This window comes from Candidatus Desulfovibrio trichonymphae, assembly GCF_002355955.1.
Lineage (GTDB): Bacteria > Desulfobacterota > Desulfovibrionia > Desulfovibrionales > Desulfovibrionaceae > Desulfovibrio > Desulfovibrio trichonymphae.
In genome coordinates this window covers 1,345,753-1,402,050 of the sequence record NZ_AP017368.1, presented here as the reverse complement: position 1 = coordinate 1,402,050, position 56,298 = coordinate 1,345,753, and the positions used below count along the sequence as shown (strand labels likewise).

The window sequence follows — 56,298 nt, the reverse complement described above, 5'->3', positions numbered from 1 at the left end:
TGAGGCCGCCATGTGGGCACACACGACAGACGAGCCGGGCGCTCCCCTTTCTCCGCCGCTGACGGCAAAGCGCTTTCCCGCTCTCACCCGGGAAGTGCATCTTTTGCAACAACGCATTGAACGGCTTGATCGCCAAAGCCGCAACGTTGTGAACAACATGGCGAATGATGGAGAACAACAGAAATGACGACCATTATGGCTGTTGTCATTGTACTCAGCGGTCTGATCTTTTTTCACGAACTCGGACACTTTGCCGTGGCCCGCTGTTTCGGGATGGGGGTATCTGTCTTTTCTTTGGGCTTTGGCCCCAAACTCTTTAAATACAAGCCCGGCAAAACAGAATATGCCCTTTCGCTGATGCCGCTTGGCGGGTATGTGGCTCTGGTTGGCGCAAGTAATGAAGAAGACATTCCCGAAGGCTTCTGCCGGAAAGAAAGCTTCTCCCTGCGTCCCGCTTGGCAGCGCCTGCTCGTGGTGGCCGCCGGGCCTGTCGCCAACCTGCTGTTGGCTTGGCTGCTCTGCTGGACGCTGGCCTTTGTTTGGGGGGAGTCTGTCCTGCTGCCGGAAATCGGCGCGGTGGGTGAACAAAGCCCCGCAGCGGCCGCCGGGCTGAAGGCGGGAGACCGCATTCTCAGCATTGACGGCGTTTCTGTACAAAGCTGGCAGGAAATGTCCGACGCCATTGCCCTCAGTGAGGGAAGAACACTGCGTTTTGAAACGGCGCGGCCCACGTCTTCTGTTGCGGAGTCCGACAGCGGACAAAGCATGCGGGAAGCCTTCACGAGATTGACATTTGACGTGACGCCGGTCAAGTCTGTGCGCAAAAGCATTTTCGGCGAGGATGAAACAACTTGGCTTGTCGGCGTGCGCGCAGCGGGCACGATGGTCACCCGTCCCCTGAGTCTGCTGGCCGCCGCGCCAGCCAGCGCGGCCCAAGCTTGGCAGATGATTTCTCTGACCGGACAAAGTTTCGTCAAACTGGCGCAACGGGTTGTGCCCCTTGATCAGGTGGGCGGCCCCATCATGATTATACAGCTCGTGAGCGAACAGATGCATCAGGGTCTTGCCGGCCTGCTCGCGCTGACAGCGCTTATCAGCGTCAACTTGGGCGTATTGAATCTTTTGCCCATCCCTGTGCTGGACGGCGGACAGATAGTCTTCTTTCTCTGGGAATTCCTGTTTCGCCGGCCGGTGAACGGGAAAGTGCAAACCTACGCCATGCGGGCGGGAATTGCCCTGCTGGTTTGTCTTATGCTGCTTGCCACTTTGAATGATGTCTGGCGCCTGCTTAAAAATGTGGGATAGAAATAGGCATGTGCAAGCTTTCCACCGGCCTTGAACTTGTGCTGAACGCATCCGAGAATCTTTTGCAGATTGTCGTCACCGACAATGAGACGCTGCTCTGCTTCCAAGAGTGGAACACGCCGCAAAAGGCCACAGAAATTCTGGCACCCGCGCTGCAGGAGATTTGCGCCGCGCTACGTATGCGTCTACGAGATTTTCGACGCATCGCCTGCGTGCGCGGCCCCGGTTCTTTTACCGGCATACGCCTTGTTCTTACCACCGCAGCGGCGTTGCGCCGCGCAAGCCGCGCCCGACTGGCCGGGCTGGACTACATGCAGGCGCTTGCCACAAGTGCGACAATCGGCCGGCAGCTATTGTACGGCGTTCCTGTCTGTGTTCTCACTCACGCACGGCGCAATCTTGTCCACTTCAGGCCTTTTGTCTCTTTCGGGCCGCAGATCCCGGCCCAGCCGACAGGGCAAACAACGCTCTGCCCGCCGCATGACCTCGTTGCGGAAATCACTGCACATGCCGCCGTGCGACAGGCGTATGTCTGCGGTAGCGGACTTATGCGCAATGCGGCCGTTTTTGAAACATGCGGACTGCCGACCGGTCTGTGCCGCATGCCGGAACTTGTCAGCCCTTCAGTGGACGCTTTGCGCCTGCTCGCCCGGCACGGTGATTATTTCACGAATGATATCGAACCGTTATATATACGCCCCTGCGATGCGCTTGAGAACCTTCCCCTTCTGGCAGAATGCCAAGGCATGGACAGTGCTGTTACCACGACGACATTGAAAACTATGCTCAGACGCCCGCCGCAAAGTGAAATTTAGCGTCAATCTGCGCGATATGCGTTGTGAAACGACCGTAACCTGCAGGTCGGCTTTACAGAAACGGACTGCCGGAGTACAAGTATACGTCCACGCGGCATTAACCGCCGGAACTAACGCCAATGCGCTTTACAAGGATACAAGCATGAACGCCTATTCCGTTTTGTGCGACACACTGCAAAAAAAACCCTCCCGCTGGCTTGTGACCGGCGCTGCAGGTTTTATCGGCTCCAACCTGCTGGAACATTTATTGCGGCTGAGGCAAACTGTGACAGGGATCGACAATTTCCTTACAGGATATCAAAAAAATCTCGACATGGTACGCGATCTTGTCGGCCCGGACGCCTGGGGGCGTTTCACTTTTATTGAAGGCGACATACGGGATATGGACACCTGCCACGCGGTCTGCGCGAACGTCGACCATGTGCTGCACGAGGCGGCCCTCGGTTCCGTGCCGCGTTCCATTGACGACCCCATCCTCTCCAACAGCTGCAATATCACCGGTTTTATAAACATGCTTGTTGCCGCGCGCGACGCACGCGTCAAGAGCTTTGTCTACGCGGCTTCCTCATCCACTTACGGCGATTCGCCGGAACTGCCCAAGATGGAAGACGTTATCGGCCGTCCGCTCTCTCCCTACGCTGTCACAAAGTATGTGGACGAGCTCTATGCGGACGTCTTTGCCCGCTGCTACGGCTTTGCCGGAACGGGTTTACGTTATTTCAACGTCTTCGGGCAACGGCAGGATTCCTACAGCACATATGCGGCCGTGATTCCGCAATGGTTCGCAAGCCTTCTCAAACAGGAACCCGTCTATGTGAACGGCGACGGGGAAACCAGCCGCGATTTCTGCTATATAGGTAACGTGGTGCAGGCCAATCTGCTGGCGAGCTTTGCCGGAGAAGAAAACCGCAATAAAATATATAATGTGGCCTTTGGACAGCGCACTACGCTTAACGAGCTTTTTGACCTGATACGGGAAGAAGTGGCCTGCCATCTGCCCGAGGCCGGCACCGCCGTTGCCGAGTACCGTGATTTTCGGGCAGGCGACGTGCGGCATTCCCTTGCAGATATAAGCCGCGCCAAAATCTTGCTCGGCTATGAACCGCGCTATGATGTCCGTGAAGGGCTACGGCTGGCCGGAGACTGGTATGTGGCAAATCTGTGACAAGACGCAGCGCCATGACCTTTGAAACAGCCTTGCATGACCCCAAACTCTGCCGCGTTCTGCTCGCGCGCCTGACTCGCGCGCTTGACGGACGCTCCATGCGATTTATGGAAGTATGCGGCACACATACGGTGTCCATTTTTCAAAGCGGCCTGCGTTCTCTGTTGCCCGCATCCATCACCCATCTTTCCGGGCCGGGATGTCCTGTCTGTGTCACACATGACGTGGATGTGGCGGCATTTTTGGAATTGGCCGGCCGGGAAAAGATTGTTTTTGCCACATTCGGGGATTTGCTGCGTGTGCCCGGCCCCGGCGGCCAAACCCTCAAGCACGCCAAAGCCGCCGGCGCGCACGTAGAAATTGTCTATTCCCCCTTGGAAGTCCTGACTCTCGCCGTCAGTAATCCTGACAATGTGATTGTCTTTCCCGGCATAGGCTTTGAAACGACCGCGCCGGCCGTGGCGGCCACACTGCTGACCGCCCGTCAAAAAAAGATCAAAAATTTTTGCGTGTTTTCGCTGCACAAGCTGGTGCCACCAGCGCTACGCACCCTGCTGGACGAAGAGGGCGACAATGCCGCCAACATAGAAGCCTTCCTCCTGCCTGGGCACGTTTCCACCATTCTGGGCATTGCGCCGTATGCTTTTCTGGCGGACAAACACCGCATTCCCGGCGTGGTGGGCGGTTTTGAACCGGCGGACATCCTGCTGGCCCTTTGCCGCATGGCCGAACAATTGCGGGACAATGCCCCTGCTGTTGTCAACGCCTACCCCCGCGCAGTGAACGACGCTGGCAACCCGAAAGCGCGCGCGCTGATGGAAGAAGTTTTTATTACTACAGACGCCCTGTGGCGCGGCATAGGCCGTATTGAGCAAAGCGGCCTTGCCGTGCGGCCTGACTATGCTGATATGGACGCAGCCGTGCGTCTTGGCGTCCGCCTTGTGGAAACGCCTCAGCAACAGCCCGGCTGCTGTTGCGGCGATGTGCTCAAAGGCCGTATTATACCGACCACATGCCCGCTGTTCGGCGAAAAATGCACCCCGGCCGTGCCTGTAGGGCCCTGCATGGTTTCCACTGAAGGCAGTTGTGCAGCCTATTACAAGTATTTGGAGCACTGATGGACACCTGCCTTCTGCTCGACGCCGGCAGCGGTGGTCTTGCTTCCCAACGTCTGACAGCCCAATGTTTTTTGCGGCATTTCGCCAATCCCCTGCTGGCGCGACTTGACGACGCGGCATTGCTGCGCGACGTGCATGCCCCGATCGCCGTGAGCACAGATTCCTACACAGTAACACCCCTGCTTTTCCCCGGCGGCAGCATAGGCACACTTGCCGTGCACGGCACGGTCAACGACGTTTCCATGCTCGGCGCGCGGCCGCAATACATAAGCTGCGGCTTTATTCTGGAAGAAGGCCTGTCGCTTGAACTGCTTGAGAGCCTCGTTCAGGACATGGCCGGTGCGGCAAAAGAAGCGGGCGTTCTGATTGTGACCGGCGACACCAAGGTGGTGCCGCGAGGGGCATGTGACAAAATGTTTATCAATACCACAGGCATAGGTTCAATTTTTGCCGACCCGACGCCATCCGGCCACAACGCCAGAGTCGGCGACGCAGTGCTTGTCAGCGGAGCTCTGGGCGATCATGGTTTGACAATTATGGGCAGCCGTGAACATCTTTCCTTTTTATCGGATGTCACTTCCGACTCGGCGCCGTTAAACCATATGATCGCTGAGGTCATCAATGCCGCCGGGCCGGTGCACGTTCTGCGCGACCCGACGCGGGGCGGACTTGCCGCCACGCTTAATGAAATATCGGAACAGTCCGGAGTGTCAATGCTGCTTGAGGAAGAGGCCATTCCAGTGCACGAGTCCGTCAAAAGCGGCTGTTCTTTTCTTGGACTTGATCCCCTGTATCTTGCCAATGAAGGCAAGTGTATCTGTATTCTGCCGGAAAATCGCGCCGAAGACGCGTTGGCGGCCATGCGCGCCTCTCCTTATGGAGTGGAAGCCGCGCGCATCGGCACTGTGGTCGGCGACAAGGCCTGTCGCGTGACGCTGCAAACGCGCATCGGCGGCAGACGTATTCTCTCCATGCCTGAGGGCGTGCCGTTGCCCAGAATCTGTTAATTCTGTTTTTTGAGGTATCCCATGTGTCTAGCCATTCCCGTACAGGTTGTGGAATTTCTGGAAGAGGGAATGGTCCGCGTGCGTGTTGGCGAAAGCCAGACATTCCTGACGGCATCCACCATGCTTTTGCCAGTGCCGTCCAAAATCGGCGATTTTCTCATTGTTCATGCCGGATTTGCGTTGCATGTCCTGACCGAGGAAGAAGCGATGAGCAGTCTTTCCGCTCTGCGCGAGATCGCTGACGCGTTGAATGCCAAAGGAACGCTTGACGCCTGACCGTGTTCCGCCTGCAAGCGTGAGCCGTCATATCGCAAAAGATAGTTGGTTCTCATAAAATATGATTGACTACACCGCTACCCTGAACGAAGCACAGTATGAAGCCGTCACCAGCGGCGACGGCCCTGTGCTTGTGGTGGCCGGCGCGGGCAGCGGGAAGACACGCACCATCATCTATCGTCTGGCCTGGCTTGTGGAGCACGGCACGCCGCCCGAGTCCATTCTGTTGTTGACCTTCACGCGCAAGGCCGCTCATGAGATGCTTCACAGAGCGGGATTGTTGCTTGGCGCGGGTCTGTCCAGAACGCAAGGAGGCACTTTTCACGCGTTCGCGTACGGAGCGTTGCGCGCTAACCATCCGCTCTGGCTGAATGGCCGCCCCTTCACTCTCATGGACGCGTCAGATATTACCGACGCGATACGACACTGCAAAGAGGCACTCAAGCTGGGACGTGGGGATCGTTCCTTCCCGAAAACACAAACCATAGCTGGCTTTTTCAGCAAGGCCCGCAACAAAGAATTGCCGCTTGCGGATGTGCTTGAGAGGGAGGCTTTTCATCTGCTGCCGCACTCTGAAGCCCTGGTGTCGCTCGAAGTCGCCTATACGGCATGGCGTCGTGAAAAGGGCCTGTTCGATTATGATGATCTGCTGTTCGAGTTGGAGGGGCTGCTGGCTGACGAGACGGCCGCGCGAATCTTGCGTCGGCGTTTTACCCATATTCTGGTGGACGAATACCAGGATACCAACAGAGTGCAGGCCCGCATCACGCGTCTTCTGGCCGGTGTCAGGGCTGCAGGGGAAGTAGGGGCTGATCCGTGCAATGTGATGGCCGTGGGCGACGAGGCCCAGTCCATCTATGCTTTTCGTGGCGCAGATGTACGGAATATACTTGATTTTCAAAAAATATTTCCTGGAACGCGCGTTATTCGCCTTGAAGAAAACTATCGTTCCACAAAGCCGGTGCTGGAGGTGGCTAACAGTTTGCTGGCGAACGCGGCGGAGTCTTTCCACAAGACGCTCTTTACCCGTACGGAAGGCGGCGACCCTGTGCGTCTTGTCATGCCTTTGAGCGACATGAGTGAAGCCACTCTGGTGGTTCGCCGCATACGTGAATTGCTTGACATATATCTGCCGCATGAAATTGCCGTGCTGTTCCGTGCGGGCTTTCATTCCTACCATCTGGAAATGGCCCTGCAACAGGCAGGGATAGCCTTTCGCAAATACGGAGGCCTGCGTTACACTGAGGCCGCTCATGTCAAAGACATTGTCGCTTACGCGCGTCTTGTACTCAACCTGCTGGACATGCCGGCCTTCGCGCGTGTGGCGGCTTTGCACAGCGGCATCGGACCAAAGACGGTGCAGAAAGTTTATGCCGCATTGTCACTCTGCGACCCGGCGATCACGTCCAAAGCTCTAGCCCGTTATCCCGGTTTGCAGGAGGATATTGGTTTTGTAGACAAACTGCGCGCTCTGCAACAAAAGCCGGAGGACATTTTCAGCGCCGTATTGGAGCACTATTTTCCCAAGCTGGAATTCCTCTACCCTGATGACTGGCCGCGCCGCAGGCAAGGTCTAGAAGAAATTATCCAGATGGCCGCAGGCTATGCGGAGCTGGATATCTTCGTAGCCGACCTCGCGCTGGAATCGCCCGAAGCGGATGGAAGCGACAACGAAAATCGCATTACCCTGTCTACCGTACATTCGGCCAAGGGGCTGGAATGGAACGCCGTACTGATCATTGATCTTGTTGAAGACCGATTTCCCTCACGGCACGCTCTGGCAAGACCGGATGATTTTGAGGAAGAACGCCGGCTTATGTATGTTGCCTGTACCCGTGCCCGCAAAAATCTTGACTTGTACGCCCCCGCCTCCATTTACAGCCGGGCCACACGCGGCAACCTGTACGTGAGTCAAAGCCCTTTTGTTCGCGAACTACCCTTGGGCCTTGCAGAGGAATGGGTGGAGAGTCTGGGCGGCACGCTGACGCGACGTAAAATTTCACATCCGGCCCGTTCTCCTCATCCCTCTTGCGATTCCCTGCGGAACACGGAAGGAGAACCAGCGCGATCGCCGGCATGCGGTGCTTGCCGTCACCGTATTTTCGGCAGGGGAAAAATAGTGAAACATCTGCCGCCGGACAAAGTGCAGGTCAATTTCCCCGGTTTCGGTCTGAAGATTATTCTGGCGGAATATTTACTGATGGAAGACTGACATGCCTCCGCCTTGTTCTGAAGACGTCGTCCTCTCCTGCCTTGCGCAGCATTTTCCGCTCGCTCATGCTTCTCTGCTGTTGGGCCGCGGCGACGACGCTGCGCTGCTCAAAGCCGGACGACCGCTGTGCGTGAGCAGCGACCTTTTTTTGGAAGACGTTCATTTTCGCCGTTCTTATTTTACCCCTGAAGAAGCAGGCCACAAAGCCCTGGCCGTCAATATAAGCGACATGGCGGCCTGCGGCGCCCAGCCGTTCGCTTTCACCCTATGTCTTGGTCTGCCGCCACAGACAGACATGGTCTGGCTCGACGCTTTTTACAGCAGTATGGCCGAGCTGGCGGATAAACACGGCATAGCCCTTGCGGGTGGGGATATTGCAGCCTGCGAACGCGTACACATTGCCATAACCATCTGGGGCGGAATCTCGCCAAGCGGCGTTTTTTTAGGCCGCAGTGGCTCTGTGCCCGGGGATTGTCTTTTTGTTATAGGGACGCTGGGGCTCGCGCGCGTTGGCTTGCGCATGCTGGAAGCTCACGGCCGTAGCGCGCTGCGCGACTGGCCTTGCGCCTGTGCGGCTCATTTGCGCCCCACGCCGCAGATAGACGCGGGCGTCATGCTCGCGCGCGCGGGGGCCAACGCCCGTCCGCCGGCGCTTATGGACATTTCTGACGGCATTGCCCGCGATCTGCGCCGTCTGCTGCACGCAGACGGCGCACAATACAGTCAGACCGCGCCGCAGGGGCCGGGTGCGGTTATTCGTCTGCCGGAGCGTCTTTTACACTCGGAAGTCCGGCGCTGTGCGGAAGATAACAAACAAGACCCTGTACGCGAAGCGCTGATCGGCGGGGAGGACTATGCCCTGCTCGGCTCCTGCGCGCCGGACATGCTTGCAGCATTAAAAACGGCAGTTCCCGGCTTCACGCATATAGGAGAGGTCACGGCGGAGCCCGGCATTCTCTGCAACGACGAGCCGCTGGAGGACCTTCACGGTTTTGATCACTTTGATTTTTGAAGGCAAGGGGATTGTAGTCGTCTTGCCCATGGTCGTCCCCGGCTTTGAGCAGCTAACATACAAACCCCCCATCAGGTTTTCAAAGGATTAGTCTAGGGGCTCTTTCTCACTTTGTCCACCTGATGGGGGCGATTGTACGAGGGCTTTTATTGCCACATTTTTCGGGCCTGCCGGGGCCTAGGCTAGTACATGCCGTCCATGCCACCCATGCCGCCGGGCATGGACGGAGCAGCATCTTTCTTTGGTTCCGGCTTTTCAGCCACGGCGCATTCCGTCGTCAGGAGCAGGGAGGCTACTGAAGCGGCGTTCTGCAGGGCAGTACGCGTGACCTTTTTGGGGTCAATGACACCGGCCTTGATGAGGTCTTCATACTCGCCGGAAGCGGCATTAAAACCGAAGCCGCCCTTGCCCTGGCGCACTTTTTCCACCACAATAGAGCCTTCAAATCCGGCGTTGTGGGCAATCTGGCGCAACGGCTCCTCAATGGCGCGGCGAATGATGTTCACGCCAGCCATTTCGTCGTCGTCGGCAGGCTTAATATCGTTCAACACCCTGGCAACGCGGATAAACGCCGTGCCGCCGCCGGGCACAATGCCTTCTTCAACAGCGGCACGGGTAGCGTTCAGTGCGTCTTCCACGCGATCTTTCTTTTCTTTCATTTCCACTTCAGTGGCGGCGCCCACATGCACTACCGCCACGCCGCCCACGAGTTTGGCCAAACGTTCCTGTAATTTCTCGCGGTCATAGTCGGATGTGCTTTCTTCAATCTGCGAGCGAATCTGCTTCACACGAGCCTTGATGTCCTCGCTCTTGCCCGCGCCATCCACAATGGTGGTGTTTTCCTTGTCAATCACGATGCGCTTCGCTGTGCCGAGGTCGCTCAGGGCCAGGTTTTCAAGCTTGGAGCCTGTGTCGTCAGACGCCACTTGTCCGCCGGTCAGTGTGGCGATATCCTGCAGCATGGCCTTGCGGCGGTCGCCGAAGCCGGGGGCCTTCACAGCCACAACCTGCAGCGCTCCGCGCAGTTTGTTGACCACCAAGGTGGCCAGCGCTTCGCCTTCCACATCTTCGGCAATGATCATCAGCGGACGGCTGACTTTGGCCACCTGTTCAAGTACAGGCAACATGTCCTTCATGCTGGAAACTTTCTTCTCGGTACAGAGAATGTAGGGATTGTCCAGCTCACAGATCATTTTTTCCGCATTGGTGACAAAATAGGGCGAGAGATAGCCGCGGTCAAAACGCATGCCTTCCACCACATCCATGGTGGTTTCAAGGCCTTTGGCTTCCTCAACGGTGATCACGCCCTCCTTGCCCACTTTATCCATGGCTTCGGCAATGATGTTGCCGATGGCGGCGTCTGTGTTGGCGGAAATGGTGCCGATCTGGGCAATTTCTTTCTGGTCGCGGGTGGGCTTGGACAGATTGGCGAGTTCCTTGATCAGCTCACCCACAGCCTTGTCAATGCCGCGCTTGATGGACATGGGGTTGCGCCCGGCCGCCACCAGCTTGGTACCTTCGTGGTAAATTGTCTGGGCAAGTATGGTGGCGGTAGTGGTGCCGTCGCCAGCGGCGTCGGAGGTTTTGGAAGCCACTTCCTTGACCAACTGCGCGCCCATGTTTTCAAATTTGTCGTCCAACTCAATCTCTTTAGCCACAGTCACGCCGTCCTTGGTGATGATCGGCGAGCCGAAAGATTTTTCAAGCACGACATTTCGTCCCTTGGGGCCAAGCGTCACCTTTACGGCGTTGGAAAGCTTATCCACGCCGCGGGCGAGTTTTTCACGGGCTTTAACATCAAAAAGAATTTCTTTGGCAGACATGTATATATTCCTCCTCAAATAGATAGTTTGGTAAAGCGATGGCTAATCAATAATAGCGAGTATGTCTTCTTCACGCATGACAAGGTGTTCGACGCCGTCCAGCTTGATCTCCGTACCAGCATATTTGTTGAAAAGCACTTCATCGCCCTTTGTCACAGCCATGACGACACGGGAACCACTTTCCGCAACTTTGCCGGGGCCGACAGCCACAACCTGCCCCTTGGAAGGCTTTTCCTTGGCTGTATCGGGAATATACAGTCCACCGGCGGTTTTTTCTTCAGATTCAAGGCGCTTTACAAGCACACGATCGTTGAGTGGTTTCAGCTTCATAATGTCATACCTCCCAAAAAAAATTTTATTGCCCTTGCCGGGACACATGCGGCGCATGAACGCGCCGGAAATCTTGTGCGCAACTGACTGCATCAGCGTGTGTGCCAGCACAGTCTTGCACCGACATAGAGATAAGACAGGTTTTCTCCTTGAAAAGGGGGGAGAAGAAAAATTTTGCAATTTTTTTTCGATACGGCACGGCACCATGAACGAATAGGTCCTTAAAAAAGAAGCAAAGAACATCCACAGGTATCAGGGTAAAATTGTTGTCTTTGAGTACATCTACAGCTTGATCCACCTTGTCGAAACGAAAAATTATGACCGCGCTTCCCCTGTCGCGCTGAATAAAAGCGTACATATACTCCACGTTGATGCCGTGTGTGGAAACAAGCTTGCAGCACATCGTCAAGGCCTTTAGGTCTATCGTCCACCTCCACGGCTACAACGCTCGTTCGTCCAAGAGTAAAACCCTTTCCCTTCAGCACAGTCTGGGCTTTCATGTGATTGCACACAATCATACGCAGAATGCCAAAGTCTGAAGTGTCCGCAAGAGAAAGGGCGCGGATGTTGACGCCGGCCTCAGCCAGCGTATGCGTCACTTCCGCAAGGCGTCCTGTCCGATTTTCAAAAAAACGGATAACTGCTCTGCTTTCATGGCGGATTTTCCCTGATTCATCGTATCACGCAATAGAACAGCATGCCGGTTAGTTTGTTTTTTTGCGCCGCTGCAGTGCGGCGGCGCAAAAAAAAACAGAAATATACAAAACAGCTATACCAGTCCGGAATGGATATGATCCTCATCTCAATCAGGCTTTGCGGCTGTCTTCCTCAGGAGAGGAGGAGGCGTTGCTGTTTTTCGGGGTTATGTCAATTTCATCGGGTTCGGATGAAGCGCGACGAAAATTGCGTATAGCCCGCCCCAGTCCTCCACCTATTTCCGGCAGTTTGTTGGCTCCGAAAAGCAGCAGCACAACCACCAAAATAAGCAACAATTCCTGCATGCCAATGCCGAACATGCGGCAATCCTCCGTTGTAATGTTTGGATCATAATGCCGGTAACTTTAGATTATACGCCGCAAGCAGTGCAAGGTCAACCGTACGTGCACGGATTCATGGCCATGTGGCCACGCGTTTGGAACGTGCGCAGTTAGGTCAACCGTATGTGCGCGGATTCATGGCCCCCATGCGGCAGAGTATCTCATAGGAAATAGTATCCAGCTCATCGGCCATTTCCCGCGCGGTAACGGCTCGTTGCCCATGCGCGACCGGGCCGCCGATCAGCCATGCCTCGTCGCCGCGTCGCGTTTCGGGCAGGCTGGAAACATCAGCCATCAAAAGTCCCATGCAGATACGTCCCACCTGGGGGACGCGGCGGCCGCCGATCAGCACGTCCATTGAATTGGAAAGCCTGCGGTCAAGCCCTGTGGCGTAGCCAGCCGCGATAACGGCTATAGTCATGTCGGCGGGCGTCGTAAAAATGCGTCCGTAAGAAACGCTCTGTCCGGCCTTGACACGCTGCACGCAAAGCACGGGAGCACTCACGCTCATCACCCATTCCAGGCTGGCGCCGCAGTTTTCCAGCGCGGTTCCCGCAAAAGGGTTTCCGCCGTATAGGGCTATGCCCGGACGACTTACCTCGAAACGAGTTTCCGGCAGACCCAGCAGACCCGCCGAGTTTGCCAGAGATCGTTCCATATCCGGAAAAGCCACGCGCAGGCTGTCGCAAACAGCGGTAAAGCGCTCTGTCTGCGCGTGCGTGTACGCAAGATCCAACGGTCTGTCGGCACAGGCGAGATGAGAGAGCACAAGCGCCGGCGCAAGATGCGGCCGGGCGCGCAGAAACTCCAGCACAGCGGGGATGTCTTCCGCTGTAAAACCCAGACGGGCCATGCCGGTTTCACATTTAAGCGCGACGCGCAACGTTTTGTCAGGACGGCAGCAGAAATCCGCTTTTTCCAAGTCTTCCCTGTCGGCGAGCAGGGGCACCAGGCTGTGTGCGGCCGCGCGGTGCCAGTCTTCCGCGTTCACACCGCCCAACAGGGGCACAATCTCCTGCGTAAGACCGGCTTCGCGCAAGGCCGCGCCTTCACTCACTGTGCCGACGGCAAAGCGACGCGCGCCGACGTCGGCCAGAGAGCGCGCCACCGGCAAAAGTCCGTGGCCATAAGCGTCGCTTTTAATAACCGGCATAAGCGCCGCCGACTTGCCAAGACGCGCAAAGTTGCGCTGCAGCGCTGGCAGATCAATATGACACATGGACGGCGTAAATGTGCATTCGCTCATACCTGCCTTCCTGATTCCATTATGTCATGAAAAACGCCCCTTGTCATTCCCCGCCGCGCGCAAGCAAAACTTTACACTTTCCCCGTCTGCCGCTAAGCTGCCCGCCATGACAAGCACGGTTTTCACGCTGCTGCAAACAGACGGCACCGCCCGCGCGGGCCTGCTGCAAACAGCGCACGGCGCAGTGCCGACGCCTGTGTTCATGCCCGTGGGTACTGTGGGTTCGGTCAAGTGCCTCGCCCCGGACGACCTGCATGCCGTCGGCGCGCCGATCATTCTGGGCAACACCTACCATCTGTACCTGCGCCCCGGCGACGCGCTGGTGGCGCGTTGCGGCGGCCTACACAACTTTGCCTCTTGGCCGGGCGCCGCTCTGACAGACAGCGGCGGTTTTCAAATTTTCAGCCTGAGTTCTCTGCGCAAAATACAGGAAGAGGGGGTGGAATTCCGCTCGCACCTCGACGGCTCACGCCATTTCTTTACTCCAGAAAATGTGGTGAACATACAGCGCAACCTCAATGCCGACATCATGATGGTTCTGGACGAATGCCTGTCCTACGGCACGGACTACGCCTGCACAGAAAAATCACTGGCGCTCACCACGCGCTGGGCAAAGCGTGCCCGCGCCGCGTATCCGGCCGGCGCTGCGGGCAATCTTCTGTTCGGCATTGTCCAGGGCGGTTTTTTCAAAGATCTGCGCAGCCGATCGGCGGAAGAAATTTGCACCGTGGACTTTGACGGCTTTGCCGTGGGCGGTCTTTCCGTGGGCGAAAGCAAGGCCGAGATGTACGAGATGCTCTCCCACACGGCGCCCCTGCTGCCGCGAGACAAGCCGCGCTACCTGATGGGCGTGGGCACGCCGCTTGACATTGTGCACGGCATTCACGCGGGCATGGATATGTTCGACTGCGTACTGCCCACGCGCAACGCGCGCAACGGCACGCTCTACACCTCTGTGGGCAAGATCAACATAAAACGGCGGGAATACGCGGAAGACGAAAGCCCGCTGGATCCTGACTGCGGCTGCTACACCTGCCGCACGTTTTCACGCGCCTATCTGCGCCATCTGTTTGCAAGCAGGGAGATGTTGTCCTTCCGGCTCAACTCACTGCACAATCTCACCTATTATCTGCGCCTCACGCGCGAGGCGCGACGGGCCATACTGCAAAACCGCTTCACGGCCATGCTTGCGCGCATGAAAGCGCTCTACCCGGATGAGGCCAGGGCTGGATGCGGCGCATAGGCGACCGGAGCGCCAGCGACCGAGAATCCTCAAAAGCTGCACGCCGCGCGTACGCACCGCATTTCCGCAGGATGAGGACGAATGGACTGCGGCGCGAGCGCTGGTCCAAGGGCACCCGCGTCCGGCAGCGGAACAACAGGTTCAAGTTCGGCAGACGCGGTAGCGTGTTCTTCTTTCTTCTGCCGTTCGCTATCATACCGTAAGTTCCACGCGCAGCACGTCTGACGCGCATGCAGGAACAAATATGCCGGACGTCAGCGCAAGCCACAGCGTGGCGGGCAGCTCGTGCAACAGGCAGGAAAGCACAAGGCCGCGCGTCAGGGTGAAGCGGCTCGTTGTCGCCGCGATGCTCATTTGCCCAACGCTTCCGTCTGCATGCCACTCGGGCGAATTTCAGCTGTTTCAGCACATCGGCCACGTCCACAAAGCGCTGCAGGACGCGCTTCCTTATCCGCTCGCAGCAGGAAAGCCGTACTTTTGTCCAGCCCTTCCAGCTCGCCGCGCACTCCCTCCGGGGCAACGGCCTTGCCCGCGTAGTAGATCACGCCTTTCGCGTCAATTTCTATCACTTCCGTTCCGTTTCAGGCGTCTCCCCGGCGCTTGCCGAAGGCCTGCAGCAGATTCACCGAAATACGTCCCGAGGCGATAAAGCTGGAGGTGTTCAGCAAATTGTCCGCAAGACCAGCATGATGTCAATGAAGGGGATCATGTTCAAGTCTGTCAATGGGTTTTTCTTCCATCACGTCTCTCATTGCAGGGTGAGCACACGCGTGCGGCGCAGCAGATAATTGTACAGCGTCACAACGGAAAATTTTGTTCTCTACTGAAGGAAGGCGATGTTTTTTGCGAAGGTATGAACGGCAAGTTCTTGCGTGCCCCTAAAGCTCTTCCTGCGCAAAGACTTCCGGGACAAAATATCGAACCATATTTCCTCCATGTTGAGCCAACTTGCGCTTGTCGGCGTGTAGTAAAAAATACGTCCGGCTGTTTTCACTCTCCAATATATTGTGGATTTGACACTCTTGCATTCCTCATGCGGAGAGACTATTTTAACCCGCGACAAACACTTGTGAGGAAACATGGACGTACTGGTCAACGGTAAGACAGAATCCCTCCCCCTGTCCGCATGCCTGACGGATATGCTCAGGAAACGCGGCAATGATGTGAAAACCGTTGTGGTAGAGCTCAACGGCCGCATTGTGCCGCATGAAGAGTTTGCGCAAACCTGCATGCAGGCAAATGACACGCTTGAAATTGTACATTTTGTCGGCGGCGGATAGCCATGACTGCTGATATCCCTTTTATACTCGGCGGGATACCCCTGCAAAGCCGCCTCTTTCTCGGCACAGGCAAATTCGGCGCGAACAGCCTTATTCCCGCTGTTGCCGAAGCGAGCGGCGCCGAGGTGGTCACCGTGGCTATGCGCCGTGTTGATAAGAACGGGCAGGGCATCACGGCGCACATTCCTTCGAATATACGCCTTCTGCCAAACACGTCCGGCGCGCGCACCGCTGAAGAAGCCCTGCGTCTGGCGCGCTTGGCGCGCGCAGCCGGCTGCGGCACATGGGTAAAAATTGAAGTCATCTCCGATACGCGTTATTTGCTGCCCGACGGCTACGAAACAGCCAGAGCAGTGGAACTGCTGGTCAAAGAAGGTATTACTGCCCTGCCCTATATCAATCCTGATCTCTATGTAGCGCGCGCCTGTGCTGAAGCGGGGGCGGCGGCGGTCATGCCGCTCGCCGCCCCTATCGGCACGAACCGCGGTCTGCGCACAAAAGAAATGATCGCCATACTCATTGAAGAAATTGATCTGCCTATCGTGGTGGATGCCGGTCTGGGACGCCCTTCACAGGCTTGTGAAGCTATGGAAATGGGCGCCACAGCCTGCCTTGTCAATACAGCCATCGCTTCTGCCGAAGATCCCGTGCGCATGGCCGCAGCTTTCAAGACAGCTGTTAAAGCCGGCCGACAGGCATGGCTCGCCGGGGCAGGCGCGGTCAGAGCGCGGCAAGACGGAGCGGAAGCGTCCTCACCGCTGACAGATTTTCTGCAATAACGCTATACCCGACGGCCTCATTGAGGGCAAAAAGACAGACCTCCAGCACAGCACATACGCCCAAGCAGAGGACAAATCACCTTCGTTCAGGTTGAATGTCGCCGACAGTTCAAAAACTTCTTCCCGCTCTCCACGCTGACAGTGCGTGCGTAGGGGAATCTTGAAGGAATATAGGCTTGCTTGCCGAACAGTGCGTCAAGCAGCTTAAAGAAGGGTGTCCCTGAAGAAACTGCGCAACGCTGCAACACTAGCCACCCGACTGCATTCAGATGACGGCATCGCTTTATCATAGGAAGACGCCAATATATTTAGTTTTTATGTATGTTGCCAACTGATTTCTGCTTCCTATCTCCTCATTTTCGTGTGAGGCCCATGGTCGCTTGGGCGCATTCTGTCGTCGCACGCAATATATTCTAATTGAATAGTCGCTGAAAGTACAACATTAGAAATAGTTGTAGAAATGAACAGCAATTGAAAATGGCAGAGTCAGTATTTTACAGACTCCTAAGCTGACGGAAAATTTTCAACAAAAAACAGATCCGGCATGTCGGGAGCGGCTGGTGCACAATATGACGCAACTCCTCAACTTGACTCAGGGGGCTGGTCTATACATGCCATGTCGTCGCGCGAGGACTGTCTTGACCTGAGCGTATTTCTGACATATGCAATATTTGGCGCAGCAAAGAACACAACCTCATCATAAAAGGATGCCGACGCTATCATGAATTGGGACTGGGACAAATTACAAGAAAAACGGCAGCGACAGCAGCCGGTGGGCAGGCCCCCTCAAAAGCAGCCGGCTGACCGCGACGGCCACGACGACAAAGCAGAACAGGAAGCGCCGCGCGCAAAACACACCTCCTGCGGCAGCAGCGGCCCGGGCGGCAAGCCCTTTGAAAATCTACAGCGCATGCGCGCACCAGGTGGACGCGCCCTGTGGTTCACGATCCCCATTATTGCGCTGCTCTGGCTTTTGTCCGGCATTTATATTGTCAACCCTGATGAACAGGGCGTTGCGTTGCGTTTCGGCCAATACAACAGAACCGTCGGCCCCGGCCCGCATTACGCCTGGCCTGTGCCGTTGGAATCTGTGTACAAGCCGCAGGTAACGCAGGTGCTGCGCAGCGAAGTGGGCTTCCGCTCCGTGGGGCAGACCGCCACCTTCCAGCAGGGGCAGGTGCGCAGCGTGCCTGAAGAAGCCTCCATGCTCACGGGTGATGAGAACATCGTCAACGTACAGTTCAGCGTACAGTACAAAATAAGCGACCCTGTAGCCTACCTTTTTAATGTGAGCGCGCCCACGGCGCTTGTGCGCAACGCTGCGGAAGCAGCCATGCGCGAAGTTATAGGCAACAGCCAGATTGACGCCGCAATCACCGACGGCAAGCTCAAAATACAGAATGAAGCCACGCAGCTTCTGCAAAAAATTCTTGACCGCTACGGCTCAGGCATCCAAGTGCTTGCTGCGCAACTGCAGGACGTACACCCGCCGCAGGAAGTCATTGACGCTTTTAAAGACGTGGCGAGCGCCCGCGAAGACAAAAGCCGCATCATCAACGAGGCTGAAGCCTACCACAACGAACTTTTGCCACAGGCGCGAGGCCAAGCGGCGGCCATGCTCAATCAGGCTGAAGCCTACAGCACAACCCGCATGCAGAACGCCTCAGGCGAGGCGTCGCGCTTTAACGCGCTACGCGTGGAATACGACAAGGCACCAAAAGTGACAAGGCAGCGGCTGTATTATGAAGCCATGGAAGAAATTCTCTCCGGATCGCATGAAAAAATCCTGATGGACAGCGCCGCCGCCGGCCGCGCAACTCCCCTGCTGCCGCTGCCGGGCCTAGGCGGCCTTGCCGCTCCAGTCCCAAAAACTTCGGAGAAAAAATAATGCCCAAAAATACGCTAATTCCAGCCATTATTCTTCTTGCACTTCTGCTTATGGCATTTCAGTGTTTCTTCACCGTGCACCAGACACAGACAGCGCTTGTGCTGCAACTTGGCGATCCTCTTTCACATGTGTACGAACCTGGCCTGCACTTTAAACTGCCCTTTGTTCAAAATGTCATCTATTTCGACTCGCGCGTGCTGGATTATGAAGCGCGTTCCCGCGAAGCCTTTACAATAGACAAAAAAGCCATCGTGTTGGACAACTATGCCCGCTGGCGCATTATCAACCCCCTGCAGTTTTACCGCACTATGCGCACCATACCCGGCGCGCAGGCCCGGCTCGACGATGTGGTCTACTCTCAATTACGGGCTCTGGTGGGCGCGTACACGCTTACCGAAGTGGTTTCTTCGCACCGCGCGGATATCATGAAAGAAGTCACTAACAAGGTTTCCGACCTTATGAAAAATTTCGGCGTGGAAGTACTTGACGTGCGCATCAAGCGCACGGACCTGCCGCCGGAAAACCAGCGTGCCATCTTTGGACGCATGCGCGCCGAACGTGAACGCCAGGCAAAACAATACCGTTCTGAAGGCGAGGAAGAATCCACGCGTCTGCGCTCCGACGCAGACCGCCAGCGCGCCGTTATTCTGGCGCAGGCCACACGCGACGCACAGATCACACGCGGCGCGGCTGACGCCAGCGCCGCGGCCACCTATGCCGACGCCTACAACAAATCGCCAAAATTTTATGCATACATGCGTTGGCTTGAAGCCATGAAAAAATCCTTTAAAGAAAACAGTAAGATGGTGCTTTCCAGCGAAACGCCACTCATGGGCCCGCAGTAGAATATAAAAAGCTCTAAAAAACCCTTGAAAAAATACCCCGCCCATTGCATTCTGCGCAGCAAAGTTTTTTGATGGCAGGCCTTTGAACTCCTCCCGTCAGCGGGAGCGATCCGCTGGCGTCAAAAGCCGCAGTGTCGCCATTCAAACCTGCCGCCGCCTATCGAAACGGGCGCGTCTTGCGGCGTGTATCAAACGGAGAATCTCATGGAATTCAGTTTTTTTTCAATGATCACCCAGGCCAGTCTGGTCGCCAAGGTCGTACTGGCGCTATTGGGGCTCATGTCCATCGCGAGCTGGGGCATGATGATCCAGAAAATAATCATGCTCAGCGCGGCCGACAACAAGGCCAGCGACGGCTCGGAACGCTTCAGCAAGGCCGTCAACCTGCGCGAGGCCGTACAACTTCTGGGCTCTGACCCCACATCGCCGCTGTATTACATCGCCCATCAGGGCGTGCAAGAATTCAACCGTTCCAAAGAGCTCGGCAACTCCAGCGACGTTGTGGTGGACAACGTGCGCCGCGCCCTGCGTCAGGGCGTGGGCAGCGAGCTTGCGCGCCTGCAGCGTTCTCTCTCTCTGCTGGCCACAACAGCCAACACTGCGCCATTTATTGGCCTATTTGGCACAATATGGGGTATTATGCAATCATTCCATTCCATCGGCGTGCTCAAATCCGTCTCGCTCGCCACAGTGGCGCCCGGCATTTCCGAGGCATTGATAGCTACAGCCATCGGCCTTGGTGTGGCCGTGCCCGCCACAGTGGGATTCAACCTTTTTATGGGCAAATTGTCCCAAATAGACACGCTGCTCGTTAATTTCGCCAGCATTTTTTTAAACAGGGTACAACGCGAGCTTAATGCGCACCGTCCCGTGCAGCGCAACGGCACGGAGGCGTGAGATCATGGGATCTTCTTTAAAAAACGGCAACGGCTTTGTTTCGGAAATCAACGTCACGCCCTTTGTTGACGTGATGCTGGTGCTTCTAATTATCTTCATGGTGGCAACGCCCATGATGAGTCAGGGCATAGATGTGGATCTGCCTCAGACAAACCAAGTGGATTCGCTGTTGACAGAAACCGATCAGATGGTGCTGACCGTACGGCGTGACGGCAAAATTTTTCTGGACGAATACGGCATTGACGACATTGCGGATCTGGAAGGCTATCTGAAAACGCTTGTCAAGGAAAAAAACAAGGGCCTTTTTCTGCAAGCCGACAAAAACGTGGCGTACGGACTGGTTGTGGAAGTCATGGGCCATATCAAAGCCGCCGGCATTGAAAAACTTGGCGTCGTTGCGGAAAAACCTGAGCCCGCGGGCAAAACTCCCTCTTCCAAGGTGAAGTAGGTTTGCATGCGTCCGGCCTCATATGTACTTTCATTCTGCCTGCATGCGGCGCTCTTTCTGCTTTTCTGGTTCTGGCCGGAGCATCCACCCCTCCGGCTTAACGTTCCGCCGGTGATGATAAGCCTTGTGGAGGGCGATCCCGGCGGCAACCGAACCCCCTCGCCCATTCTCGGGCACATGGGCGAGCCTGGCGAGGCCTCCAAAACCTCGACTGCGCCAGCACCGAAGGCAGAAACGGCCTCTCCAGAAAGAACGCAGATCAAAGAGCCCGCGCCTGTGCCTTTACCGTCCAAAGTGGAGCAAGCACCCGTCAAAAAACTCGATCCCGTGCCTGAACAAAAACCTGCGCTGCCTCAAGAAAAAATGACTCCCGTCGCCCCTAAAAAAGCACCGCAGCCAAAACAGGAATCTAAAAAAGAAGACAAAAAATCGGCGCAGGAAAAACAGACGCAGCCTCCCAAGGTCGATCCTGTCGCCGCAGCGCTGGAACAGGCGCGGCGCAAAGCTTCATCACGAGCGGATTCGGGAGACCGCGGCAATGCGCTGGAACAGGCTCTAGCACAGGCGCAGCGCAAGGCCTCCGGCAATCGCGGGGGGGGCGGAGGAGAAAGCGCCGGCCCCGGCGGCGGCCTTGGCGATGTTTATATTGGTCAGGTTATGCTGGCTGTGCGGCCCAACTGGGGTTTTGCATCTGCCGCCCGCGTCAATCTAAGCTGTGTTGTCCGCGTCAAGGTAGACATGCAGGGCAAGGTGCTGCAGACGGACATCTTCCAGCGCTCCGGCAACCCACAATTTGACGCCTCGGCCGTCAACGCGGTGGTGCGCACAGGGCAGGCCGGGCAGTTCCCGCCGCCGCCCTCGTCCGAGTATACTGATCTGGACCTTGTGTTCACGCTTGACGAACTCATGGGAAGATAAGGGAGGCAACGCAATGCCGTTCTCGTTCTGTTCACAGCATAGCTTTTTGTCTCACAAACGGCATATGGAGCGACTGTCGCGACGGCCGACTTAAACAGCGGCTACAGCTGCAAGATGCTTGGCATGATGTGCGATGTGTGGGCGCTGCCGCCAGCGCCGTCACGAAATTCGCCCTGCTAAGGCACCGGCGATGAGTCCTTGACAAATATGCGCAGCGGGGCTTACGCAGTGCGGGCAATGTCCCCCGCCCCAGCCGGATATGGGCAATCCGATTGACATTACCCTCAAACTGGTGCGTCGCGCGAAGACGCCCCGTTGACGCAAGGGAGGCAATACCATGACAAAACAGATAGTTCTGGCGCTCGGTCTTTTACTGTTCGCCAGCCCCGCCGCTCACGCCGCCATGCGTGTTGATATTTACGGCCCTGGCCAGAATATCGTCAACCTTGCGCTGGCGGCGCCCATCAGGAGCCCTCAAAGCGAGGCCACGGCTATGGGCCGTAACCTGCAGCAGCTTGTGGAGCAAAATTTGAGCTTTCTGCCTTTCATGCGGCTGACAAGCCCTAAATCCGTGCTCGGCGGCACGGTGCTCATGGGGTATGAGCCGCCGAATCTGGATTTCAAGCGCTTTCAACTGTCCGGGTCGGACATTCTGGTCACCACCTTCTGGCCGGACGGCGACAGCGGCACAAAGTCCGTTCATCTGCGCGCTTTTGAAACAAACACCGGCGTCCGTCTCTTCGGCAGGGAATACCTGAAGGTGAGCGCACGCGACCTGCCCGAAGTTGCGGACCGCTTTTGCGCCGACCTTCTGGAAGCGCTGACGGGCAACGGGGCGTTTTTCCGTTCTACACTCGCCTTTATCAAAAAAACCGGCAAATTAAGCGCCAATGTCTGGCTTGTTAAACCCACAGGGCGCGACCTGCGGCAGATTACCAATATGCAGGGCGAAGCACTTTCCCCAGCTTGGTCGCCTGACGGACGCTTTGTGGTTTTTTCCCATATTGACACTAAATCCCATGCGCTAGGCGTCTGGGACAGCAACAACAAAAAAGTGCAGCGCATACGTTTTCCGGGCAATGTTGTCATAGGCCCGGCTTTCATGCCTGACAACAAAGTGGCTGTAGCGCTTTCCAACGGCAAATATCCGGTTATTTTTCTGCTGAACCACGTTTTTCAGAAAGAACGCGTGCTGGAACAGAGCGATTCCATCAATGTTTCCCCCACATTCGACAGCACAGGAACAAAAATGGCCTTCACCTCCTCGCGCATGGGCGGCCCGCAAATATTCCTCAAGGATCTGAACTCAGGTGTCGTTGTCCGCGTGAGCAAAAACGGCACGTACAACACAGAGTCCAACCTCTCGCACGACGGAACCCTCGTGGTCTATAGCCGCATGACAGACTACGGCCACCGCATCTTTGTGCAGGATATGGTCACAGGCATGGAACGACAGGTCACTTTTGGTCCGGGCAGCGACGAGCAGCCTGCTTTCTGCGCGGACAGTTATTTTATTGCATTTGCCTCCACACGCGGTGGAGGTGGCATCTACCTGACGACACGGCACGGCGGCGACGCGAAACAGGTGCCCACAGGCGGAGGGCCGTCTTCTTTTCCACGTTGGAGTGTACCGTCAAAGTGAATACTCCACATGCTAAACAGGTGGCCGCAATTAACAGCTAAATCTGGCGACATCAGCCTCGCCCCACAAAGTATGAACAATAAAATATTTCAATAGGTTAACAAATATCTTTTTGGGGAGTGAAAAATTTTTCTGAAAAAGCGCGGGAATTCGCCTCTCACGCCTTGACAAAAATAGCTGTGCAGATACCATACTTATCGTGCGCTTTGTCAGTGAGACCAGCGCGCGTGTACTGAAAGGAAAGGTTTTTTGAAGTTCGAGCTGTTCAGGAGGACACTAATGAAACGTTTGGCTCTTATTCTTGCTTTGGTCATGGCCATCGGCGCCGGCTTCGGCTGCGCGAAAAAAACCGGCGAACCTGGTGATGTTGACGAACTTACGCCGGAAATGCGTGCCGCGATCCAACAAATCACTGACGGTCGCGTGTATTTTGCCTTTGACAAATTCGACGTCAAGCCCGAATACAAAGACATGCTGCGTGGCAAAGCCGACCTGATAAAACGGTATTCCACCATTCGCGTGCGCATTGAAGGCAACTGCGACGAACGAGGCACACAGGAATACAACTTGGCCCTTGGCGAACGCCGCGCCCGCGCCGCCTACGAATATCTGGTTACGCTCGGCGTCAACCCCGGCCAGCTTGAAATGCTCAGCTACGGCAAAGAAAATCCGGTTGTGCAGGGCAGCGACGAATCCGCTTGGTCCAAGAACCGCCGCGATGACTTCCGCGTAGTTGCTCACTAAATCTGACGCGTTTTCCAAAAAGCCGTCCGGCTGCCACACCGATCACGGCTGGCCGCGACATTTCAGCCGATGATCCCGGCCGCCCCGCAGGGGCGGCCTTTTTTTTCAACATGCCTCGCACGGCAAAGGGCGATGCGGTGATGTGGACTGGATCCCTCTTGCCGCTCTCGGAGAACTGAGCGTCCATGACGAAACCCCGCACGACAAATTGGCTGAACGCACAAAGGACGCCACCGTACTGCTGGCCAACAAGACCCCGTTGCGCAAAAAAAACATTGACAAGCTCGCCGCCACACGCATGGTCGGCATTATGGCAACCGGCTACAACATAGTGACACTGAAGCTCTTGCTCAAAAAAATATCCCTGTCTGCAATGTTGCTGCTTATGGCGTGAACGATGTCGCCCAGCATGCCGCCATGCTGCTTGAACTCGCCGGCATGTGAGCCTACATTAGGTCTGATAGGCTTCGGGTCCATCGGACGGCGTGTCGGAGAGCTGGCCCACGTCTTCGACATGAGCGTGCTGGAACCTGCCTCAACCCCAAAAATCCGCCGACATACAGCCCATTTGCCTTCGCCTCTCTAGATCATCTTCTGGCAGCCTCTGACGTTGTCTCTCTGCACTGCCTGCGACGCCGCAAACCTATTATTGAATACCCCCCGCGGCCGCCTAGTGAACGAGGCTGCTGCTGCAAAAGCCTTGCACAGCGGGCATCTGCGCGGCATCGGCACTGCAGAACATCATCGTCTTCACAGCGAAAAACATACGCCGCTGGCAGCAGGACACGCCCGTCAACGGCGTCAATGGCGTCAAACTGCCATAAGCAGCTGCAGGCAAGACTTAGAATTTATCCATAAATCAATTTGTATATTCCCCAGGAATTTGTTATACTTTTCTCCAATGAAGACAGGTAGATGAGCGTACAATCTTGAGGAATCTCAGATATATTTTGGCATTGTTGAGCCCTTGATCCGAAGCCCGAGCGGAAAAAGAAAGGCTGTATAAATGCGTGGTTGGTGGAGAAAGAAAGCCTCTGCCCCCGCGTAAGGTGTTCTCGGCGATAGTCTATGTTTTGTGGCATAACAGTGGAAGGCATTGCCAAAGAAATTTTTGGAAATTCAGACGCGATTCACAGGCACTTCAGGAAATGGGAGCAACAAGATTTTTCCTTGAGTGATGACACCGCGGCAGATTGCGGGAAAAAAGGAACAAGGCGCCATATTCTTAACCGCTTACAACGAAACCGCAAAGCCTTTTGTATGGAGAAAGCGTGAGGTCAAGGGTAGGCAACTTAAAAATAATGCTCAAAACTTTAATAATCAAACATTAGAATCAAATCATTGCAAAAGTGAATCTCTCCCCTGTTCTGCCGCTTGACAGGCCCAGAACCAGTCTATATAAAACTTCTCCCTTGCTCGCGGCCGGAAGACGCGGGCTGTTAATCCACAAGGAGAACCAAAACATGCGGAAATTTGAAACCCTGCTGCTCCTCTCACCGGAGCTTTCCACCGAACAGCGCGAAACCCTTTTGAATACGCTTGTCGCCGTGATTGAGCGCGAAGGGGGCGTTATGGCGGAAGTGGACGACTGGGGTATGCGCGATCTTGCCTACCCTGTGCACAAGCAGATGCGCGGCTGTTATACGCGTCTGGAATATCATGCTCCGGCGGAGCTCATTGTGGAACTGGAACGCAATATCCGGATCAGTAACGGCATTTTCAAGTTTGTGACCGTCAAACTGGCCGACAATGCGGTCGGGGAGGTTGCCTGAAATGGCTTTTAAAAAAAAATTCGCCCCGCGCCGCAAGTTTTGTCGCTTCTGCGCCGACAAGGAATTGCCCCTGAATTACAAGCGCGCCGACATACTGCGCGACTTCATTACCGAGCGCGGGCAGATTATCGCCCGCCGCATCACGGGCGTGTGCGCCCATCACCAACGTATGCTCACGCGTGAAATAAAGCGTGCCCGCCAGATGGCCCTGCTGATATACACCGCCACGCACGACTCTGTCGTCAAGAAGAAGAGCATGATCTAAAAAGGGGGCGGATATGAAACTAATACTTCGCGCCGATGTGGAAAATCTCGGCAGTCTTGGCGATGTGGTCAATGTCAAGGCAGGGTATGGCCGTAATTATCTTCTGCCGCAGAGCCTTGCCATGACGGCCTGTCCGGCCAATCTGAAAGTGTTTGAGCAGGAGCGGAAAAAACTTGAGGCCCGTATGGACTCTCTACGCGCGGAGGCAAAAGACATTCAGGCGCGTCTGGAGTCACTGGATGTGGTTATTCCCATGCATGTGGGCGAAAATGACAAACTTTACGGCTCCGTGACCAGCAGCATTATCGGCGATGCCCTTTCCAGGCTGGGTGTGGAGGTGGATCGCCGCCGCATTCTTCTTGACGCACCCATCCGCACGCTTGGCGAACACCCCGTGCGCGTACGTCTGCACGCGAGTGTCACGGCCGTTGTTTCGATAAAGGTGATTTCCGATCACAAGGCTATTGTGGAAGAAGAAGTCCCCGCAGCCGCCCCTGATGGTGAACCTGCCGAAGTCGCCGCGGAAAGCGCCTTGTAGGGCTCGCCGTGGCTTCCTTAAAAGCCGGCACGCGAGGAACAGGTGCGACGGATATTTTGCGTCGCGTGCCGCCGCACAGCGTTGAGGCCGAGCAGGCGGTGCTGGGCGGCGTGCTGTCGCGGCCGAACATCATCAACGCCATTGTGGATACCTTGATTGCCGACGATTTTTATCTGCCGGCGCATGCGATTGTTTTTAATGCCTATCTGGAACTTTATCGCAAAGGCGCGCCCATTGATCTGGTGACAGTGGCAGAGCATCTCAAAAGCCGGGCAGAACTGGAAATCGCGGGCGGGGCCGTGTATCTCGGCGAACTGGCCCAGGCCGTGGTTTCCGGCGCAAACGCGGAATATTATGCAATCATAGTGCACGACAAGGCCCTGCAACGCGGTCTTATCAACGTCTGCTCCGGCATTATCGCCAACTGTTTTGACGCCTCGCGCAATGTGGCCGTCCTGCTGGACGAGTCTGAACAGGCGGTCTTCTCCGTCGCGCAACGCATGACAGGCCGAGATTTCACGACCACCAGAAATCTGCTGAACACCGTTTTTGAAAATCTTTCAAAACTGGCTGACTCGCGGGACGTGGTCACCGGCGTGACCACGGGGTATACGCGTCTGGACAGGCTCACCGCCGGGCTTCAGCCTTCTGATCTGGTCATCGTCGCCGCGCGTCCGAGCATGGGCAAAACGGCATTTGCGCTTTGCATGGCGCTCAATGCGGCGATACGCCGGAATATACCCACGGCGATTTTTTCGCTCGAAATGAGCAAGGAACAGCTCATGCAGCGCATGCTGGCAAGCTGGGGCAAGGTGGATTTGGGCAAATTACGGCGGCCCTCGCTGCTGAACGACGATGACTGGCAGCGCCTGTACCATACCGGGGACGTGCTCTCCAACGCGCCCGTTTTTATTGACGACACGCCCGCCCTCTCCACGTTTGAGTTGCGCGCGCGCGCGCGCCGCCTCAAGACGGAGAAGGACCTCGGCCTTGTTATGGTGGACTATCTGCAGCTCATGCGCGCCGGCCGCCGCAATGTTGATTCGCGTGAACTGGAAATTTCGGACATTTCCCGCTCGCTCAAGAGCCTTGCCAAAGAAATGAACGTACCTGTGGTGGCGCTCTCGCAGCTCAACCGCAAAGTGGAAGACCGCACCGACAAGCGCCCCATGCTTTCGGATTTGCGCGAATCCGGCGCCATTGAACAGGATGCGGACGTTATCATGTTCATTTACCGGGACGACGTGTACAAACACCCGAAGCCCTCTGAGCGGCCGACGGAAGGCCCCGCTGAAATTATTATCGGCAAACAGCGCAACGGCCCTGTCGGCATGGCGGAGCTTCAGTATATTGCGCCGTACACTTCTTTTGAAGACACGGCCCCCGAGAGAATTCCCCTCCCATCCGAAAGTCCGGAGGTCTGAAAACGAGGCCGCGGATGGCTGCTGTGCGATAAAATTATGTTTATTTATGGATTATGGGTTGACTTGTTGCGTGAATCATGCTTCTCTCACACAACGAGCCGCGTGACGGCAATACGTTTTGTCGACAGAACGCGCGGGAGGATTATTTCTTTTTGTGAGGGTTTTACATGTCCAAGTCCATTTATGTCGGGAATCTTCCCTGGTCAGCAAATGAAGAGCAGGTACAGGATCTTTTTGCCGAGCACGGCAAGGTTCTTTCCGTCAAACTTGTCAGTGACAGAGAAACCGGCCGCGCCCGCGGTTTCGGTTTTGTGGAAATGGAGGACAGCGAAGCTGATGCCGCCATTGAAGCTCTGGATAACTTCAGCTTAGGCGGTCGTGCGTTGCGCGTCAACGAGGCAAAGCCCCGTACGCCGCGCGTCCCACGTTACTAGCCACCAGACAGACAGAATACCGAATCGCCCCGGCTCTGCCGGGGCGTTGTTTATCCTTAACCATCTGGTTCTCCTGTCAGATATATATTATTGCTATACAATGCAGATTCTGACAATCAAGTGCGTTTCCCAAGGGGAGGGGTATGCTCAATCCCGGTCAGTGAACTACAGTTTTGAAGGGCATCAGAACAGAGCGCGTGCGCGGCGTACGTGTGCTCACATCGCAGGAACTCACGCTGAAAGACGTCAGCCTGACCTACGTTTCAAAGCTGATGCGCCGCGAATATACACGGGCGCCCCTGTTCCGCAAGGTGCTGCAATCCATCTGTTGGCAGGTCAGCAGCGGCGACCAGATTTTTGTTGTAGGCGCCATACAGCCGGACAACACGATGAAAGGCGGCACAGGCTGGGGGGCGGAATTTGCCAAAATCTGCAACAAGCCCCTTTTTGTCTTCGATCAGGCGCGCAGCTCATGGTTTATCTGGAAGAAGGACGTACAGGCGGCCACAGAAAAGCCCCTCATTGACTCCCCGAAGTTTACCGCGGGCACACGCTTTCTGGAAGACAACAGCCGTCTGGCCATTCATGGCCTTTTCGAACGTTCGTTCATCCGCTGAAAGCCGTTCGCGGTATCGTCTGTATGCTGCAGTTTATGACAACAGCTTATAATCAGTCAAAACTACACCGGGTTCGTCTTTTCGTGGCGCTGCATGAAATTCACTGACACCGAGCGCGCGATTTTGCGCATTGTTCAGACAAACCTTCCGGACTCGCTTGCGCCGTATGCCGATATTGCCCGTGAAACCGGCGTCAGCGAGGCCGACGTGCTTGCCCTGCTGATCCGTCTGAAAGAATCCGGGGCCATACGCCGTTTCGGAGCCAGCATAAAACACCAGAAAACAGGCTGGACGCACAACGCCATGGTGGCATGGAAGGTGAACGAAGCCTTAGTGGACGCCTGCGGCGTTCTGGCCGCGCAACACGATCATATCTCGCACGTCTATTACAGGCCGAGTTCTGCGCCTGACTGGCCGTACACGCTCTATACCATGGTACACGGCCGCAATGAGGCCGAGTGTCTCGGCGTGGTTGAGGAACTTGCGCACACAAGCCCGCTCAGGGAGCACGCTGTTCTGAAGAGCCTGAAAGAGCTAAAAAAAACGTCCATGATCTATTTTGCCTGACACGAAGAATGACGGAAACGGTCAGACCTGCCGTATGTTCCCGTCCGCCACGGCAAACAGCGCCGCGTCCGGCGCGACCCTGCGCAACATGTCTGCCATGTGCGGCTGGCAGGTGAAGTAGAGCATCTGATGGCTTTTGCCGTCACTCCCGCTTGTCAGCGCCGCAAAAGCACGCACCGTGCGTTCAGCCCGCTGCAGATCAAAATTGACCAATATTTCGTCCATAATCAGGGGCAGGGCTTTCGGCACCGGCCGCGTAATTTTGACGCAGGGCCAGATATGCCTGCTCCTGCGCGCCACGGCTCAATGATTCCGGCGCGACGGGCGCACCCTTGTCCGAAACAGCGCGACGCGGTAGATTCTATTTTGGCAGGGCCGGCGGATTTTTCATCCGGCGGATTTTTTCAAGCGTATAAGCAGTTCCCGCAAGTCTTGGCGGGAGAGTCCGAGAAGCGGCGGAAAGGATGCGCAAAGCACAAGTGCAATCAGGCTGTATGCAGCGCCAGACACAAAAAAGCGCCAGATGGAATCCCTCTCCCCTATGCCGAGGGCGATTGTGGCTTCACGGCAGGCATAGGCCGGCAGCAAAAGAAAGGCGAGGCTCCATGCCTGATGGGCGACATTGCGCCAGAAATGGAGCGGAATGAAGCGCGAGGCCAGCCAGAGATACAGGTTGACGGTCAGACACTGCACCAGCACTGTTTTCAGCGCGAGACCCACCGCGCCGAGGTTCAGTCCCCACAATTGCGGCGGAGCGAGAAAAAACCACGCCACGCCGAAGCCGTAAACGCATTCAAGCGCAGCTATGTTGCGCAGCACACTTGTGCGGCCAGTTGCATGAAAGACGGAACCGGCCAGTTGACCATATGCCTGATGCAGGGGATACAACGCCATGATCTGCACGGGCAGAATGGCCGCCGAAAACTGTTCGCCGCCGAAGATGCGCACCATTGCCGGGCCCTCTGCCAGCGTAAAACATGAAAAATACGCCGCCGTCGCATACAAAAGCGGCGCGAAGCGGGTAAGCAGACGTCCCATTGCCTCGCGGTCGTTGTTGCTCCAAGCGATGGAGAGTTCGCGCATGACAAGCGGGGTCATGGCTGAAACAAAAAGAAAACAGGCCATGCTGACTTTTTGGGACAAGGCAAAAAATCCCTGCTCCGCGCTGCCGTCAAACCATTGCAACAACCAGCGCTCAGAGGTGAGCAGCAAAAAAGAGAGGAACATCTGCACAAAGAGCGGGTGGCTGTAATGAAAAAATTCGCGGCGGTAGGCGCAGGTCTGCTCTTTGGTGAGACGAAAGCGTAGCGTCTGATTCCGCACACGCCAGTGCCGTCGGGTGACGAGCCAATACGCGCAGGCCGTGGCGCCCAGCATCAGATATTGCTGCGCAAAAAGCGAGTGAATGTTCAGGTATGAGCCTGCAAAAAGCAGCGCCAGTAGCGCCGCAGAAAACAGGGATGTTGCCGCACGCGCCATTTCCGACGCCACCGTGACGCCGACTGCGTCGTTCATGGAGCGCAGAACCCGCCCCCACCAAGTCAAAAAAGCCCAGAGCGCCGCCGGTGGCGCAAGCCACAAGGGCACACCTGGCATCAGCAGCGCGCCGACAGAAGGCACGAGCATGCACAGTGAGGTGAGCAGGGTTATGGCGGCCACCAGCATGCTTATTCCAGCGTAGAATCCGACAAGGCCGGTTTCGCCCTGACGCCGTGAAAGCGCGTTGTAGAAACAGATGGAGGTACCCATATCCAGAAAGCCGGAAAGATGCTGGAAAAAATTGGTGGCAAAGCTGTAATTGCCGTACATGGCAGGCCCGAGCGAGCGCGGCAGAATGGCTTCCATCACCAGATACACCGGTACGGAAGCCATATTGGCCAAGAGCTTGAAAGCGTAACGGCGGGCCAGAGGAGGTGTGGGATTGCACATGACGGCAGGGTATACGAAATCGGCTAAAGCCAGAAGGATTTTTTAGCGCACTTTACTGTCCACTTTTAGGGAGGGTTAAAACCCCACTTCTTTTTCTTGAACTGTGGCGCCAAACAAAGTGTGAGTTCTGTATCGGCGAAGCCGATGTCGCCGGCTTTAGCTGTCAATTGAGGCCACATGTTTCAGCAGGTGGAGTATTCACTTTTTTAGCCATTCTGCAAGCTTCGCTTTCAGTTCCGTCCCGTTCAGACGGGGGGCGACATACATGCCCGCGGCATCCCGCTGGCGCGCGGCTTCCGCCAGTATAATCGCCGCCGCCACAGAGACGTTAAAGCTTTGTATCATGCCGTACATGGGGATGTAGATTTCTCCGTCGACAAGGGCAAGCAAATTTTCATCCACCCCGCTGTGTTCATTGCCCATAATCACGGCTGTAGGCCGCGTGAGGTTCCAAGCGCGCAGCGGCACGGCCCGAAGAGAGCACGATGTTGCCAGCACCCGCATGGCCTTGCAGCGCAGAGAGCGCAGCAAATCTGCGCTGGTGGAATGGCGGACACTTTCCACCCATTTGCGCGCGGAAGCCGAGCTCTTGCGGCCGAGCACCGGGAAAGGCGTATCCGTGTAATACAGGTGCACGCAGCCAACGCCGAAAGCGTCACAGGAGCGGTATATGGCAGAAACGTTGTGCTGGTCGTGAATGTTTGCCAGCACGAGCGTCAGATCGTATTGACGGCGGCACAGTACTTCGGCCAGACGCGCCTTGCGTCGCGACGTGCGGGATGTCGGCAGAGAAGACTGTTGCATAGTTCGTGTCAAAGTGGCAGAAAAATTTTTTCAGCGCAAGAGCGCGCTCACAGCACAAGGAATTTCCACAAGCGCTGTTTTAACGTAAAAGGGACGAACTGCGCCCTAACGCAGCGTCACGCCTCAAGTCTGTTTTGTCTGGAGTGCGTTTATGTCAAAATACTTTCTGCTGCCCACCGCGCTGTTGTCGGCGCTTGTTTTGTCTTGTGCGGCACTGGCTTCCGGGGGGAATCATCCCTCCATACCCGGCACAGAGCTTTCAGTCGTGTGGGTACTTCCTTTTGCCTGCATGCTGCTTTCCATCGCCGTTATGCCGCTGACACTGCCGCACTTCTGGGAGCATCATTTCGGCAAAATCGCCGTGTTCTGGGGCCTTGCATTCCTGGTTCCCTGTTTTTTCGCTTACGGCTTCTCCGTGGCGCTTTATGTGCTTTTACACACCCTGCTGCTGGAGTACATTCCTTTTTTGATCCTCATCTTTTCGCTCTTTACCGTCGCCGGGGGCGTGCGTCTGACAGGTTCGCTCACAGGCTCGCCGCTGGTCAATACAGGCCTTTTGGCCGTGGGAACCATACTGGCAAGCTGGATGGGAACAACCGGCGCGGCCATGCTGTTGATACGGCCGCTGCTGCGTGCCAACGCCCACCGCAGATACCGTGTGCATTCAGTGATCTTTTTCATCTTTCTGGTGGCGAATATCGGCGGCTCCCTCACGCCGCTCGGGGATCCGCCGCTTTTTCTGGGCTTTTTAAAAGGCGTCAGCTTTTTTTGGACAACAACGCATCTTTTTTTGAAAACATTTTTTATCTCTACTGTTTTATTAACTATTTTTTACATTTTGGACACGGTACTCTTCCGTCGCGAGGGATCTCCCGCGTTGCCGCGCGACCCCGGCAAGGCTGAAGAAAATTTGGGTCTGGACGGCAAGATCAATCTGCTTTTTCTGCTCGGCGTGGTACTGGTGGTGCTTTGTTCGGGACTTGTTCAGATGGGCGAGATCGCGGAAGTGTACGGCGTGCCGATTGAAGGTCAAAATCTGCTACGCGACCTGCTGCTTCTGGCTCTGGCCAGGCTTTCCTGGAAGTATACAGACCAACGCTGCAGAAAAATGAACGGCTTTTCCTGGACGCCTATTGTCGAGGTGGGCAAGCTCTTTCTGGGTATCTTTGTTAGCATGATCCCGGCCATTGCCATTCTGCGCGCGGGCACGGACGGCGCGCTCGCCCCTCTGATCCGGATGGTTTCCCACAACGGAGAACCTGTCAACTCCATGTATTTCTGGCTCACGGGCGCACTGTCAAGTTTTTTGGATAACGCGCCGACGTATCTCGTCTTTTTTAACACCGCCAGCGGCGATGCCGCTCATCTGATGGCCGACACGGGAACACCCCTCGCGGCCATATCAGCGGGTGCGGTTTTTATGGGCGCAAACAGCTACATCGGCAACGCGCCCAACTTTATGGTGCGCTCCATCGCGGAAGAGCAGGGAGTGGCGATGCCGAGTTTTTTCGGGTATATGCTCTGGTCCGTCGGCATCCTAGTTCCGTTGTTCGGCGTAATTACCTGGCTATTTTTTGTATAAAAACGCGCCGACATCTTGTTGCGCACAAGGGCGGCGTGCGCTCACGACGCGGGCTACTTCCCGCCGGAAACAACTTTTATGCCGTGCCGAAACGCAGAGGGGTTTCGCAACTGACCCGAAAAATCTGGACAGAATATTGACGTCTGTTGGTACATAAGGGGCAGGCGTCTGTGACGAGCAGGCAGGAAGCGTCTAGTTCCAGCGGATCAATGCCTGCTTGGGCCAAAATGTGCGTGGCCCGGCCTTCTCCCCACATAATGGGCGCGCCGCAATTACCGCATTCCACATAGAGCAGTTCCGGGTCATAGCCGCGCGGCACAGGCATTCCGCACCCGTGTTTTACCTTTGCTATGTTTTGCATATCTGCCTCCCCGCGGGCGTCAGAGCACCGCGTCCCATTATTATACTATGGGTCATGCCTAGCTGAGAGGATAAGTTCTGAGCATTTGGATCACCAGTTTGTATATCTCCTCTCGCCTAAGATTAAACCTAAATTCGCATTTTTTCAAATGAAAGTAAAAGTGTGTTTTTGTAGCCCCTGAAGCGCACTAAAATACTTTTGATATCCAAATAGTCACGAGGCCCGTCATATCCCCGCCCATTAGAGTGAATGACGCCTTTCAAGTCAACACGACCTCCTCAACCTACGCCGATAACAGGCGATCTCGCCTCACAGCAGCGGGCGATTCTCTCGCGCGCAGCGGCAAGATACCTGTTGACGGTGTTCCGGTTGACGCCAACAATTTCGTCAAGCTGCAAGAGCGTCCAAGTCAACAGCGAACAGCTTCACAATGTGCCTGTCTGTCTCACCAATCTCTTGAATGGGCCGCATACTTGTTTTTTATTGGCATATCTGGCTCGTTAGGCATTTCCTAGCAAGTTGGCCAAGGCATGTCCCATCTTTTGAGCGTGTATCTTTTCTCTCAAATGCGGCAAAATTGCCGCTCTTGTAAAACCGGTACAAAAAGCCTGGATAAAACAGCAGGTTTTTTGTACAGCGTATGCTGTTTTCTTCTAGCAATCTACGGCCACCATGCGCAGCAGTCTGGCAAGCTGATTGGTAAAGCCCGCCTTGTTTGTTGTACAGATCAGAAGCTTGACCATAGTTTTGTCCAGAACCTGTGTGGCTGGTCTTGTTGTGTTGCCGCCCGAGGAACACCTTGAATCTGTAAAGGTAGACGGCGCGAAATTGGCGTACAGTGTGCGCCTCCGCGACGGCGGCAACGGCAACGTGGACAATCCTAGCGATAGTTTTTTTGTCTTTACGACGTGCAAACAGAGCGCGGACTTTTTTAGATGCATCCGCCCTGTCGTTGCAATGTGTGCGGCTTGCTCTTGGCCGGTCTATCTTTTATTAGTACGGGCATGACTGACGCACCGCGAGAAGCAGCCCCCGCAGCCACATTTTTTCTACGGACATCCGGCGATTCCATGATCGGGCGGGAATCATGGACGGCGACCTTTTAATAGTGGATCGCTCGCTGGAAGCTGGACACGGCAGCGTTGTCATTGCCGCCGTCGAGGGAGAACTGACGGTAAAGCACTTGACCAGAAAAAACAGACGCGTCCTGTTTGTCCCGGCCAGCGACGCTTATCACGAATTTGACATAATCGATCAGGAAGACGCTTTGATATGCGGATGATAAAAATGATGTAGGATGAATGTACATTTTATCAGCAAAGGAGCCTTGCATGAGTGAAGTGACCATAAACTGTCAAAATTTGCCTTGTCCGCAGCCTGTTATCCGGGTAAAACAGCAACTGGAAATATCTTCTCCAGACAGCCTTTCCATTATTGTGGACAATGAACCGGCGCTGGAAAATGTCAGCCGTTTTCTTTCCGCACGGGGGTACGGCGTTTCCTGCACACGTGAAAATGGTCTCCTGCGTGTTTGTGCTGCGCTCGACCAATCCGTACACAGTGGCGAAGCGGCCCAACAGCCCGTAAAGCAACAGGCGGCCGATCAGGAACCGACAAAAATTCTTGTCATGATTATCTCGCCGGTGTTTGGTTCAGGGGACGATATTCTTGGCGAAAAACTCATGAAAAATTTTCTCTCCACCCTGCCTGAAATGGGGGATTCCCTCTGGCGCATTGTTCTGCTGAACGGCGGCGTTACCCTTGCTGCTGAGGGAAGCCCCGTGCTGGCGGAACTGCAGACGCTGGATGCGCAAGGCGTCAGCATTCTTGCGTGCGGCGCATGCCTTGACCATTTCGGCTTGCTCGCCAAAAAAGCAGTCGGACAGACCACCAATATGCTGGACGTAGTGACAGGCATGCAGTTGGCGGACAAAATTATCAAAATTTAGCGGGATGTTGTACCACAAAGAAGGCTTCCGGCTCTCAGCAGCCCCCGCAGGAGCGGGGGCTGCTGAGGCTGCAACAGGTTATTTCGCCGTCGCTTCGGATGTCAGGCGGATTTGTCCGTCCCACACCTGCGGAGCTGCGGGAAAAGGTTTCAAGAGTTTGAGCCATGGGTGGTTCTGCAAGTGCTCGGGAGACTGCATCAGCTTACGGCTGTGTTCCAGAATGGGCGGTACGATTTTTTCAATATCGCCCGAGATGGCGGAAGAAATGCCGTAATTCGTGGCTTGCAAAGCCAGATCAACGGCAATCCGGCTGCTTTCCATAGATGTCGCCAGAGTGTCCAAGGATTTTGCGGGATTGTGGAAGCCTACGCTGTTTTCCGCGGAGACATAGTCCCAAAAAAGCTGACCTTTGCGCACCATTTCAACAGCCTGTTTCATGAGCGTGTCATAGTCTGCCGCGCTGTCGCCCGCGTAAGCGCCGGCAAGACGCACGGCCTCATGCGCCTTGACAGACAGGGCTTCAGCCTTGATCAATTGGTCAAAAACCTTTTTCTGTGAATAAATCACACGCGCGCGCAAAAAGTCTGCCGTCTTGTCGGCATGGCACTGTCGGCAGGCGCGCATTTCCTGATCTTTCAAGGGTGACGTCATCCAATGGCTGGAAATTTTTTTGCCGGCCACACGCTGGTACTGCATGTGGCAGTCGGCACAGGCCACTCCTGCAGCACCGTGCGGACCGTCAACAAACATTTCATAGTCAGGGTGCTGCATCTTGATGATGGGCACGCCGGATGCAGCGTGTTTGAAGTCGACAAAGGGGCCGGTTTTGCCGGACGCGTCCTTGGCGCCGTGGCCCATGTAGTAACGGTACATGTCGTCAGCGCTCATGCCTTCGTCCCAAGGGAAGACCGGCTTGGCCGCCGGACCGTTGTCCTTGTGGGTAAAGTAATATTCCGAATGACATTGGGCGCACACAAGGCTGCGCTTCTCATTGCGTGAAATTTTGTTCCAATCTTGATTTGTGCGCTTCAGCCAGTCTTTGAGGGGTTCGGAATACAGGCGCAGTGCCATGTTTGTGGGATTATGACAGTTCGCACAATTGATGGTCTCGTCCATGCCGCTGATTTTGTCGGCAGCGCGAAATTCGTTGGCATCCATACTCCATAGTTTGTCGCCGTATTGCTTGTACCAAGTCATCATCTTGGGCGTTTTGCAGTTCCAGCAGGTGGCCGGCATAAGAGCCTTGCCGTCAGCACCGTAGCGGTTCAGGCGATCTATGTTGACAAAATCCTCAATCGCATACGTGTGCCCACGGGCTTCGTTGTATTCAAAACTGAAGGGATAGCCGAGCCACAGATTCTTCAAATAGGGCTGGGCGTGCTTGAAGCCATGGGGCGGGGGATTGATGTTGTCATTTTTGTGATAGGCAATAGAACCTTTGTAGTCTGTCATCACCTGGGTTTCATTGTTCTTTTGATAAGATGCGTATTCCTTGGGGAAGGCGGCTTTAAAAGCCGACATGCGGGTTTCGTCTTCCTTAAGAACGGTTTTGTACACAGGCGCTTTCAAATCTGTTTTGACATCGTCACAGGCAGAGAGCAGCGCCGCTCCCAAAAGAGCGACAGCGGCCGTCGCGAGGTTGACAATTCGCTTATTCATACGCTACCATCCTTGTACTCAAGGGCTTTTGACGCATGTGCGCCACATTACGGTGACACTCAGTACAATAAAATTTGGCGTCCATAGCTGCCCCCGTTACATTGGTCTGCGCATGGCAAGACTTGCAGTTTTCATTCACCACCGCGCGTATCGTCGAAGTGGCCGGGCAAGACAAATCTTTGCCGGACTGGTTCGCCAGAAAATCATGCAGGCCTGCCTGCGCCTTGAACTGAAGTTTGGCAAGCAGATTGTGGGGGGCGTGACATTCATTACAGGCGCGGTCGGCGTGCGTGCCCATTTTGTGGGTTACAGCAGCCTCCTGCATGAGATGACAGCTCGCACAGAATGAACGTTGATCCGTAGTCGTCATGCCGTATGCCAGAACGCAAAAAAACGCTACGCCCACCGCAACGCCGCTTAAGAGACATTTGAGCGCGAGGCCATTGCGGGGTGATTCCATAAAACCTCCTTTATTTTATCCTCGTTTTCAAGGAAGAGTTTGACGATTTAAAGCTCATGACCCCGCTTTTTTGTGGTCAGTTTACCTGTTTGGGGGTTGTCGCGCAAGTTATTCTGAACATGTTTTCAGCGAGGATGAAGAGCCGCGAAAGGTCAACGGCTGTTGCCTGATGGCCGTCTGCTGCGGCCCCGCAGCAGAAACGCGAGCCGCAGCCGACCACAGACGGCGCGTGACTTTAAATGCGCCACCGGCGAGAAATCAGCCCATAAGAATCTGGGTGTAATTGGCCTGCGCTTTAAAAAAGAAGACTCCGGCGTAATCTCTTTAGTCGAGACATCGCGGTAAAGGCTTCCAATGGCGGAGATATCATTCAGAGTATGAGGCAATGCCCCAAAGCGGCCGATTGAAGCAGACCGCGATTATACAAGCAAAGCGCCGTCATTGGGAAGAGCAGGAGCATAAACTTTCCCATCTGGCAAAATATGGCCGCTCCCTTGTCACTTTCACCCGTTATTGTCTGAAAATCAAACAGCGCGAGGAATTACGGCAGCTACGGGGAGAAGCCAGGCGGCGCAGAGAAAAGCGACCCCGCTTTGCAACGTGGTTACATTCTTATGGGATTGCACTGCAGGCCGAATAGTGCGGTGTTCAGCGACAACTCAAAAAAGAAGACAACTACTACTGCGCCTTTGAAATCCTCAACTTGGCAAATAGGAACGTCAGCACTAACTATGTGACGTAAAAAAGGAATCCGCTTTTCTTGGCCTGATTCTGCGGACATATCGTGCTGAAAAAATGGAAGGCTTTACCACCCTTCACGGCAAAAAAGCTGGGCGACTAGTGGGAAAACCCGGCCAAGGGCAAAGATCTTCAAAGATTGGTCGATTGATTGGGAGCTATAGCGCGGATATCATCATGGCACTGTTGAAATTTTCTGTAATAATTCCATATAAATGGAACAGTATTCGATACCGTCAGTTCAAAAATCCTTGACTCGGAGAGCGGGTCTATACATGCCATAAAGAAGCCGGGACTTCCCCTTGCCTTCATTGTGCGGCAATGGCATAATTATACTTATGAATACAGAAGCGCAGCTATGGCACTGGACCTTTCATGCGCCCCTTTCCAACCTGACGCCCCCGGACAGGTTGCGGAGAACGGCAAGCCGCCCGCCCACGTCCTCTTTCGCGCCGTGCGCGTCCGTTCCAGATGACGAGGCCTGCTTCGCCCTGTGGCGCAAATACGGCATGCTGGACAACGTGTGGCGGCACTCGCTGCTGGTGGCCCATATCGCGACAACACTGGCCGAACGCGCGGCGAAGCTCGGCATTGCCGTCAACGTGCCGGAAGTGCGCGCGGCGGCCCTGCTCCACGATATCGCCAAAACCTATTGTGTGCGGCACGGCGGTAGCCACGCCCAGCTCGGCGGCGGGTGGGCCGTCGCGGAAACACGCAATTACGCCGTGGCGCAGGGCGTCATGCTGCACGTTTGCTGGCCTTGGCCGCTGCCGGACGGCAGCGGCCTCTGTTCTCTGCCGTTTTTTATCATCTATGCGGACAAAAGAGTACGGCACGACCAGTGCGTCACGCTGGAAGAACGTTTTGAAGATCTGCTCACGCGTTACGGGCACAGCGAGGCGTCGCGGCAGGGCATCCGCGTATCCTTTGAACAGGGACAAACCATTGAACGCGTCCTGTCGGCGCAACTGGAATGCGGGCTCCATGAAGATTCTTTTGATTGCGGGCGGCTGGTCCCACGAACGTAAAATTTCGCTTTCCGGCGCGCGCGACATAGAAAAAACCCTGCTCTCACGCGGCCACAGCGTGACCTTTTTTGACCTCCTGACGGGCTTTGACCAACTGCTGCACGCCGCGACCGAGCACGAATTCGCTATGATCAACCTGCACGGGGCACCGGGCGAAGACGGCCTTGTCCAGGCCATGCTGGACACAGCGAATTGCCCCTATCAGGGCACAGGCCCGGCGACCTCTCTTCTGGCCCTACACAAGGCCGCAGCAAAACAGATTTTCCGTTATACGGGCCTGCCCACGCCGGACTGGGAATTTCTGCCCCGTCCGCCGGATGCGTGCTGGAACCCGCGCCTGCCCTACCCGCTCTTTGCAAAAAGCAATACCGGCGGTTCCTCCCTGCTGATGGGCCGCGCTCGCAACCGTGCGGAGCTTGACGCAAGGCTGGCGGAAATTTTTTCGGCTGGGGACGAAGTTCTGCTCGAACCGGAACTCCGCGGCGTGGAAGTCACCTGCGGCGTTCTGGAAGAAAACGCCCTGCCGCCCCTTCTTATTGAGCCGACGGCTGGCGACTTTTTTGACTATGCAAGCAAATACGCCGCAGGTGGAGCGCGCGAAACCTGCCCGGCCCCCCTGCCCGAAGTGACGACAGCCGAAGTGCGGCGGCTGGCGCTGGCGGCCCACAGGGCATTGGGTCTCACAGGCTACAGCCGAGCGGATTTTATTTTGACGGACAACGGAACTCCGACGCTACTCGAAGTCAACACCCTGCCCGGAATGACGGCCACAAGCCTTGTGCCCCAAGAAGCGGCGGCTCTGGGCCTTGATTTTGGCCGGATGCTGGAAAAGCTCATCAAGCTCGGCATGCGACGCAAAAAAGCCTGAACAAGAGAGAACACGCGACCATACTACGCGTCGTCTCATCCTCGCCTTTTTCATCTGCCTGTTCGCCGCAAACAGCTCAGATGGCATGACCCTAATTTCAAGCAGTACCTGCGCAGTTTGCAAACATCCCGGTCTTGTGCTCTTCTTGCCATAATACCCCTTGATATGGCATAAAGCAGACAGATGCCATGATGGTTTTCAGTCGTTCCCGGTTGGCTGTCTGCAGCGGTGAAATCAGGAGTGTGCCGTGATATGAGATCTGTCCGAAAAAATCAAAAGACGATCTTATGTCAAATTTTTTGCCGCTGCTGCGCCCCACAGTGTAATGTCCACTGGGCACCCCTAGAATGACCGGAACGCGGTATATAGCACAGTGTAACCAAGTGAAATTTCTCGACATTATGATAAAAATATCCCCGTTTGCCACAATGGACAAATCGCTGGCCCAGCGGGAGAAATGGACTATTGCGCGCTACGGCATGTACTCGTCGAAAATTTTCAGAATACAGCCTTAGCCGCCTTTCCATGTGTTCATTGGCGCGCACATGCCCGCTGTGCTGCTGCAGCTCGGCTATTGTCTCGCTCTGGCAGAAGGTCTTGCCGAAGGCATTCTTACCTACAAAAATAATCTTTAAAGTCATGTCATGTTTTGTACAGAATTTCTTGACGTCTGAAAGCCCCGATGCTATGTGACAATAACTCGCCGCATTTCCATAATGCCGACATGATCTGTTCGCAGGGACAAATGAAAATTTCAGCAATCGGGGAAGGAGAATTTTCATGCGTAATGTTGTGTTGACTGCCCTTGCGGCCTGCATGCTCATTGCTGGCGCGGCCTTTGCCGTTGATGAAAAAACTGTGCCGACGGCAAAAATCGGCGTTGTAGACATGCAGACTGTCGCCACAGAGAGTGACCCTGCACAAGCCGCAAAAAAACAGATGGAAGAGAAATACGGTGAAGAACGTAATACATTGGAAAAACAAGGTGAAGACCTGAAGAAAAAAGCGGGGTCGCTCAAGAGCCCCAAAACCAGTGAAGAGAAAAAACTGGAATTTATTCGCGCAAAGCAGGATCTGGATCAAAAAACACGAAATTTCCTGCGCAAGGTGGAACAGGATGAAATCAAGCTGCGCCAGGACATGGTAACACTGGTTTTCAGCGCCGCATACGAAGTGGCCCACGCTAGAGGCTTCAACTTTGTGGTTGACGTCACGGCTGGCGGCGTGCTGTACGCTGAACAGGCAATGGACCTGACGCAGGACGTACTGGTTAAAGTCAACAAGCTCTATAAGGAAAAATCCGCCAAAAAAGAAAACAAAAAGAGCGACGATAAAAAATAATTGACGATCAGAACGCTGCCGAAGGCCTCTCGACCCGTCAGGATCGGGAGGTTTTTCCTTTTCAAGATGTGTCCTGTGTCTGAAACAAGTTATCCATCTATGGACATTCAACAAATTCTCCGTCTGCTACCGCACCGCTACCCCTTTTTGCTGGTGGACAGAGTGGTGGAATGCGTGCCCGGCTCACACATCAGGGCGTATAAAAATGTCAGTCTGAACGAGCCGTTTTTTCAGGGGCATTTCCCTGGCACGCCCATCATGCCGGGCGTGCTGATTCTGGAGGCGCTCGCCCAGACGGGAGGGATCCTTGCGGTTTCGGGTCTCGGTGCACTGACGGACAAATTGCTTTTTTTCACAGGTCTTGACGGCGTAAGATTTCGCCGTCAGGTAGTTCCCGGCGACCGCCTTGACCTCACATGCGACAATATGCGTATGCGTCTTAAACTGTATAAAATGGACGCACGCGCCTTTGTGGACGGCAAACCGGCCGCTGAGGCGAAAATCACGGCCGCCATCGCTGACAGAACAAAATGAATATCCCACCTGCTAAAGCATGTGGACTCAATTAGCAGTCAAAGCTGGCAACATCGGCTGCGCCGATACAGATCTGTGTAACTTCACAGCCTTTGCAAAATGAAAATTTTTTATCTGATGCACACTTTGTTTGGCACCACAGCCCAAGAAAACAAAATGCTGAAGCTGCCGTCTGAAGGCAGGGGTTTTACCCTCCCAAAGTGGGACGATAAAGGCAACGTTCCATGCAGAGAACACTGATCGTGGACGCCCTGAACGCGGAAAAAACGCAGGACAACATTGTGCTCTGCGGTTGGGTGCGCACGCGCCGCGACCTCGGCGGATTTTCCTTTGTAGAGATAAACGACGGCTCCTCTCTTGCTAACATGCAATGCGTTATCGCTCATAACAGCGAGGCGTACACGGCTTTCGGCACCGCCAATACGGGCGCAGCGCTTTGCGTGACGGGCGCACTCGCGCCCTCGCCCGGCAAAGGACAAAAATGGGAAATGCAGGTTCAAAGCATTGCCGTGTTCGGCCTCGCTGATCCGGAAACCTTTCCACTGCAGAAGAAACGCCATTCAGACGAATTTTTGCGCGGCATTGCGCATTTACGGGCTCGAACAAACAAATACGGGGCCGCATTCCGCATACGTTCCGAGGCAGCACACGCGGTACACGTTTTTTTTCACCAACGTCGTTTTGCCCTTGTGCACACGCCTGTGCTCACTGGCTCGGACTGTGAGGGGGCGGGGGAAATGTTTCGCGCCACAGCCCTGTCGCCAGACGAGGAGAGCGCGGGAAAAGATTTTTTCAATCGTCGCTGCCATCTGACTGTTTCAGGCCAACTGGAAGCTGAGTCACTGGCCATGGGGCTTGGACGGGTCTATTCTTTCGGTCCCACGTTCAGAGCCGAAAAATCCAACACGCCGCGCCATGCTGCCGAGTTCTGGATGATTGAACCTGAAATAGCCTTCGCGGATATTGAAGACATAATGGAACTTGGCGAAAGCCTTGTCCATCATGTCATAGACCATGCGCTCACGCGCTGTGAGGCGGATGTGCGCTTGTTCGACAATTTTGTTGATAAAGGCCTTATGGACAGATTGCGCGGCATGATCGCCAAATCCTTCGCGCGCGCATCTTATGCCGAAGCCGTCGCCATTCTGGAAAGCAGCGGGCGGGACTTTATATTCCCAGTAGTCTGCGGCATGGACCTTCAAATGGAGCACGAACGCTATCTGACGGAAGAACATTTTCACCGGCCCGTCATTGTGTACGACTATCCAAAAAAAATCAAAGCATTCTATATGCGCGCGAATGACGACAACGAAACCGTGGCGGCCATGGACATACTGGCCCCGCGCATAGGCGAGCTTGTCGGCGGATCCCAGCGTGAGGAACGTCTGGACAAGCTCGCCGCGCGCCTTCGCGAACTTAGTCGGAATCCGGACGACTACTGGTGGTATCTTGACCTGCGGCGCTTCGGCAGCGCGCCGCACGCCGGTTTCGGTCTTGGTTTTGAACGCCTGCTCATGTTGCTCACCGGCATCGCCAATATTCGCGACGTGATCGCTTTTCCCCGCACGCCCGGCAGCTTGAAGTTTTAGGACACGCGCACCACGTTCGTGAACCGCCCTGCTTGACGGCGGCGTGCCTGAATCCGCCCGTTGCGAATTATAGATATTGGATATATTATAATCTCCAAGGAGATTTTCATGAAAAAAACATTGACAGTCGCCGTGGTGGGAGCTACGGGCGCCGTGGGGCGAGAAATGCTGAACTCGCTGCACAACCGAAAATTTCCCGCGACAACAATACGTGCCTTTGCCTCAGCCCGCTCCGCCGGAAGCCGCATTCCCTTCGGCGATGCGGAATTGACGGTAGAAGAACTGAAAGAAGACGTTTTTACCGATATTGATCTGGCCCTTTTTTCCACGGGAGAGGCGACGTCGCTGCAGTTTGCGCCGCACGCAGTCAATGCCGGCTGTGTGGTGGTGGACAATTCCGCCGCTTGGCGCATGGACGAGCACTGCCCCTTGGTGGTGCCGGAAGTCAACGCCTGCCATCTTGCAGCCCACATGGGTATTATCGCCAACCCCAACTGTTCCACCATACAGATGCTCGTGGCGTTAAAACCTCTGCACGACGCGACGGCAATCAAACGCATCGTGGTTTCCACCTATCAGGCCGTATCCGGTACAGGTCAAAAAGGCATTGAAGAACTGGAACGTCAGGTGCGCGATCTGTTCAATGGCCGCGAGCCGGAAAACAGCGTCTACCCGTATCGAATCGCTTTCAACGTGCTGCCGCATATAGATGTTTTTCTAAAAAACGGCTACACCAAAGAAGAAATGAAAATGGTCAACGAAACTGTAAAAATTTTTGGAGACCCTTCGGTAAAAGTCACGGCCACCTGTGTCCGCGCACCTGTTTTTTACGGACATGCCGAATCCGTCAACGTGGAGACAGCCAAAAAAATTACGGCCAAGGATGCCCGCATCATGCTCTCTCAGGCACCCGGTCTTATGGTATATGACAATCCGCGGGAAAAAATGTACCCGATGCCAGCGTATGTCGCAGGCGAAGATCCTGTGTTTGTGGGACGCATCCGTGAGGACGAAAGCATTGAGAACGGACTGAATATGTGGATTGTGGCCGACAACGTGCGCAAGGGAGCGGCACTCAACGCCGTGCAGATTGCCGAAGAGCTGCTCCGGCGTGATCTGATCCGCGTGCCGGGCACAAACGTATTTCTGCAATAGCCGACCGGACAGGACAGCCTGCCTTTGAAAGAAGCATCCGTCTGCTTGCTGATTTTTTGCGACAAGAGACGGACAATCGGCAAGAGACTGCGCTCACGCCGACGCATCCGTCTGCGGCACATACGGGAGCAAAGCAGGCCATTGCTCAAGCGCTGGCCGGAAGGCGAGCAACTCTCCCATTGCTGCTGTGTGTGCAGGCCACATGGCTCCAACCCTCTTCTCCCACGCGTTTTTTTATGCACCCCGTCACAAAAGCAAATCAACAGCAAGACAATGCAGACGGCGCATAAAATTATGCAGTTCGGAATATGTTGCCGCCTATTTCCATCCTGGTTCAAAAAGATGACTGTCTCCGACGTTCTGGACGACGAAACCGCCCGACTTTCCAGCAACATCCTGCGATAGGACACAGCCTGTCTTTCAGATCAGGGGCCGCCTTTGCAAGGCGGGAGCGGTTTTGTCCGCAAAATCAGCTCACAGAATTTGAAATCGCCGACTACGCTTTTTAAATGGGCATAGAAAATCATTACACGCCCTGTCCGCGATGCGGTCACTTACTTCGTCAGGCGGCAACTGCTATAACAAACTGTGAGAGATTGTACTATGCTAACACTGCTACGCAAAGCCCTGCAACGTGATTTTACACTTGCCGACGCGGCAAGCTTTATCTGCCTTGAAAACATGCGCGTCTTCGGTGTATTGTGGGGCACAGCGCGCCTGCGCTGCAAGGCCGCCCTTTTTGGCGTCCATGTCGGCCCCGGTACACGCGCTCACGGCCCTGTGGGCTTGTTGCGCTGGCCGGGAGGAACCATACGTATAGGCGCGAACGTGAGCCTTATTTCTTCCTGGCGACGGGGCACAGCCGCCACACTTGCCGCGCCCGTACGCCTGAGAGTGTTCGGCGACGACGCAAGCATTGAAATCGGCGACGGCGCGCAGTTGAGCGGCTCCTCAGTCACAGCGCGGTCAACCAGCATCATCATCGGGCGCAAGGTTCTGCTCGCGCCCAATTGCATCATTGTGGATTCGGATTTTCACGCGCCTTGGCCGCCTGAAAGTCGCACGGACAGCCCCGGATACGAGAACGACGCGCGGGTTGTAATCGGCGATTACGCGTGGATCGGCATGAACTCGCTGATTTTGAAAGGCGTGACTATCGGCGAAGGGGCCATTGTGGGCGCTGGCAGCGTGGTGACCAGTGACGTACCGCCATATTCCGTCGTTGCCGGAACTCCCGCGCGCGTGCGGCGACACAGAACGAAGAAATTTTCACCTTTGTGATGTTTTTTAATATTTTTACCAAACAAAAACAATGGATCTAGATGATTAGTCCCAAAGTAAAATGGGGGTATCAACATTAAATCTGTCAGACTCCATTGTCCATATTGAAATGGCACAAGACTTAATTTGTCATATATTTTTATAGATGTGCTATAGAAATCTTTAAGGCAGCCTTGCACAGAAATGCTGGTTATACAAAAGTGTTATCTGAAAACAGAAAATACCTTCCCATGGCTTTTGGTGGACCTGAGCATATCAAACGGTTATTTGCAGGATTAGGCCATGAAGAGGGAGACAGGGACCCCGCTATATCCAAACCGGGCAAACCCCTGCAGAACGGTTATGTTGAACGCTGCACCTGGACAGTGAGGAAGTGCAGAATTTTGCTGCACGCCGGCTTTGGAAGTATAACAACGAACGACCCAACATGGCGAACGAAGGCTTTCCTCCTGCCATGAAAAGAAACCTGGCGGCATAGGCGCTACTTCAAATAAAGCGCGCAAGGCGCGCGAGCGTCTCTTCCTTGCCTAAAAAGGCTATAATGTCGCTTAAATGCGCACCTCCCATAAAACCCATAAGCGCCGTGCGCAGAGGCGGGGCCACCTGTTTGAAAGTCTGGCCGCTGTTCGCCACATAGCTGTTCAGTGCCTCTTCAATCTTCCCGGCGGCAAAGGGATCACAAGCCTGAAAAACACCTGTGAGCGCGCGCAGATGCGTTTTACCCGCTTCGGTAAAATGCTTTGCGGCGTCTTTTTTATTCACGGCAAGTTCTGCGGCAGGGACAAGCAGGGGACGGAAATTTTCCGCCAGTGTCAGAAGATTGCCCGCCCGCTCGCGAAACATGGCGCAGAGCGCGACAAGCCTTGCCTTGGGCTGTACGCTGAAGCCCGTCTCCCGAACAAAGGGGGAGACAAGCGCTGCCAGATTTTCCAGAGGCATATCACGCATAAAACGGGTGTTTGTCCATTCGAGTTTGGCGGGGTCAAAGGCGGCGGCGGCCTGGTTCAAATTGGTGCCGTCAAAATGCCTGACAAGCTCTTCAAGGGAAAACAGCTCCTGATTGCCGTGCGACCAGCCAAGGCGCGCCAGACAGCTGACGAGCGCCGCCGGCAGCAGACCGTCACGCCGGTACTCAATCACCGCGCGCGCTCCGTGCCGTTTGGAAAGCTTCTGGCGGTCATGCCCCAAAATCATGGGAACATGCCCGAAACGCGGCACAGACAGACCCAGCGCCTGATAAATCAGTATCTGACGCGGCGTGTTGGAGACATGGTCATCACCGCGGATCACGTGTGTGATGCCCATTTCATAATCGTCCGCCACAACGGCCAGATTGTAGGTGGGCATGCCGTCTGCGCGACGCAGCACCATATCGTCCAGTTCGCTCACGTCCACGGCTATGTGGCCCTTGACCATATCATCAAAAACGATTTTACCGGAAAGGGGCAATTTAAGGCGTACGCAACGCCCCTGCCCAGGGCCGATCCCGCGAGATCGGCATTGCCCGTTGTAGCGGGGCTTTTCGCCTCTTTGCTTTGCCGCCTTGCGCATGGCTTCCACTTTTTCAGGCGTGCAGGAACACCAATAGGCATGCCTGTCGGCAAGCAGTCTGGCCACAACACTGTTGTATAAATCAGTGCGTTGGGTCTGGTACACGGGGGCGTTGTCCCAATCAAGGCCCAGCCAGCGCATGGAAGCCAGAATAGAGTCCGTATATTCCTGTTTTGAGCGGAGCAAATCCGTATCTTCAATGCGCAGATAAAAACGACCACCATAATGACGGGCTAGAAGCCAAGAGAAAATCGCGGTACGCGCGCCGCCGATGTGCAAATACCCGGTGGGGCTCGGTGCGAAACGCGTCACAACATCCGTCATACTGTTTCCTTCAACAATTCGGCATATCACGGCATATGCCAATATGATTTTGTCAATACCCTGATCGCCCGCACTGCACAGTAAGCGCACTGTGCCCCGTTCAGTAAATTTTACCACATTGCCGCGGCGTTCCCGATTTGCGTCCGGCAATTACTGTTTGTGCAAAATAGATATTTTGTGTCCCGTTATACTGTATTGTTATGCCGCGCTCTTGTTCACCGAAGATATATGTAGTACAATAAGAGTGCACGCCTTGCAACGACTTTGCGTGCGCCGGGCGTGCAAACCGGCGACAGCCAGCCGGAGTGCAAGGCAAATTTTCTATTCCACAATAAAGACTGGAGAAAAGCTGTGGACACTGCCACTGTTGTTATTAAATACGGCGGCCACGCTATGGACAAGACAGATTTGAGCTCGGCTTTTGCTGCAGATCTATCAATTCTTGCCGTGAAAGGCATGCGTTTTGTCGTCGTGCACGGAGGAGGGCCGCGGATCACAAACCTCCTGACTCGCCTGCATATTGAAAGCCGTTTTGTGGAAGGTTTGCGTGTGACGGACGAAGCTGCGATGGAGGCTGTAGAAATGGCACTCTGCGGTCAGGTCAACAAGGCCGTCGTCAGTGCCTTTTTACGCTGTCAGGTTCGCGCGGCGGGCATTTCTGGACGCGATGGAAATCTTCTGCTCGCCCAGCGCAAAAACCCCGCTCTCGGACTTGTCGGAGAAGTCACGGCGGTGAATACAGCACTGCTTGACTGCCTACTGACGGCAGGGTTTGTGCCGGTGGTCGCGCCCGTGGCCTCAGGGCCGGAAGGAGAAGCCCTAAACGTCAACGCCGATATGGCGGCCGGGGCGATCGCCAGCGCGTTGAAGGCCGCGTATTTCGTGCTTATTTCCGACGTGCCGGGCGTACTTGACGCCGACGGAACGCTTGTCCCACATCTGAATCAGGCCACCGTCGCGCGACTGACCGGGCAGGGAGTGATCAGCGGAGGTATGATACCCAAGATCAACGCGTGCCTGAATGCGCTCACGGCCGGATGCGCCCGCGTACTCATTCTGGACGGCCGTATGCCATCAAGCCTGCGCCGGTATTTACTGGACGGGGAACCGCTGGGCACGGTTGTGACTTGACGAAAGTCAGCTTCTGTTGACCCACCATCCTTATCTCCACACGCCCGTACCACCAATGGCTGGGATCGGTCCGCCAGCACGTCGGCGAGTTCTCTAAAAAGGTACAAAACCGTCACGTACGCGGGATTTGCCCCGGTCATCCGGCCAAGAACATAGCCTGACGCTTGTGAGGAATACGCCAAACGCATAAACGCTGTCCGCGACGAAATTTTTGTCAAACGCCAGGAACTGTGCGCTCTGCACAACAACGCCACACCGGACGCTAAGGCCGTGCGCGACTGTGCCGCAGGGCTGGCAACACTGAAGCGGCAGATGGAAAATGCCCACAATGACATAATGCGCCGTCTGGAAGAAGCGGGCATTGTCGGCAACGGCATGAGATACGGCCGCTATGCTTTTGCCGCGCATCATACAGCGCAGGGGATCAGATCCAGTTGCTGCGAATAGCGAGAAACAGGGCATTTGCGTCACACGACGGTTGAGCGCGACACCTGCTCTGGGCAGATTCACAAATACAGCCGCACCTCTTCTCCTTCCACAAAGCGAACTTCGTCCGAACCAAGCCCCAGCGCGGCCCAGGCTGCGCGTAGTTCGCCCCTGTGTCCCCAGAAATACCCCTGACAACGCAACGGCGCATCCAACGCAAAAAGCCTGCCCCGGTCGGCCTCCTGCCGCACCGCCATCAACAGTGCGCGCGCCATCACCCGCTCTCCGAGCGCCGGATGGACTGAGCCGGGCCAGCACCGCTCCGTCAAGAACGGCTTCAGGTGCCAGCCCCATGCGTAACCGACGTTTTGTGCGCCATGGCCATGACAGCCTTGGGCAAGGCTTGCAAGACAGACTTCCATACCCCAAGGTCGATAGCCACCTGCGCGCCATTCCCGCGCCAGTTCCGTGCCCGCAAGAACAAGGCAGGGATAGAAACGCAGCATATCCGCGCCCATACGTAGCGCTGCGGATACGTCGCAGATAAAAACCTCAGGGCTGACGCCCGGCATGCCGGGCAACAACTGCACGCCAAGGTTCAATCCCGCCTGCTTCGCCAGATTGCAGGCCGCCGCCGCCGCGCCGCCATAACCGCGCCGTGCGGCTGTCAGTGCCGCGTCTGCAAAACTCTGCGCGCCAAGCTCCACAGTTGAACACCCCGCATCCCGCAGGCGCGTCAATGTCGGAACATCCACGCTGTCAGGCCGTGTGGAACACCGAAAAGAGCAGATCAGCCCCCGCTGAATCGCATAAGTCGCCAAGTCAAGACATTGCCTTTGCTCTTTTTCAGGCATGGACGTAAAGGTGCCGCCGTAAAAGGCCAGTTCCGGCGGAGGCAGCCCGGCAAGCGCGCGGGCGCGCAGCACAGTTCCGACCTTATCAAGAATATCCGGGAACGGTATCGGGCCCTGGCCTGTCTGCGTATACTGGGCGCAATAAACGCAATGCGCGGGACAACCATGGAAAGGCAGGAAAACGGGAATGATGGGACACGCGCTGCGGCGCGGCGCAGACCAGTAAAATTTTTTCATGTATCCTAAATTGATTAAAATAAAAAATTGTACAAAAAATTCCGTCAAAAAAAATCTTGCCCCGTTTTTTGCTTGCGTGTATGTATAAAAAAAATGCCAACTATGTGAAATGGCTGGCACGCCTGTGCCAGTCTAGGCACGACGATTTGCGTCTTTCGCACCTGAACATGACGGAGAAAACAAACATGAAAAAAACACTGACAAAAGCAGATATTGTCGAAGATATCTACGAAGAAATCGATAAAAACCATGCTGATGTTAAAAATGTTATCGAAAACCTGCTGGAGATCATGAAAAACACCATTAAAAAAGATCGCGCTCTTCTGATCAGCGGGTTCGGCAAGTTTGAATGTTATGACAAGGCTTCCCGCATTGGGCGCAACCCGCAGACTGGCGCAACCATCACCCTGCCACCACGCAAGGTGGTTGTTTTCAGACTGTCGCGCAAATTCAGGGTAGAGCTTAATTCCTGACTCGAGGCCTGCTCAGAATTCGCCGCGGCCAAAGACCAGCAGACGACAAGACTTGTCGATTTTTGCGCCAGAACACTGATGTTTTCGCTGTCTGCCGCTGCCGAATCATCTACCCGTGTTGCGCGTGTCAGGAGTGTGCCATGCTGTTCCATTCCTATCCCTTTATTTTCTGTTTTTTCCCCCTGCTGCTGCTTGTCTGGCGGCTTGCCGGAACAGCCGGGCCATCGCGGTTTGCACTGATTCTGCTTCTTTTTTCAGCTGGTTTTTATGCCTTGTGGGACGCTGGTTTTTTGCTGCTGCTGGCCGTGCTCATCACTATGAACTACACCTTCGGCCTTGCCCTTGCCGTACCGGACGAACGTTTTGCGGCAAAAAAGTCTGGAATGAGCCGTAAAGGGCTTCTCTCACTTGCGCTCATCCTTAATCTTTTGCCGCTGGTATGGTTCAAATACTCCGACTTTTTGGCCCAAAATCTCGCTCTTCTTTTCCAGACAGGGTGGACATGGAACACCCCCGGCCTGCCGCTCGGCATTTCCTTCTATACCTTTATTCAGATTGCCTGGCTTGTGGGCGTCTACCAGCGCCGTACAGAACCGGCGGGACTTGCCCGCCACGCGCTCTTTTCCTCGTGTTTCCCTTATGTCATTTCAGGCCCCATCGTACGTTACGAACAAATGGGAAGCCAGTTTGACGCGCTGTGCCCACACACCTCGGAAGGCATCGCGCGCGGTATCACCCTTTTCAGCATAGGTCTTGCAAAAAAAATCCTGCTCGCCGACAGCATAGCGTTGTACGCCAATGCCGTCTTCAATGCCGCGGACAGTGCCTTGCCCCTGAGCGGTGCTGAAGCGTGGCTCGGTTCTCTCTGTTACACCTTTCAGCTTTATTTCGATTTTTCAGGTTATACTGATATGGCGATCGGGCTTGGCCTGATGCTCGGCCTGCGCCTGCCTGAAAATTTTGATTCCCCTTACAAGTCCACCGGCATTGTGGATTTCTGGAGACGCTGGCACATCACGCTCGGCTCATGGCTGCGCGATTTTTTGTACATTCCGTTGGGCGGCAACAGAGCCGGACGGCTCATCCAGTACCGCAATCTCTTTCTCACCATGTTCATCGGCGGCATCTGGCACGGCGCGGGCTGGACCTTTGTAATCTGGGGAACGCTACACGGCGCAATGCTTTGCGTAAATCACTTTTTCCGCGCCCAAATCAAGGACAAAATGCCGGAAAAGATATTAAAGACTTCCTTATGCCGCCTTGCCTGCATTGCCCTGACTTTCTTCTGCATCAACGCCTGCTGGGTGGTTTTTCGCGCGACAACGCTCAAGGGAGCTGTGGTCGTGTATACGGCCATGTTCACATGCCCGTTTGCAGCTGCGCAGGAAGACGGCGCCCTGCTGCCCAACAATTATTTTCAGGGCTGGCAGCCTTATGCGCTGCTGCTGCTCTGCGCGCTTCTGGTATGGGCCTTTCCCAACAGCCGGGAACTCTTGCGGGGACGGGCTGACGGTTCTTTCCCAAAATTCGCCTGGCGCGCGTCCGGCTTTTGGGCTACGGGGCTGGCCGTGCTGACGTTCATTACCTTGATTCTTGTTTCACGCAAATCCACATTTTTGTATTTTCAGTTTTAGCCGACGGGCAGCGCAGTATGCTCACACCAATGACCAACACCTCCTATATAGAACGCTATTTCAAAGTACTGCTGCTTCTCGCGACAGTAAGCCTTGTGCTTGTGCTCCCCTACACCTGCCTGTGGCTGCATCAAAGCGGCGACGTGGCAGTGGAACGGGTTGTTGCTGCTCAGGCGGCTGGCGAATTCGTCGTCTTTGGTTCAGGCGTCTCACAGGATTTTGTGGACTACAAGCTGCGTCTCTATGAAGCTGTCAAGCCGGAAATCGCAACAGTGGGATCCTCTCGGGTCATGCAGTTTCGTGCTTCTTCATTTCGCAGAACCTTTGTCAACGTAGGCGGCGTTGCCGGCAATCTGGCCGTATTGCGCTCCACACTAAACGCCATGCTTGCCGTCCACAAGCCGAAAGCAGTTATTCTCGGGCTGGATTTCTGGTGGTTTATGCCGCAGTGGCACACTGACCCATTTAAAGAAGAACCCACCACCAGCGGCTCTTACAATTACGGCTTTGAAAACCTCAAAAAACCTTGGACTTGGCTTTTTGAAGGGAAAATTTCTCCGGCGGAGATAGTCGCTCCGCTCTTGGGCATCTTTCGAAAGACGCGTTACGGCATTATGGCACAGCAGACAGACGACGGCTTCGGTCCGGACGGTTCGTGGTATTATACTGCCGAAATCACTGGCCGCAGCCGTCCTTTTGATTACAGGTTTGAAGACACGCTCAAACAGGCCCGTTACGGGATCAAGTCCTTTTACCGGGCTCGTCCCGATCAGGAAGGCCCGAATCTCGAGCATTTGGACGCTTTTGCCGAAATCTACTGCCGACTCAGGGCACGCGGCATCGCCACATTTGTCTTTATCGCGCCGCTTTCCGAACGCGTGCTGAACGTTATGCACCAAAGCAAACAGGGCTACTCGCATCTTTTCGCATTGCGCAACGCCCTGCTGGAACGCGGCATTGACGTTCTAGATTTTACAGACCCGCGCTCTCTCGGCTCAGACGACTGTGAATTTGTAGATGGCTTTCACGGTGGCGAAGTGACCTATGACCGCATTCTGCGAGCCATGGCGGACCGATGGCCCGCCCTGTTGTCCTATGTAAACATGGAACGCCTGGATGTCGTCATTCGCGACTGGAAAGGCCATGCGCTTGTCGCTGACGAACGCCTGACAGGCTCGCCGGAAACGGATTTTATGCACTGGGGCTGCCCCAAGCAACGTCCAGTAAATCCAGACCGAAAATGCACAGAATAGGGCGGACATATGGCACACGCGGCTGAGGCCAGGATGGTTCACGCTCTGACGCTCTTGCGCCAGGCTTTGGCAACAGCACCGGACAATAAGACAATCTCGCCGGACAAACAATAATCGTCTGTTATAATGCATCCCCATATACTGGTGCCCCTGTTTCACCGAGCCGGTATTTCACCGCAAAGCCTTATGCTCTGTCTTGCCGACCTGACGGCCCTCCTGATGCCGGCGACCCTGGTTTTTTTGCTGCGCGCGACATTCGGCGACGTCAACCCGGCCCTGTACCGCTGGGTGTTCCCCATGCTCCTGCTGGGACCATTGCTGGGCGTCGGTTTCGGCCTGTATCAAAGCGTTTCCCTGCCACCCCCGCGCGAACTCAAGTCCCTCTTTTTGCTCGCCACGCTGCTGTATGGCCTTATTCTGACAGTGCTCTTCCTGTCGCAGACGGGCAGGATATATTCCCGCCTGATCATTGCAGGAAGCTGGCTTATCACTGTGTTTGCCCTGCCGGGCATGCGCGCGTGCTGTCGTCGTTTGTTTGCCGCGCGACGCTGGTGGGGCAGGCCGCTGCTTATTTTTGACCATGGTGAAATCGGACGCGGCCTATGGCATTTTCTCAAGCGCCATCCCGAGCGCGGTCTGACGCCGGTGGATATTTTTGCTCTGCCCGATGACGTGCGGCGCACGCGCGAATTGCTGTCCGCCGCCGCCGCGCGCTACCCCGGTGCCGTTGTGCTGATTCCGCACATGCGGGAAAAGACAGCGACCGTAGACTATATCAAGGAGGCCGGACGCTGGTTCACCGATATTCTGGCGGCGCCCGTGTTTTGCGGCAGCACTGACGTGCACTGGATTACGATATGTGATCTCGGGCCGACCGCCGCTCTCTGGATACGGCAAAACCTGTGTGACAAACGCCGGTTGTTGATAAAACGCTGTATTGACCTTGTACTGTGCTTCGCAAGCCTGCCCGTGCTGCTGCCCCTCGGCCTGATCCTGGCAGCCGCTATCCGACTGGACAGTGCCGGGCCTATGCTGTACCGGCAAAAACGCGTCGGCCTAGGCGGCAAAGAAATGCAGATTTATAAATTCCGCACGATGGTGACCAACGCGGACACGGTGCTGCTGGCCTGTCTTGCCAGTGATCAGGCTCTGCACGTGGAATGGGAACGCGATCACAAAATGAAACGCGACCCGCGCGTGACGCGTGTAGGAGCTTTTTTACGCAAGACAAGCCTTGATGAATTGCCGCAAGTGATCAACGTGCTGGCGGGAACCATGAGCCTTGTGGGGCCGCGCCCGATTGTGGCCGAAGAAAAAAGCAAGTATAATGACGTGTATAAAGAATACTGCCGCGTCAGGCCCGGCATAACCGGTCTGTGGCAGATATCCGGCCGCAACGATACAACATACGCCGAACGCGTGGCCTTTGACCACTATTATATCTGCAACTGGTCCGTGTGGATGGATTTGTGGATTCTTGGCAAGACGGT

General features: G+C 55.3%; 57 protein-coding genes and 4 pseudogenes (2 of these 61 cut by a window edge). 43 read left to right on the top strand and 18 right to left on the bottom strand.

What is annotated here, in order from left to right; all coding sequences use genetic code 11:
* The 9 genes from dxr to thiL all read left to right on the top strand — a co-directional run.
* A protein-coding gene (gene dxr, locus RSDT_RS06825; RefSeq protein WP_096400256.1) for a 1-deoxy-D-xylulose-5-phosphate reductoisomerase crosses the window boundary here: on the top strand, window positions 1-187 show its 3' portion. 1,127 nt of this gene lie to the left of the window's left edge; 187 of the gene's 1,314 nt are visible here — the last part of the coding sequence; its start codon lies off the left edge, out of view; it ends in the stop codon at window positions 185-187.
* On the top strand, window positions 184-1,305 hold the full coding sequence (gene rseP / locus RSDT_RS06820; RefSeq protein ID WP_096400254.1) for an RIP metalloprotease RseP: 1,122 nt from the start codon (window positions 184-186) through the stop codon (window positions 1,303-1,305). Before dxr ends, rseP begins: the two co-directional genes overlap by 4 nt.
* 8 nt (window positions 1,306-1,313) lie before the next feature.
* Window positions 1,314-2,120 (top strand): tRNA (adenosine(37)-N6)-threonylcarbamoyltransferase complex dimerization subunit type 1 TsaB, encoded by an 807-nt coding sequence (gene tsaB, locus RSDT_RS06815; RefSeq protein WP_096400252.1) that lies wholly within the window; start codon window positions 1,314-1,316, stop codon window positions 2,118-2,120.
* 142 nt (window positions 2,121-2,262) lie between these two features.
* Window positions 2,263-3,285 (top strand): NAD-dependent epimerase/dehydratase family protein, encoded by a 1,023-nt coding sequence (locus RSDT_RS06810; RefSeq protein ID WP_096400250.1) that lies wholly within the window; start codon window positions 2,263-2,265, stop codon window positions 3,283-3,285.
* Window positions 3,286-3,299: 14 nt separating this feature from the next.
* Entirely contained in the window at window positions 3,300-4,403 is a 1,104-nt protein-coding gene (gene hypD / locus RSDT_RS06805; RefSeq protein ID WP_096400631.1) for a hydrogenase formation protein HypD, read from the top strand.
* Entirely contained in the window at window positions 4,403-5,410 is a 1,008-nt protein-coding gene (hypE, locus tag RSDT_RS06800; RefSeq protein WP_096400248.1) for a hydrogenase expression/formation protein HypE, read from the top strand. The genes hypD and hypE overlap by 1 nt, the downstream gene beginning before the upstream one ends.
* Before the next feature lie 21 nt (window positions 5,411-5,431).
* Window positions 5,432-5,686: a HypC/HybG/HupF family hydrogenase formation chaperone gene (locus RSDT_RS06795; protein WP_096400246.1), complete on the top strand. Its 255-nt coding sequence runs from the start codon at window positions 5,432-5,434 to the stop codon at window positions 5,684-5,686.
* Window positions 5,687-5,747: 61 nt separating this feature from the next.
* Window positions 5,748-7,898, top strand: coding sequence for an ATP-dependent helicase (locus RSDT_RS06790; RefSeq protein WP_096400244.1), 2,151 nt, complete (start codon window positions 5,748-5,750; stop codon window positions 7,896-7,898).
* A gap of 1 nt (window position 7,899) precedes the next feature.
* Window positions 7,900-8,910: a thiamine-phosphate kinase gene (gene thiL, locus RSDT_RS06785; RefSeq protein ID WP_096400242.1), complete on the top strand. Its 1,011-nt coding sequence runs from the start codon at window positions 7,900-7,902 to the stop codon at window positions 8,908-8,910.
* 182 nt (window positions 8,911-9,092) lie between these two features.
* Here the strand turns inward: thiL and groL are convergent, their stop codons facing one another.
* From groL to alr, 5 genes and pseudogenes are all read right to left on the bottom strand, one after another.
* The gene (gene groL / locus RSDT_RS06780; protein WP_096400240.1) at window positions 9,093-10,733 is read right to left on the bottom strand and encodes a chaperonin GroEL; all 1,641 of its coding nucleotides are present in this window, start codon (window positions 10,731-10,733) and stop codon (window positions 9,093-9,095) included.
* A 42-nt stretch (window positions 10,734-10,775) separates the two neighbouring features.
* Entirely contained in the window at window positions 10,776-11,063 is a 288-nt protein-coding gene (gene groES, locus RSDT_RS06775; RefSeq protein WP_096400629.1) for a co-chaperone GroES, read from the bottom strand.
* A gap of 235 nt (window positions 11,064-11,298) precedes the next feature.
* Window positions 11,299-11,718 (bottom strand): annotated as a pseudogene (locus tag RSDT_RS06770) (ACT domain-containing protein); the annotation flags it as partial.
* Window positions 11,719-11,869: 151 nt separating this feature from the next.
* Window positions 11,870-12,079, bottom strand: a complete 210-nt coding sequence (locus RSDT_RS06765) for a twin-arginine translocase TatA/TatE family subunit (protein ID WP_096400238.1) — start codon at window positions 12,077-12,079, stop codon at window positions 11,870-11,872.
* A 136-nt stretch (window positions 12,080-12,215) separates the two neighbouring features.
* Window positions 12,216-13,346, bottom strand: a complete 1,131-nt coding sequence (alr, locus tag RSDT_RS06760) for an alanine racemase (RefSeq protein WP_096400236.1) — start codon at window positions 13,344-13,346, stop codon at window positions 12,216-12,218.
* A gap of 106 nt (window positions 13,347-13,452) precedes the next feature.
* Between alr and tgt the strand changes: the two genes are divergently transcribed.
* Entirely contained in the window at window positions 13,453-14,589 is a 1,137-nt protein-coding gene (gene tgt / locus RSDT_RS06755) for a tRNA guanosine(34) transglycosylase Tgt (protein WP_096400627.1), read from the top strand.
* Between the two features lie 192 nt (window positions 14,590-14,781).
* On the opposite strand, the gene RSDT_RS07080 is transcribed toward tgt, so the two are convergent.
* From RSDT_RS07080 to RSDT_RS07970, 3 genes and pseudogenes are all read right to left on the bottom strand, one after another.
* Window positions 14,782-14,943, bottom strand: coding sequence for a hypothetical protein (locus RSDT_RS07080; RefSeq protein WP_172414424.1), 162 nt, complete (start codon window positions 14,941-14,943; stop codon window positions 14,782-14,784).
* Window positions 14,940-15,158, bottom strand: a complete 219-nt coding sequence (locus RSDT_RS06750; protein ID WP_096400234.1) for a hypothetical protein — start codon at window positions 15,156-15,158, stop codon at window positions 14,940-14,942. The genes RSDT_RS07080 and RSDT_RS06750 overlap by 4 nt, the downstream gene beginning before the upstream one ends.
* A 278-nt stretch (window positions 15,159-15,436) precedes the next feature.
* Window positions 15,437-15,562: pseudogene (locus tag RSDT_RS07970) on the bottom strand (IS630 family transposase); the annotation flags it as partial.
* Window positions 15,563-15,668: 106 nt separating this feature from the next.
* On the opposite strand from RSDT_RS07970, the gene thiS reads away from it, so the two are divergent.
* From thiS to ahbB, 17 genes and pseudogenes are all read left to right on the top strand, one after another.
* Window positions 15,669-15,869, top strand: coding sequence for a sulfur carrier protein ThiS (gene thiS, locus RSDT_RS06740; RefSeq protein ID WP_096400230.1), 201 nt, complete (start codon window positions 15,669-15,671; stop codon window positions 15,867-15,869).
* Between the two features lie 2 nt (window positions 15,870-15,871).
* Window positions 15,872-16,648 (top strand): thiazole synthase, encoded by a 777-nt coding sequence (locus RSDT_RS06735; protein WP_096400228.1) that lies wholly within the window; start codon window positions 15,872-15,874, stop codon window positions 16,646-16,648.
* Window positions 16,649-17,369: 721 nt separating this feature from the next.
* Window positions 17,370-18,536, top strand: a complete 1,167-nt coding sequence (gene hflK, locus RSDT_RS06730; protein WP_096400226.1) for an FtsH protease activity modulator HflK — start codon at window positions 17,370-17,372, stop codon at window positions 18,534-18,536.
* Window positions 18,536-19,381, top strand: coding sequence for a protease modulator HflC (hflC, locus tag RSDT_RS06725; protein WP_096400224.1), 846 nt, complete (start codon window positions 18,536-18,538; stop codon window positions 19,379-19,381). The genes hflK and hflC overlap by 1 nt, the downstream gene beginning before the upstream one ends.
* A 204-nt stretch (window positions 19,382-19,585) precedes the next feature.
* Entirely contained in the window at window positions 19,586-20,278 is a 693-nt protein-coding gene (locus RSDT_RS06720) for a MotA/TolQ/ExbB proton channel family protein (RefSeq protein ID WP_096400222.1), read from the top strand.
* Window positions 20,279-20,282: 4 nt separating this feature from the next.
* Window positions 20,283-20,726, top strand: coding sequence for an ExbD/TolR family protein (locus tag RSDT_RS06715; protein WP_096400220.1), 444 nt, complete (start codon window positions 20,283-20,285; stop codon window positions 20,724-20,726).
* Between the two features lie 6 nt (window positions 20,727-20,732).
* Entirely contained in the window at window positions 20,733-21,644 is a 912-nt protein-coding gene (locus RSDT_RS06710; RefSeq protein WP_096400218.1) for a cell envelope integrity protein TolA, read from the top strand.
* Between the two features lie 337 nt (window positions 21,645-21,981).
* Window positions 21,982-23,286, top strand: coding sequence for a PD40 domain-containing protein (locus tag RSDT_RS06705; protein WP_096400216.1), 1,305 nt, complete (start codon window positions 21,982-21,984; stop codon window positions 23,284-23,286).
* A gap of 279 nt (window positions 23,287-23,565) precedes the next feature.
* Entirely contained in the window at window positions 23,566-24,030 is a 465-nt protein-coding gene (gene pal, locus RSDT_RS06700; RefSeq protein WP_096400214.1) for a peptidoglycan-associated lipoprotein Pal, read from the top strand.
* 142 nt (window positions 24,031-24,172) lie between these two features.
* Entirely contained in the window at window positions 24,173-24,424 is a 252-nt protein-coding gene (locus tag RSDT_RS07610) for a Rossmann-fold NAD(P)-binding domain-containing protein (RefSeq protein WP_231941840.1), read from the top strand.
* Between the two features lie 1,069 nt (window positions 24,425-25,493).
* On the top strand, window positions 25,494-25,802 hold the full coding sequence (gene rpsF / locus RSDT_RS06685; protein WP_096400210.1) for a 30S ribosomal protein S6: 309 nt from the start codon (window positions 25,494-25,496) through the stop codon (window positions 25,800-25,802).
* 1 nt (window position 25,803) lies between these two features.
* The gene (gene rpsR, locus RSDT_RS06680) at window positions 25,804-26,067 is read left to right on the top strand and encodes a 30S ribosomal protein S18 (RefSeq protein WP_096400208.1); all 264 of its coding nucleotides are present in this window, start codon (window positions 25,804-25,806) and stop codon (window positions 26,065-26,067) included.
* A 13-nt stretch (window positions 26,068-26,080) separates the two neighbouring features.
* The gene (gene rplI / locus RSDT_RS06675) at window positions 26,081-26,605 is read left to right on the top strand and encodes a 50S ribosomal protein L9 (RefSeq protein WP_096400206.1); all 525 of its coding nucleotides are present in this window, start codon (window positions 26,081-26,083) and stop codon (window positions 26,603-26,605) included.
* Window positions 26,606-26,613: 8 nt separating this feature from the next.
* Window positions 26,614-28,029: a replicative DNA helicase gene (dnaB, locus tag RSDT_RS06670; RefSeq protein WP_231941839.1), complete on the top strand. Its 1,416-nt coding sequence runs from the start codon at window positions 26,614-26,616 to the stop codon at window positions 28,027-28,029.
* 167 nt (window positions 28,030-28,196) lie between these two features.
* Window positions 28,197-28,463 carry an RNA recognition motif domain-containing protein gene (locus RSDT_RS06665; protein ID WP_096400204.1) on the top strand — a complete coding sequence of 89 codons (267 nt, stop codon included), beginning with the start codon at window positions 28,197-28,199 and terminating at the stop codon, window positions 28,461-28,463.
* A gap of 160 nt (window positions 28,464-28,623) precedes the next feature.
* A pseudogene (locus RSDT_RS06660) lies at window positions 28,624-29,080 on the top strand (hypothetical protein); the annotation flags it as partial.
* Between the two features lie 93 nt (window positions 29,081-29,173).
* Window positions 29,174-29,647: a siroheme decarboxylase subunit beta gene (gene ahbB, locus RSDT_RS06655; RefSeq protein ID WP_096400202.1), complete on the top strand. Its 474-nt coding sequence runs from the start codon at window positions 29,174-29,176 to the stop codon at window positions 29,645-29,647.
* 21 nt (window positions 29,648-29,668) lie between these two features.
* On the opposite strand, the gene RSDT_RS06650 is transcribed toward ahbB, so the two are convergent.
* The 3 genes from RSDT_RS06650 to RSDT_RS06640 all read right to left on the bottom strand — a co-directional run bounded on the left by RSDT_RS06650 (window position 29,669) and on the right by RSDT_RS06640 (window position 32,380).
* A complete protein-coding gene (locus tag RSDT_RS06650; RefSeq protein ID WP_096400200.1) occupies window positions 29,669-29,947 on the bottom strand; it encodes an ATP-binding protein in 279 nt (92 codons plus the stop codon).
* A gap of 87 nt (window positions 29,948-30,034) precedes the next feature.
* A complete protein-coding gene (locus RSDT_RS06645) occupies window positions 30,035-31,576 on the bottom strand; it encodes a lipopolysaccharide biosynthesis protein (RefSeq protein ID WP_096400198.1) in 1,542 nt (513 codons plus the stop codon).
* A gap of 198 nt (window positions 31,577-31,774) precedes the next feature.
* Entirely contained in the window at window positions 31,775-32,380 is a 606-nt protein-coding gene (locus tag RSDT_RS06640) for a TrmH family RNA methyltransferase (RefSeq protein WP_096400196.1), read from the bottom strand.
* Between the two features lie 151 nt (window positions 32,381-32,531).
* On the opposite strand from RSDT_RS06640, the gene RSDT_RS06635 reads away from it, so the two are divergent.
* Window positions 32,532-33,962, top strand: coding sequence for a sodium:proton antiporter (locus RSDT_RS06635; protein ID WP_096400194.1), 1,431 nt, complete (start codon window positions 32,532-32,534; stop codon window positions 33,960-33,962).
* A 76-nt stretch (window positions 33,963-34,038) separates the two neighbouring features.
* Here the strand turns inward: RSDT_RS06635 and RSDT_RS06630 are convergent, their stop codons facing one another.
* The 3 genes and pseudogenes from RSDT_RS06630 to RSDT_RS07960 form a co-directional block, all read right to left on the bottom strand.
* Window positions 34,039-34,323, bottom strand: a complete 285-nt coding sequence (locus RSDT_RS06630) for a hypothetical protein (RefSeq protein WP_096400192.1) — start codon at window positions 34,321-34,323, stop codon at window positions 34,039-34,041.
* A 58-nt stretch (window positions 34,324-34,381) separates the two neighbouring features.
* Window positions 34,382-34,807 (bottom strand): annotated as a pseudogene (locus RSDT_RS07965) (hypothetical protein).
* Between the two features lie 169 nt (window positions 34,808-34,976).
* On the bottom strand, window positions 34,977-35,192 hold the full coding sequence (locus tag RSDT_RS07960; protein WP_408606700.1) for a hypothetical protein: 216 nt from the start codon (window positions 35,190-35,192) through the stop codon (window positions 34,977-34,979).
* Between the two features lie 218 nt (window positions 35,193-35,410).
* Here RSDT_RS07960 and RSDT_RS07600 point away from each other — a divergent pair, with 218 nt between their 5' ends.
* Window positions 35,411-35,605, top strand: a complete 195-nt coding sequence (locus tag RSDT_RS07600) for a LexA family protein (protein WP_269457528.1) — start codon at window positions 35,411-35,413, stop codon at window positions 35,603-35,605.
* Between the two features lie 49 nt (window positions 35,606-35,654).
* On the top strand, window positions 35,655-36,272 hold the full coding sequence (gene yedF / locus RSDT_RS06615; RefSeq protein WP_096400190.1) for a sulfurtransferase-like selenium metabolism protein YedF: 618 nt from the start codon (window positions 35,655-35,657) through the stop codon (window positions 36,270-36,272).
* A 78-nt stretch (window positions 36,273-36,350) separates the two neighbouring features.
* Here the strand turns inward: yedF and RSDT_RS06610 are convergent, their stop codons facing one another.
* Window positions 36,351-37,931, bottom strand: a complete 1,581-nt coding sequence (locus tag RSDT_RS06610; RefSeq protein ID WP_096400188.1) for an ammonia-forming cytochrome c nitrite reductase subunit c552 — start codon at window positions 37,929-37,931, stop codon at window positions 36,351-36,353.
* Window positions 37,924-38,391: a NapC/NirT family cytochrome c gene (locus RSDT_RS06605; protein ID WP_096400186.1), complete on the bottom strand. Its 468-nt coding sequence runs from the start codon at window positions 38,389-38,391 to the stop codon at window positions 37,924-37,926. Before RSDT_RS06605 ends, RSDT_RS06610 begins: the two co-directional genes overlap by 8 nt.
* Before the next feature lie 1,076 nt (window positions 38,392-39,467).
* Between RSDT_RS06605 and RSDT_RS06595 the strand changes: the two genes are divergently transcribed.
* The 7 genes from RSDT_RS06595 (at window position 39,468) to RSDT_RS06560 (ending at window position 46,925) form a co-directional block, all read left to right on the top strand.
* Entirely contained in the window at window positions 39,468-40,157 is a 690-nt protein-coding gene (locus RSDT_RS06595) for an HDIG domain-containing metalloprotein (RefSeq protein ID WP_096400182.1), read from the top strand.
* Window positions 40,114-41,025 carry a D-alanine--D-alanine ligase family protein gene (locus RSDT_RS06590; protein WP_096400180.1) on the top strand — a complete coding sequence of 304 codons (912 nt, stop codon included), beginning with the start codon at window positions 40,114-40,116 and terminating at the stop codon, window positions 41,023-41,025. The genes RSDT_RS06595 and RSDT_RS06590 overlap by 44 nt, the downstream gene beginning before the upstream one ends.
* Before the next feature lie 780 nt (window positions 41,026-41,805).
* Window positions 41,806-42,366 carry an OmpH family outer membrane protein gene (locus tag RSDT_RS06580; protein ID WP_096400176.1) on the top strand — a complete coding sequence of 187 codons (561 nt, stop codon included), beginning with the start codon at window positions 41,806-41,808 and terminating at the stop codon, window positions 42,364-42,366.
* Window positions 42,367-42,432: 66 nt separating this feature from the next.
* Entirely contained in the window at window positions 42,433-42,900 is a 468-nt protein-coding gene (gene fabZ, locus RSDT_RS06575) for a 3-hydroxyacyl-ACP dehydratase FabZ (RefSeq protein ID WP_096400174.1), read from the top strand.
* A gap of 224 nt (window positions 42,901-43,124) precedes the next feature.
* Window positions 43,125-44,489, top strand: coding sequence for an asparagine--tRNA ligase (gene asnS / locus RSDT_RS06570; RefSeq protein ID WP_096400172.1), 1,365 nt, complete (start codon window positions 43,125-43,127; stop codon window positions 44,487-44,489).
* 108 nt (window positions 44,490-44,597) lie between these two features.
* Complete coding sequence (locus RSDT_RS06565; protein ID WP_096400170.1) at window positions 44,598-45,644, top strand: aspartate-semialdehyde dehydrogenase; 1,047 nt, start codon at window positions 44,598-44,600, stop codon at window positions 45,642-45,644.
* A 603-nt stretch (window positions 45,645-46,247) separates the two neighbouring features.
* Window positions 46,248-46,925, top strand: coding sequence for an acyltransferase (locus RSDT_RS06560; protein ID WP_096400168.1), 678 nt, complete (start codon window positions 46,248-46,250; stop codon window positions 46,923-46,925).
* Window positions 46,926-47,411: 486 nt separating this feature from the next.
* On the opposite strand, the gene gltX is transcribed toward RSDT_RS06560, so the two are convergent.
* Window positions 47,412-48,800, bottom strand: coding sequence for a glutamate--tRNA ligase (gltX, locus tag RSDT_RS06555; RefSeq protein ID WP_096400623.1), 1,389 nt, complete (start codon window positions 48,798-48,800; stop codon window positions 47,412-47,414).
* A gap of 351 nt (window positions 48,801-49,151) precedes the next feature.
* Here gltX and argB point away from each other — a divergent pair, with 351 nt between their 5' ends.
* Together argB and RSDT_RS07075 are read left to right on the top strand one after the other, a co-directional pair.
* A complete protein-coding gene (argB, locus tag RSDT_RS06550; protein WP_096400621.1) occupies window positions 49,152-49,931 on the top strand; it encodes an acetylglutamate kinase in 780 nt (259 codons plus the stop codon).
* 270 nt (window positions 49,932-50,201) lie between these two features.
* Complete coding sequence (locus RSDT_RS07075) at window positions 50,202-50,378, top strand: hypothetical protein (protein ID WP_172414423.1); 177 nt, start codon at window positions 50,202-50,204, stop codon at window positions 50,376-50,378.
* Between the two features lie 59 nt (window positions 50,379-50,437).
* Here RSDT_RS07075 and RSDT_RS06540 read toward each other — a convergent pair whose 3' ends face one another.
* A complete protein-coding gene (locus RSDT_RS06540) occupies window positions 50,438-51,448 on the bottom strand; it encodes a radical SAM protein (protein ID WP_145954821.1) in 1,011 nt (336 codons plus the stop codon).
* Between the two features lie 185 nt (window positions 51,449-51,633).
* On the opposite strand from RSDT_RS06540, the gene RSDT_RS06535 reads away from it, so the two are divergent.
* From RSDT_RS06535 to wbaP, 4 genes are all read left to right on the top strand, one after another.
* On the top strand, window positions 51,634-51,921 hold the full coding sequence (locus tag RSDT_RS06535) for an integration host factor subunit alpha (RefSeq protein WP_096400162.1): 288 nt from the start codon (window positions 51,634-51,636) through the stop codon (window positions 51,919-51,921).
* 140 nt (window positions 51,922-52,061) lie between these two features.
* Window positions 52,062-53,555 (top strand): MBOAT family O-acyltransferase, encoded by a 1,494-nt coding sequence (locus RSDT_RS06530; protein ID WP_096400160.1) that lies wholly within the window; start codon window positions 52,062-52,064, stop codon window positions 53,553-53,555.
* Between the two features lie 17 nt (window positions 53,556-53,572).
* Window positions 53,573-54,808 (top strand): hypothetical protein, encoded by a 1,236-nt coding sequence (locus RSDT_RS06525; RefSeq protein ID WP_096400158.1) that lies wholly within the window; start codon window positions 53,573-53,575, stop codon window positions 54,806-54,808.
* A gap of 144 nt (window positions 54,809-54,952) precedes the next feature.
* Window positions 54,953-56,298, top strand: the 5' portion of a protein-coding gene (wbaP, locus tag RSDT_RS06520) for an undecaprenyl-phosphate galactose phosphotransferase WbaP (protein WP_231941838.1). It continues 34 nt past the right edge of the window; the window shows 1,346 of its 1,380 coding nt (coding positions 1-1,346); it begins with the start codon at window positions 54,953-54,955; its stop codon lies off the right edge, out of view.

Excerpts from the sequence above, each read along its gene's own strand:
- rpsR (WP_096400208.1), top strand. The coding sequence starts at position 25,804 with ATGGCTTTTAAAAAAAAATTCGCCCCGCGCCGCAAGTTTTGTCGCTTC.
- hflC (WP_096400224.1), top strand. The coding sequence starts at position 18,536 with ATGCCCAAAAATACGCTAATTCCAGCCATTATTCTTCTTGCACTTCTG.
- RSDT_RS06790 (WP_096400244.1), top strand. The coding sequence starts at position 5,748 with ATGATTGACTACACCGCTACCCTGAACGAAGCACAGTATGAAGCCGTC.
- RSDT_RS06630 (WP_096400192.1), bottom strand. The coding sequence starts at position 34,323 with ATGCAAAACATAGCAAAGGTAAAACACGGGTGCGGAATGCCTGTGCCG.
- RSDT_RS06810 (WP_096400250.1), top strand. The coding sequence starts at position 2,263 with ATGAACGCCTATTCCGTTTTGTGCGACACACTGCAAAAAAAACCCTCC.
- pal (WP_096400214.1), top strand. The coding sequence starts at position 23,566 with ATGAAACGTTTGGCTCTTATTCTTGCTTTGGTCATGGCCATCGGCGCC.
- hypD (WP_096400631.1), top strand. The coding sequence starts at position 3,300 with ATGACCTTTGAAACAGCCTTGCATGACCCCAAACTCTGCCGCGTTCTG.
- RSDT_RS06540 (WP_145954821.1), bottom strand. The coding sequence starts at position 51,448 with ATGAAAAAATTTTACTGGTCTGCGCCGCGCCGCAGCGCGTGTCCCATC.
- rseP (WP_096400254.1), top strand. The coding sequence starts at position 184 with ATGACGACCATTATGGCTGTTGTCATTGTACTCAGCGGTCTGATCTTT.
- thiS (WP_096400230.1), top strand. The coding sequence starts at position 15,669 with ATGGACGTACTGGTCAACGGTAAGACAGAATCCCTCCCCCTGTCCGCA.
- RSDT_RS07080 (WP_172414424.1), bottom strand. The coding sequence starts at position 14,943 with ATGAGCATCGCGGCGACAACGAGCCGCTTCACCCTGACGCGCGGCCTT.
- RSDT_RS06710 (WP_096400218.1), top strand. The coding sequence starts at position 20,733 with ATGCGTCCGGCCTCATATGTACTTTCATTCTGCCTGCATGCGGCGCTC.
- RSDT_RS06645 (WP_096400198.1), bottom strand. The coding sequence starts at position 31,576 with ATGTGCAATCCCACACCTCCTCTGGCCCGCCGTTACGCTTTCAAGCTC.
- RSDT_RS06560 (WP_096400168.1), top strand. The coding sequence starts at position 46,248 with ATGCTAACACTGCTACGCAAAGCCCTGCAACGTGATTTTACACTTGCC.
- RSDT_RS06715 (WP_096400220.1), top strand. The coding sequence starts at position 20,283 with ATGGGATCTTCTTTAAAAAACGGCAACGGCTTTGTTTCGGAAATCAAC.
- alr (WP_096400236.1), bottom strand. The coding sequence starts at position 13,346 with ATGAGCGAATGCACATTTACGCCGTCCATGTGTCATATTGATCTGCCA.
- RSDT_RS06565 (WP_096400170.1), top strand. The coding sequence starts at position 44,598 with ATGAAAAAAACATTGACAGTCGCCGTGGTGGGAGCTACGGGCGCCGTG.
- RSDT_RS06535 (WP_096400162.1), top strand. The coding sequence starts at position 51,634 with ATGAAAAAAACACTGACAAAAGCAGATATTGTCGAAGATATCTACGAA.
- RSDT_RS06635 (WP_096400194.1), top strand. The coding sequence starts at position 32,532 with ATGTCAAAATACTTTCTGCTGCCCACCGCGCTGTTGTCGGCGCTTGTT.
- RSDT_RS06580 (WP_096400176.1), top strand. The coding sequence starts at position 41,806 with ATGCGTAATGTTGTGTTGACTGCCCTTGCGGCCTGCATGCTCATTGCT.
- gltX (WP_096400623.1), bottom strand. The coding sequence starts at position 48,800 with ATGACGGATGTTGTGACGCGTTTCGCACCGAGCCCCACCGGGTATTTG.
- RSDT_RS06720 (WP_096400222.1), top strand. The coding sequence starts at position 19,586 with ATGGAATTCAGTTTTTTTTCAATGATCACCCAGGCCAGTCTGGTCGCC.
- RSDT_RS06595 (WP_096400182.1), top strand. The coding sequence starts at position 39,468 with ATGAATACAGAAGCGCAGCTATGGCACTGGACCTTTCATGCGCCCCTT.
- thiL (WP_096400242.1), top strand. The coding sequence starts at position 7,900 with ATGCCTCCGCCTTGTTCTGAAGACGTCGTCCTCTCCTGCCTTGCGCAG.
- RSDT_RS07600 (WP_269457528.1), top strand. The coding sequence starts at position 35,411 with ATGGACGGCGACCTTTTAATAGTGGATCGCTCGCTGGAAGCTGGACAC.
- rpsF (WP_096400210.1), top strand. The coding sequence starts at position 25,494 with ATGCGGAAATTTGAAACCCTGCTGCTCCTCTCACCGGAGCTTTCCACC.
- tgt (WP_096400627.1), top strand. The coding sequence starts at position 13,453 with ATGACAAGCACGGTTTTCACGCTGCTGCAAACAGACGGCACCGCCCGC.
- asnS (WP_096400172.1), top strand. The coding sequence starts at position 43,125 with ATGCAGAGAACACTGATCGTGGACGCCCTGAACGCGGAAAAAACGCAG.
- RSDT_RS06735 (WP_096400228.1), top strand. The coding sequence starts at position 15,872 with ATGACTGCTGATATCCCTTTTATACTCGGCGGGATACCCCTGCAAAGC.
- hflK (WP_096400226.1), top strand. The coding sequence starts at position 17,370 with ATGAATTGGGACTGGGACAAATTACAAGAAAAACGGCAGCGACAGCAG.
- rplI (WP_096400206.1), top strand. The coding sequence starts at position 26,081 with ATGAAACTAATACTTCGCGCCGATGTGGAAAATCTCGGCAGTCTTGGC.
- groES (WP_096400629.1), bottom strand. The coding sequence starts at position 11,063 with ATGAAGCTGAAACCACTCAACGATCGTGTGCTTGTAAAGCGCCTTGAA.
- ahbB (WP_096400202.1), top strand. The coding sequence starts at position 29,174 with ATGAAATTCACTGACACCGAGCGCGCGATTTTGCGCATTGTTCAGACA.
- RSDT_RS06795 (WP_096400246.1), top strand. The coding sequence starts at position 5,432 with ATGTGTCTAGCCATTCCCGTACAGGTTGTGGAATTTCTGGAAGAGGGA.
- RSDT_RS06705 (WP_096400216.1), top strand. The coding sequence starts at position 21,982 with ATGACAAAACAGATAGTTCTGGCGCTCGGTCTTTTACTGTTCGCCAGC.
- hypE (WP_096400248.1), top strand. The coding sequence starts at position 4,403 with ATGGACACCTGCCTTCTGCTCGACGCCGGCAGCGGTGGTCTTGCTTCC.
- RSDT_RS06665 (WP_096400204.1), top strand. The coding sequence starts at position 28,197 with ATGTCCAAGTCCATTTATGTCGGGAATCTTCCCTGGTCAGCAAATGAA.
- RSDT_RS06765 (WP_096400238.1), bottom strand. The coding sequence starts at position 12,079 with ATGTTCGGCATTGGCATGCAGGAATTGTTGCTTATTTTGGTGGTTGTG.
- groL (WP_096400240.1), bottom strand. The coding sequence starts at position 10,733 with ATGTCTGCCAAAGAAATTCTTTTTGATGTTAAAGCCCGTGAAAAACTC.
- RSDT_RS06590 (WP_096400180.1), top strand. The coding sequence starts at position 40,114 with ATGAAGATTCTTTTGATTGCGGGCGGCTGGTCCCACGAACGTAAAATT.
- RSDT_RS06605 (WP_096400186.1), bottom strand. The coding sequence starts at position 38,391 with ATGGAATCACCCCGCAATGGCCTCGCGCTCAAATGTCTCTTAAGCGGC.
- RSDT_RS06525 (WP_096400158.1), top strand. The coding sequence starts at position 53,573 with ATGCTCACACCAATGACCAACACCTCCTATATAGAACGCTATTTCAAA.
- yedF (WP_096400190.1), top strand. The coding sequence starts at position 35,655 with ATGAGTGAAGTGACCATAAACTGTCAAAATTTGCCTTGTCCGCAGCCT.
- RSDT_RS06640 (WP_096400196.1), bottom strand. The coding sequence starts at position 32,380 with ATGCAACAGTCTTCTCTGCCGACATCCCGCACGTCGCGACGCAAGGCG.
- tsaB (WP_096400252.1), top strand. The coding sequence starts at position 1,314 with ATGTGCAAGCTTTCCACCGGCCTTGAACTTGTGCTGAACGCATCCGAG.
- fabZ (WP_096400174.1), top strand. The coding sequence starts at position 42,433 with ATGTGTCCTGTGTCTGAAACAAGTTATCCATCTATGGACATTCAACAA.
- RSDT_RS06530 (WP_096400160.1), top strand. The coding sequence starts at position 52,062 with ATGCTGTTCCATTCCTATCCCTTTATTTTCTGTTTTTTCCCCCTGCTG.
- RSDT_RS06610 (WP_096400188.1), bottom strand. The coding sequence starts at position 37,931 with ATGAATAAGCGAATTGTCAACCTCGCGACGGCCGCTGTCGCTCTTTTG.